This is a genomic window from Glycomyces rhizosphaerae (genome assembly GCF_042647865.1).
Lineage (GTDB): Bacteria > Actinomycetota > Actinomycetes > Mycobacteriales > Micromonosporaceae > Glycomyces > Glycomyces rhizosphaerae.
On the sequence record NZ_JBHRWO010000007.1, the window covers coordinates 1 to 57671 of the forward strand.

Annotated in this window: 47 protein-coding genes and 1 tRNA gene (1 of these 48 running past the window's edge); 31 read left to right on the forward strand and 17 right to left on the reverse strand. The window is 69.5% G+C overall.

Going from position 1 to position 57671, the window contains the following annotated elements; genetic code table 11:
- Positions 1 to 68: 68 nt before the first annotated feature.
- Positions 69 to 144: transfer RNA gene (locus ACFO8M_RS06860), tRNA-Arg, on the reverse strand.
- Positions 145 to 247: 103 nt separating this feature from the next.
- Here ACFO8M_RS06860 and ACFO8M_RS06865 point away from each other — a divergent pair.
- The 9 genes from ACFO8M_RS06865 to ACFO8M_RS06905 all read left to right on the forward strand — a co-directional run bounded on the left by ACFO8M_RS06865 (position 248) and on the right by ACFO8M_RS06905 (position 9260).
- Positions 248 to 907, forward strand: a complete 660-nt coding sequence (locus tag ACFO8M_RS06865) for a metal-sensitive transcriptional repressor family protein (protein WP_387972395.1) — start codon at positions 248 to 250, stop codon at positions 905 to 907.
- 52 nt (positions 908 to 959) lie between these two features.
- On the forward strand, positions 960 to 1325 hold the full coding sequence (gene folB, locus ACFO8M_RS06870; RefSeq protein WP_387972398.1) for a dihydroneopterin aldolase: 366 nt from the start codon (positions 960 to 962) through the stop codon (positions 1323 to 1325).
- Positions 1322 to 1846 (forward strand): 2-amino-4-hydroxy-6-hydroxymethyldihydropteridine diphosphokinase, encoded by a 525-nt coding sequence (gene folK / locus ACFO8M_RS06875; RefSeq protein WP_387972401.1) that lies wholly within the window; start codon positions 1322 to 1324, stop codon positions 1844 to 1846. The genes folB and folK overlap by 4 nt, the downstream gene beginning before the upstream one ends.
- Positions 1839 to 2417, forward strand: coding sequence for a DUF3180 family protein (locus tag ACFO8M_RS06880; RefSeq protein ID WP_387972404.1), 579 nt, complete (start codon positions 1839 to 1841; stop codon positions 2415 to 2417). Before folK ends, ACFO8M_RS06880 begins: the two co-directional genes overlap by 8 nt.
- A gap of 193 nt (positions 2418 to 2610) precedes the next feature.
- Positions 2611 to 3792, forward strand: a complete 1182-nt coding sequence (locus ACFO8M_RS06885) for a hypothetical protein (protein WP_387972407.1) — start codon at positions 2611 to 2613, stop codon at positions 3790 to 3792.
- Between the two features lie 36 nt (positions 3793 to 3828).
- Positions 3829 to 5115 carry a hypothetical protein gene (locus ACFO8M_RS06890; protein WP_387972409.1) on the forward strand — a complete coding sequence of 429 codons (1287 nt, stop codon included), beginning with the start codon at positions 3829 to 3831 and terminating at the stop codon, positions 5113 to 5115.
- 96 nt (positions 5116 to 5211) lie between these two features.
- Positions 5212 to 5877 carry a HEAT repeat domain-containing protein gene (locus ACFO8M_RS06895; protein WP_387972412.1) on the forward strand — a complete coding sequence of 222 codons (666 nt, stop codon included), beginning with the start codon at positions 5212 to 5214 and terminating at the stop codon, positions 5875 to 5877.
- Between the two features lie 5 nt (positions 5878 to 5882).
- Positions 5883 to 6890: a HEAT repeat domain-containing protein gene (locus ACFO8M_RS06900; protein WP_387972415.1), complete on the forward strand. Its 1008-nt coding sequence runs from the start codon at positions 5883 to 5885 to the stop codon at positions 6888 to 6890.
- A 477-nt stretch (positions 6891 to 7367) separates the two neighbouring features.
- Complete coding sequence (locus ACFO8M_RS06905) at positions 7368 to 9260, forward strand: HNH endonuclease signature motif containing protein (RefSeq protein ID WP_387972418.1); 1893 nt, start codon at positions 7368 to 7370, stop codon at positions 9258 to 9260.
- 335 nt (positions 9261 to 9595) lie between these two features.
- Here the strand turns inward: ACFO8M_RS06905 and ACFO8M_RS06910 are convergent, their stop codons facing one another.
- Positions 9596 to 10063 (reverse strand): GNAT family N-acetyltransferase, encoded by a 468-nt coding sequence (locus tag ACFO8M_RS06910; protein ID WP_387973071.1) that lies wholly within the window; start codon positions 10061 to 10063, stop codon positions 9596 to 9598.
- 45 nt (positions 10064 to 10108) lie between these two features.
- On the opposite strand from ACFO8M_RS06910, the gene ACFO8M_RS06915 reads away from it, so the two are divergent.
- Complete coding sequence (locus tag ACFO8M_RS06915) at positions 10109 to 10576, forward strand: SbtR family transcriptional regulator (protein ID WP_387972421.1); 468 nt, start codon at positions 10109 to 10111, stop codon at positions 10574 to 10576.
- Positions 10577 to 10640: 64 nt separating this feature from the next.
- Here the strand turns inward: ACFO8M_RS06915 and ACFO8M_RS06920 are convergent, their stop codons facing one another.
- Positions 10641 to 11591 carry a phosphotransferase family protein gene (locus tag ACFO8M_RS06920; protein WP_387972424.1) on the reverse strand — a complete coding sequence of 317 codons (951 nt, stop codon included), beginning with the start codon at positions 11589 to 11591 and terminating at the stop codon, positions 10641 to 10643.
- A 108-nt stretch (positions 11592 to 11699) separates the two neighbouring features.
- On the opposite strand from ACFO8M_RS06920, the gene ACFO8M_RS06925 reads away from it, so the two are divergent.
- Positions 11700 to 12110, forward strand: coding sequence for a hypothetical protein (locus ACFO8M_RS06925; RefSeq protein ID WP_387972427.1), 411 nt, complete (start codon positions 11700 to 11702; stop codon positions 12108 to 12110).
- Between the two features lie 72 nt (positions 12111 to 12182).
- On the opposite strand, the gene ACFO8M_RS06930 is transcribed toward ACFO8M_RS06925, so the two are convergent.
- Positions 12183 to 12968 (reverse strand): DeoR/GlpR family DNA-binding transcription regulator, encoded by a 786-nt coding sequence (locus ACFO8M_RS06930; RefSeq protein WP_387972430.1) that lies wholly within the window; start codon positions 12966 to 12968, stop codon positions 12183 to 12185.
- A gap of 167 nt (positions 12969 to 13135) precedes the next feature.
- On the opposite strand from ACFO8M_RS06930, the gene nagA reads away from it, so the two are divergent.
- Complete coding sequence (nagA, locus tag ACFO8M_RS06935) at positions 13136 to 14251, forward strand: N-acetylglucosamine-6-phosphate deacetylase (RefSeq protein ID WP_387972433.1); 1116 nt, start codon at positions 13136 to 13138, stop codon at positions 14249 to 14251.
- A gap of 60 nt (positions 14252 to 14311) precedes the next feature.
- Here the strand turns inward: nagA and ACFO8M_RS06940 are convergent, their stop codons facing one another.
- Positions 14312 to 14932 carry a DUF4190 domain-containing protein gene (locus ACFO8M_RS06940; protein ID WP_387972437.1) on the reverse strand — a complete coding sequence of 207 codons (621 nt, stop codon included), beginning with the start codon at positions 14930 to 14932 and terminating at the stop codon, positions 14312 to 14314.
- Between the two features lie 503 nt (positions 14933 to 15435).
- On the opposite strand from ACFO8M_RS06940, the gene ACFO8M_RS06945 reads away from it, so the two are divergent.
- Together ACFO8M_RS06945 and hisC are read left to right on the forward strand one after the other, a co-directional pair.
- Positions 15436 to 16323: an RDD family protein gene (locus ACFO8M_RS06945; RefSeq protein ID WP_387972440.1), complete on the forward strand. Its 888-nt coding sequence runs from the start codon at positions 15436 to 15438 to the stop codon at positions 16321 to 16323.
- Positions 16320 to 17381 carry a histidinol-phosphate transaminase gene (gene hisC / locus ACFO8M_RS06950; protein WP_387972443.1) on the forward strand — a complete coding sequence of 354 codons (1062 nt, stop codon included), beginning with the start codon at positions 16320 to 16322 and terminating at the stop codon, positions 17379 to 17381. Before ACFO8M_RS06945 ends, hisC begins: the two co-directional genes overlap by 4 nt.
- 126 nt (positions 17382 to 17507) lie before the next feature.
- On the opposite strand, the gene ACFO8M_RS06955 is transcribed toward hisC, so the two are convergent.
- Entirely contained in the window at positions 17508 to 17846 is a 339-nt protein-coding gene (locus tag ACFO8M_RS06955) for a helix-turn-helix domain-containing protein (RefSeq protein WP_387972446.1), read from the reverse strand.
- Between the two features lie 239 nt (positions 17847 to 18085).
- On the opposite strand from ACFO8M_RS06955, the gene ACFO8M_RS06960 reads away from it, so the two are divergent.
- From ACFO8M_RS06960 to ACFO8M_RS06995, 8 genes are all read left to right on the forward strand, one after another.
- Positions 18086 to 18799, forward strand: a complete 714-nt coding sequence (locus tag ACFO8M_RS06960) for an FhaA domain-containing protein (protein ID WP_091037553.1) — start codon at positions 18086 to 18088, stop codon at positions 18797 to 18799.
- A gap of 298 nt (positions 18800 to 19097) precedes the next feature.
- Entirely contained in the window at positions 19098 to 19583 is a 486-nt protein-coding gene (locus tag ACFO8M_RS06965) for an FHA domain-containing protein FhaB/FipA (RefSeq protein ID WP_387972451.1), read from the forward strand.
- Positions 19584 to 19654: 71 nt separating this feature from the next.
- Positions 19655 to 20917, forward strand: a complete 1263-nt coding sequence (locus tag ACFO8M_RS06970; protein WP_387972454.1) for a protein phosphatase 2C domain-containing protein — start codon at positions 19655 to 19657, stop codon at positions 20915 to 20917.
- 148 nt (positions 20918 to 21065) lie between these two features.
- Positions 21066 to 23000, forward strand: coding sequence for an FtsW/RodA/SpoVE family cell cycle protein (locus ACFO8M_RS06975; protein ID WP_387972457.1), 1935 nt, complete (start codon positions 21066 to 21068; stop codon positions 22998 to 23000).
- Positions 22997 to 24454, forward strand: a complete 1458-nt coding sequence (locus ACFO8M_RS06980) for a penicillin-binding transpeptidase domain-containing protein (RefSeq protein WP_387972460.1) — start codon at positions 22997 to 22999, stop codon at positions 24452 to 24454. The genes ACFO8M_RS06975 and ACFO8M_RS06980 overlap by 4 nt, the downstream gene beginning before the upstream one ends.
- Positions 24455 to 24704: 250 nt before the next feature.
- Positions 24705 to 26042 (forward strand): serine/threonine-protein kinase, encoded by a 1338-nt coding sequence (locus ACFO8M_RS06985; protein ID WP_387972463.1) that lies wholly within the window; start codon positions 24705 to 24707, stop codon positions 26040 to 26042.
- A gap of 70 nt (positions 26043 to 26112) precedes the next feature.
- Complete coding sequence (gene pknB / locus ACFO8M_RS06990; protein WP_387972466.1) at positions 26113 to 28032, forward strand: Stk1 family PASTA domain-containing Ser/Thr kinase; 1920 nt, start codon at positions 26113 to 26115, stop codon at positions 28030 to 28032.
- Between the two features lie 211 nt (positions 28033 to 28243).
- A complete protein-coding gene (locus tag ACFO8M_RS06995) occupies positions 28244 to 28414 on the forward strand; it encodes a hypothetical protein (protein ID WP_387972469.1) in 171 nt (56 codons plus the stop codon).
- A 196-nt stretch (positions 28415 to 28610) separates the two neighbouring features.
- Here ACFO8M_RS06995 and ACFO8M_RS07000 read toward each other — a convergent pair whose 3' ends face one another.
- The 5 genes from ACFO8M_RS07000 to ACFO8M_RS07020 form a co-directional block, all read right to left on the reverse strand.
- Entirely contained in the window at positions 28611 to 30398 is a 1788-nt protein-coding gene (locus ACFO8M_RS07000) for an ABC transporter substrate-binding protein (RefSeq protein ID WP_387972472.1), read from the reverse strand.
- Between the two features lie 70 nt (positions 30399 to 30468).
- Positions 30469 to 31593 carry an ABC transporter ATP-binding protein gene (locus ACFO8M_RS07005; protein WP_387972475.1) on the reverse strand — a complete coding sequence of 375 codons (1125 nt, stop codon included), beginning with the start codon at positions 31591 to 31593 and terminating at the stop codon, positions 30469 to 30471.
- A complete protein-coding gene (locus ACFO8M_RS07010; protein ID WP_387972478.1) occupies positions 31547 to 32620 on the reverse strand; it encodes an ABC transporter ATP-binding protein in 1074 nt (357 codons plus the stop codon). Before ACFO8M_RS07010 ends, ACFO8M_RS07005 begins: the two co-directional genes overlap by 47 nt.
- A gap of 4 nt (positions 32621 to 32624) precedes the next feature.
- On the reverse strand, positions 32625 to 33524 hold the full coding sequence (locus ACFO8M_RS07015; RefSeq protein ID WP_387972481.1) for an ABC transporter permease: 900 nt from the start codon (positions 33522 to 33524) through the stop codon (positions 32625 to 32627).
- On the reverse strand, positions 33524 to 34621 hold the full coding sequence (locus ACFO8M_RS07020) for an ABC transporter permease (protein WP_387972484.1): 1098 nt from the start codon (positions 34619 to 34621) through the stop codon (positions 33524 to 33526). The genes ACFO8M_RS07015 and ACFO8M_RS07020 overlap by 1 nt, the downstream gene beginning before the upstream one ends.
- A 313-nt stretch (positions 34622 to 34934) precedes the next feature.
- Between ACFO8M_RS07020 and ACFO8M_RS07025 the strand changes: the two genes are divergently transcribed.
- The 6 genes from ACFO8M_RS07025 to ACFO8M_RS07050 all read left to right on the forward strand — a co-directional run bounded on the left by ACFO8M_RS07025 (position 34935) and on the right by ACFO8M_RS07050 (position 43219).
- The gene (locus ACFO8M_RS07025) at positions 34935 to 36158 is read left to right on the forward strand and encodes an NADP-dependent isocitrate dehydrogenase (RefSeq protein WP_387972486.1); all 1224 of its coding nucleotides are present in this window, start codon (positions 34935 to 34937) and stop codon (positions 36156 to 36158) included.
- 215 nt (positions 36159 to 36373) lie between these two features.
- On the forward strand, positions 36374 to 37102 hold the full coding sequence (locus ACFO8M_RS07030; protein WP_387972489.1) for a phosphocholine cytidylyltransferase family protein: 729 nt from the start codon (positions 36374 to 36376) through the stop codon (positions 37100 to 37102).
- Positions 37102 to 38157: an iron-containing alcohol dehydrogenase family protein gene (locus tag ACFO8M_RS07035; RefSeq protein ID WP_387972493.1), complete on the forward strand. Its 1056-nt coding sequence runs from the start codon at positions 37102 to 37104 to the stop codon at positions 38155 to 38157. Before ACFO8M_RS07030 ends, ACFO8M_RS07035 begins: the two co-directional genes overlap by 1 nt.
- The gene (locus tag ACFO8M_RS07040; protein WP_387972496.1) at positions 38144 to 39892 is read left to right on the forward strand and encodes an ABC transporter permease; all 1749 of its coding nucleotides are present in this window, start codon (positions 38144 to 38146) and stop codon (positions 39890 to 39892) included. Before ACFO8M_RS07035 ends, ACFO8M_RS07040 begins: the two co-directional genes overlap by 14 nt.
- Positions 39893 to 40146: 254 nt before the next feature.
- A complete protein-coding gene (locus ACFO8M_RS07045; protein WP_387972499.1) occupies positions 40147 to 42474 on the forward strand; it encodes an acyltransferase family protein in 2328 nt (775 codons plus the stop codon).
- A 133-nt stretch (positions 42475 to 42607) separates the two neighbouring features.
- A complete protein-coding gene (locus ACFO8M_RS07050) occupies positions 42608 to 43219 on the forward strand; it encodes a hypothetical protein (protein ID WP_387972502.1) in 612 nt (203 codons plus the stop codon).
- Here the strand turns inward: ACFO8M_RS07050 and ACFO8M_RS07055 are convergent.
- From ACFO8M_RS07055 to ACFO8M_RS07075, 5 genes are all read right to left on the reverse strand, one after another.
- On the reverse strand, positions 43132 to 44784 hold the full coding sequence (locus ACFO8M_RS07055; RefSeq protein ID WP_387972505.1) for a glycosyltransferase family 1 protein: 1653 nt from the start codon (positions 44782 to 44784) through the stop codon (positions 43132 to 43134). The two genes, ACFO8M_RS07050 and ACFO8M_RS07055, sit on opposite strands and share 88 nt — an antisense overlap.
- Entirely contained in the window at positions 44781 to 46871 is a 2091-nt protein-coding gene (locus ACFO8M_RS07060; RefSeq protein ID WP_387972508.1) for a glycosyltransferase family 2 protein, read from the reverse strand. The genes ACFO8M_RS07055 and ACFO8M_RS07060 overlap by 4 nt, the downstream gene beginning before the upstream one ends.
- 212 nt (positions 46872 to 47083) lie before the next feature.
- A complete protein-coding gene (locus ACFO8M_RS07065) occupies positions 47084 to 48637 on the reverse strand; it encodes a glycosyltransferase (RefSeq protein ID WP_387972511.1) in 1554 nt (517 codons plus the stop codon).
- Positions 48634 to 50238, reverse strand: coding sequence for a glycosyltransferase (locus ACFO8M_RS07070; RefSeq protein WP_387972514.1), 1605 nt, complete (start codon positions 50236 to 50238; stop codon positions 48634 to 48636). Before ACFO8M_RS07070 ends, ACFO8M_RS07065 begins: the two co-directional genes overlap by 4 nt.
- Positions 50235 to 52172, reverse strand: coding sequence for a glycosyltransferase family 2 protein (locus ACFO8M_RS07075; protein ID WP_387972517.1), 1938 nt, complete (start codon positions 52170 to 52172; stop codon positions 50235 to 50237). Before ACFO8M_RS07075 ends, ACFO8M_RS07070 begins: the two co-directional genes overlap by 4 nt.
- 691 nt (positions 52173 to 52863) lie before the next feature.
- Here ACFO8M_RS07075 and ACFO8M_RS07080 point away from each other — a divergent pair.
- From ACFO8M_RS07080 to ACFO8M_RS07090, 3 genes are read left to right on the forward strand one after another with little or no spacing between them, the layout of a single operon-like run.
- Positions 52864 to 54018 carry a glycosyltransferase gene (locus ACFO8M_RS07080; RefSeq protein WP_387972520.1) on the forward strand — a complete coding sequence of 385 codons (1155 nt, stop codon included), beginning with the start codon at positions 52864 to 52866 and terminating at the stop codon, positions 54016 to 54018.
- A complete protein-coding gene (locus tag ACFO8M_RS07085) occupies positions 54015 to 55718 on the forward strand; it encodes a glycosyltransferase (protein WP_387972523.1) in 1704 nt (567 codons plus the stop codon). Before ACFO8M_RS07080 ends, ACFO8M_RS07085 begins: the two co-directional genes overlap by 4 nt.
- Positions 55719 to 55771: 53 nt before the next feature.
- The gene (locus ACFO8M_RS07090; protein WP_387972525.1) at positions 55772 to 56845 is read left to right on the forward strand and encodes a hypothetical protein; all 1074 of its coding nucleotides are present in this window, start codon (positions 55772 to 55774) and stop codon (positions 56843 to 56845) included.
- A gap of 99 nt (positions 56846 to 56944) precedes the next feature.
- On the opposite strand, the gene ACFO8M_RS07095 is transcribed toward ACFO8M_RS07090, so the two are convergent.
- Positions 56945 to 57671 carry the 3' portion of a DUF6270 domain-containing protein gene (locus ACFO8M_RS07095; protein ID WP_387972528.1) on the reverse strand. It continues 11 nt past the right edge of the window, so only the last 727 of its 738 coding nucleotides appear in the window; the start codon falls outside the window, past its right edge; it ends in the stop codon at positions 56945 to 56947.

The window sequence follows — 57671 nt, forward strand, 5'->3', positions numbered from 1 at the left end:
ACCTGCATAGCAAAACAGGCCGAACCTTTGCAGGTTCGACCTGTTTCCGATGTCCTGAGACATCACACTGGTGCCCCCGGCAGGATTCGAACCTGCGACGCACGGTTTAGGAAACCGACGCTCTATCCCCTGAGCTACGGGGGCGGCAGTGCCCGAGTTTAACGCATCGTTCGATTACGAGCCCTTGGGAGTTCTGGCGGTTCGGTCCAGGACACCGTCACGGGCAGTGCTTCCGTAGATTGGAGCGGTGACCCCTTTGCCCCCTGGGCGTCCCGACAAGCTCACCGTGTTCGCCCGGTTCCTTCAGTTCAAGCTGCGCATCCCGGTGATCGTCGCGGTGTGCGCCTCGATTCCCGCCGTGTTCCTGACCGTTTGGGGCGAGGGCGACCTGGCTTTCACCGGGAAGGTCATCGGCTGGGTCGCGGGAGCGGTGCTGTGGTTCGAGTCGGTGGTCCTGCTGCTGGCCGCGGAGCACAAGCGGGAATGGCTGTGGCGGCACAAGTGGATGCTCGCGGTGTGCGCGTTGACGTTGTTCAGCCTCGTGGTGGCCGCGGGCGGCGCGCAGGTGCTGCGCCTGGCTTATCTGCTGGGCACCATCCGGGTCCTGCGCGCCAAGCGCATCATCGACGCGGCCGGGGTTCTCGGTCGCCGGCTCAGCCTCGGGATCTGGTGGAAGTCCGGTCTGTTCACGGGTGCGGGCGTGATCGCCGCGGCGGTCGCGGTGGTGCTGCTGGTGGATCCGAACGCCGAGTACCGGGAACTGCTCTCCTGGCTGGACGCGAATCTGCGGCTCCTGCCGATCCTCCTCGCGGGGGCGGTGCTCGCGGTCGCGACTTGGGCGGTCTTCCGCAACCGCGGCGCGGCGAAACGCGCAGCGGCCGAAGCGACGGCGCCCGAGGCCGAATAGCCCGCGGATCGACCTTCCTCGACGAACCCTCCCGTTCGAGTAGGCTCGGCGCGTGGATACCGACCTGATCACCTTGTCCGGCCTGCGGGTGCACGGGCGCCACGGCGTGTTCGACCACGAACGGGAAGCCGGGCAGGACTTCATCATCGACGTCTCCCTGCGGACCTCGACCGCCGAAGCCGCCGCCAGCGACGACCTCAAGCACACCGTCGACTACGGCGCGCTCGCCGACGCCTTGGCCGACATCGTGGCCGGCGAGCCGGTCAACCTCATCGAGACGCTCGCCGAGCGCCTCGCCGACGCCTGCCTCGCCCTCGAACGCGTCGCCTCGGTCGTCGTCACCGTCCACAAGCCGCAGGCGCCCATCGCCCAGCACTTCGCGGACGTCTCCGTCACGATCGAAAGGGCGAGCAGATGACACGCGTCGTATTCAGCATGGGCTCCAACCTCGGCGACCGCGAGGCCGCCCTCACCGCCGCCATCGACGCGGTGAACCCCGTCGCCGTCTCCGAGGTCTACGAGACCACGCCCTGGGGCGGCGACGACGAGCAGCCCACGTACTACAACATCGCCGTCATCGCCGACGACCCCGAACGCAGCGCCGAGGACTGGCTCGCCCTCGGCCAGCGCCTCGAGGAAGAGGCCGGGCGCGTGCGCGACCCCGAGCGTCCGTACGGTCCGCGCACGCTCGACGTCGACCTGATCGCCGTCTACGACGAGGACGGCGCGCATGTGCTCAGCGACGAGCCCCGTTTGACGCTGCCGCACCCGCTGGCGCATCTGCGGGCGTTCGTGCTGGTCCCGTGGTTCGCGATCGACCGTGACGCGGAGCTTCCGGGGAGGGGTCGGGTGAGGGAGCTGCTACGCGATGAGTCCGTCTCGGCGGACGCGCGCGCACTGCGGCGGCTCCACCCGATATGGTCGAAGCATCATGAGTAGTGACGACGAGCACGGTCCCCGACCGAGTCTGCGGCCGACCGCCCCGTCCACCCTCGCGGTGGTCGGTTTGGCCGGTGCCGCGCTGACGATGCTGCTCGCCGCCCGGTACTACCAGCAGGCCCCCGAACTGGCCTGGCACAACTCGGTGGTCATCTTCGTGCTGGCGGCGCTGCTGGCATGGTTGGCCTGGACCACCCGGAAGACCCTGCGCCCCACCAGAAGGCAGGTGCAGGCGGCGAGTGCCGGCGGACGGGTCCCCACCCGAGTCCCCGGCAGGTTGGAAGGTCCGGAGCACGCGCTCCAGATCGCCCGTTTCGCGGTGCTGGCGAAAGCCGCCGCGATCGCCGGTTCCGCCTTCTTCGGCGCCTATCTGGGTTTCACCGTGTGGCTCGCGGTCCAGTCCGGGCGCCTCACCGCTGCGGCTGACGACCTTCCCGAGTCGGTTCTCGGCACTATCGCGTGCGCCGCGCTCACCGCGGCCGCGCTCTGGCTCGAGCATTCCTGCCGCATTCCCCCGCAGGACGACGAGCCGCTCGATAAGAGGGACGACGAGGAGCCGACCCGTCCCTGACCGACCGACCCCGATTGCTCGACCCATCCCCCATATCCCCAATATGTTCGCGCGTTTAGAGGTGCGCCCCATGAAGTTTGACTCCCCGAGTGGAAGTAACAGTCGAAGCGACGATCGCGATTCGACGACTCTGATCAGAACTGACGCAGGGAGGTCGGCGCCATCGGGCGACGACGATGCCCCGTCTGACCGTATGGCCGTGCACGTGGTCTGGGAGATCGGCCTGCTGCTGCTGGCCGGCGGCGTGCTGTTCGCCTTGACCACGTCTTCGGGCGGGCCGTTCGCCGAGGGTTCGTGGACCGGCCTGTTCGCGGCTCTGGCTCCGATCATCATGTTGACGTCGGCGATGGCCGTCTCCTTGCGCGTCGGCGCGGTGAATCTGGCCGTCGGCCCGATCGCGTTGTTCTCGGCGTGGATGTTCGTGGACGCCTCCGGTTCCGGTTCGGCGATGGCGCTGGGCGTGGGCCTGGGCGTCGCGGCGTTCGTCGGGATCGTGCTGGCGACGCTGACGGCATGGCTGCGCGCGCCCGGTTGGGCCGCGAGCGGCGCTGTCGGCGGCGCGATCGGCCTGTGGGCCGGGACCGCCGGCGACCCTTCGTCGTTCATGCTCTCCGAACTGCCGGGCACCGGCGTCCTCGCGGCCCTCGGGGCCGCGACGGGCGTGTCGCTGTTCTTCGGCCTGGTCGGCGCGTTCTCCGGCGTTCGCACCCGGTTGGCGCCGATTCGCCAGACCCCGGTGGGGGAGCGGCATGGACGCGGCGGGCTCGTGTTCGTCGGGATCCTGCTCTCCTCGACGCTGGCCGGCGCAGCCGGTGTGGTGTCCGCGTGGACCGCGGTGCCCGAGGGCGGGGCCGCGGCGCTGCCGGACCCGATCCTGCTGACGGTGGTCGCGCTCGGCGCGGCGCTGCTGGGCGGGACGAGCCTCATCGGCCGCCGCGGCGGCGTGTGCGGCACGGTGTTCGCCGCGACGCTGGTGCTGGCCCTGATGTGGCTGGCCGAGGGGCGGGGCTGGGGTTTCGACCCGAGCTGGATCGCATTGGGCGCCATCGTCGCCGGATTCCTCGTGACGCGCCTCGTCGAGGCGATGAACACGGTGGACGAGTCGGAGCGGGCCTCCACCCGCCGTGCCGGGTCGCTCGCGGACCTGCACGACGACGACCCGCAGCCCGGCGAGCGGGACCGGACCGAGGACTACGACGAGGACTTCGCCGGGCTGGGCTCGGGCGACCCGTGGACCGACACCGGCGGGTTCAGGACCACCGGCGGCATCCCCAAGCAGGGCGCGGGCGCCGATCCCTTCGGCGCCTCGGGGGTCTTCGACGACCTGCGCGACGCGCCGCGCGACGGGTACGGCGCCCCGCGCCACGGACGCTGACCGACGTGATCCCCATCCCCCATAAAGGACACCTCAATGACCTACGTACCCCCTGACCGCGACGAGCCCGCACTCGACGAGACCCGCCAACTCGACATCTCGCCCGCCCCCGCCGCCGACCACCCCAGGACCGCCGACGGCGCCCCCGTCGACCCGTTCGCGGGCCAAGTCCTAGAAGTCGCCGAACCCGCCGAACCGTCCCCGAAGCGCGACCGGATGGCCTTCCAGTTCATCTGGGAGGCGATCCTGCTGCTCCTGACCCTGAACGCGCTGTTCCTGCTCTACCGCCGCGAGAACGAGCTGTTCGGCGACGAGTTCGACGGCCTCATGGACGCACTCAGCCGGCACGCCCTCTACCTCGCCCCGATCCTCTTGACGGCCTTGGCCATCGGAATGTCGCTGCGTCTGGGGGCGGTGAACCTGGCGGTCCCGGCGCTGGCGTTCGCGATCACCGTGGCCACCCCGTTCGAGACGAACGTGTGGATCTACATGGGCTACGTGGCGGGCGCGGCGGTGGTGGCCGGACTGCTCTACGTCCTGCTCGTCGTCGCCTTCCGCGTCCCGGCCTGGTTCTCGGGCCTGGCGATCGGCGTGCTCGTCATCGCGGCCCTCCCGGTCACCGACCGCCTGGCCGACCCCGGGACCTACACCCTGCCCGGCCCGCCGAACGGCCTGTACGTCTTCGGCGGCGCGGCCGTCCTCGCGATCGCGGGCGGCTTCATCGGCCTCGCCCCGGGCATGCGCGACGGCTTCAGCGCCGTCAAGCGCCTCGCCGACGGCGAGGGCGAGCGTGCCGCTTCGTCGGTGTTCCTCCTGCTGGGCGGCACGATCCTGTCGATGCTCCTCGCCGCGGCCGCGGGCTATGTCACGTACATGTACGCCCTCGGCCCGATCGAGGGCGCGAACACCGTCAACTTCGGCCCGTACGGCGTCTACCCGACCGCGGTCGAACCGCAGCTCCTCGCATTCGCCATCGCGCTCCTGGCCGGAACGAGCCTGTGGGGCCGCCGCGGCGGCGTCTTCGGCGCCGTCTTCGCCACGATCGCGGTGTGGGCGGGCCTGATCCTCTGGGACCAGGCCGTGCTCGACGCGGGCGAGGACTCCTGGCAGGCCGACTACTCGCAGGCGATCTTCGCGGGCGTCCTCCTGGTCGCCCTCTTCGTCTCCTTCGCGCTCGACCGGCTGGGACGCCCGAAGGAGCAGGTCGAGCCCGACAACGGGATCTACACGCAGGAAATGCGCCCCTTCGAACCGACCGACTCCGCTGAAGGAACCGGCCTGTTCGAACCGACGCTGCCTGACGCGGCGACGTCGCAGCGCTGACAGCACTTCGCTGAGCGGCCGGTCGCCCTTGCGGCGACCGGCCGCTTCGTTCTCCCCGTTCGCTTGACATTGACACGGTGTCAAGGTCGAGACTGGGTGGCGGAGGTGGTTCCCATCAACACGGAACGCACGAACGCCCAGGCCACACGCCTGGCCGCCGCCGACTCGTCGACGCGGCTCAAGGCCGCGCTCGCGATCGGCTCGGACCCCGATCCGGCGATGCTCGACGCCCTCGTGGCCCATTGCGCCATCGAACCGGACTTCTACGTGCGCGACATGCTCACGTGGGCGCTGACCCGGCTCCCCGCCGACCTCACCGTCCCGCGGCTCCTCGCCGAACTCGACTCGGCGAACCCGCAGGCCCGGAGCCAGGCCCTGCACACGCTCTCCAAGATCGGGGACACCCGCGCCTGGCCCGCGATCACGCGGCCCCTCCTGCGCGACAGCGACGACGAAGTCGCCCGGGCCGCATGGCGCGCCGCCGTCGCCCTCGTCCCGGAAGGACAGGAGCAGGACCTGGCCGTGGAACTGGCCGCACAACTCGGCCGCGGCGAACGACAAGTGCAACGCAGCCTCAGCCGTGCCCTTGTCGCGCTAGGCGAAACGGTCGAACCGATCCTGCAGGCGGCCATGGCGAGCGACGACCCGGTCGTCGCCGCGCACGCGACCGCCACGCACCGGCTCCTCCAGGACCCGGACGCCGCGTTCGAACCCGCCGTCAACGAAGCCAAGCGGATCTTCGCGCTCGGCCCGGAGGCTTGAGCGCCATGCTCATCGGTGAGGTCGCGCGCCGCTCGGGGGTGAGCGCCCGGATGCTCCGGCACTACGAGTCCCTCGGACTGGTGCGCCCGACCGGCCGCACCGTCGGCGGGTACCGCGAATACGCCGACGCGGACATTCGCCGGATCTTCCACGTGGAGAGCCTGCGGACCCTGGGCCTGTCGCTGCGCCAGATCGGCCAGGTCCTCGACGACCCGGGGTTCGCCCCTTCCGCGCTGATCGGCGACCTCATCCGCGAATCCGAACGGCGCCTCGCCCGGGAGAGGGAGCTGCTCAAGCGGCTCCACGCGGTCGACGCGTCCGAGCCCTCCGGCTGGGAGGAGGTACTCCAGATCGTCGAACTCCTCCACGGACTCGGCTCCCCAAGCGCCGCAAGGCGACAGCAGACCGTCCTGTCCCCGGAGGCCGACATGCCCGCGCCGGTCCTGGCCGAGGCGATCCTCAACGAATCCGACCCGCACGTCGCCGGAGCCCTGCACTGGGCCCTGGCCCGAGCGGACGACGACGTCGCCGCGAGCCTCGCCGTCGGCTTGGAGTCCGAGGAGGTCGACGTGCGGCGCCGCGCGATCAGGGGCCTCGCTGAAATCCCCGGAGACGAAGCAGCCCAAGCACTCAGAGACGCCCTCGCCGATCCGGACCCGCACGTCCGCGGGCACGCCGCGCTGGCCCTGGGCGCGCGCGGCAAGCCTGAGGCCGAACCGGTGCTCGTCGCGATGGTCGTGGAGGGCACGAACGACGTCGAAGCGGCGGAAGCCCTTGGGGCGCTGGCGCAAGACCCGGAACGAGCGGACTCGATCAAGCTCGCTTTGACGAACGAACTCGCTGCGTCTTCAACGAACTCCGCAGTACGAATGCGCCTGGTCCAAGCCCTCACCGAACTACCGACCGCCATTGCGCTCGACCTCCTGCACGGATTGGCCGACGACAACGACCAGACCGTCGCCCGAACCGCAGTGGTTCTGGCGGCGATGCTCGAAGAGGAGGGGCGCACGTGACTGTATGGCGCCGAGCGGTCTCGTGAAGGTTCCGCTCCGTTCGCGGGTGTGGTTCAGGCGGCGGCGACAACGAGGTGGGGACTTCCTCGGTCGGTACTCCGGCTTGAGGGTTGGTTGTGGTCGGGGTTCAGGCGGCGGCGACAAAGAGATGGGGACCTCCTCGGCCGGTATTCCGGCTTGAGGGTTGGTTGTGGTCGGGGTTCAGGCGGGCGGCGACAAAAGGGCGATTGGGAGGGTGGGGTGGGTTGTGCGGCCGCCAGGCAGCGCGGGGGGTCGGGGCGCTGGGCGTCGGGTCGGTTGTGGGCGCTGGCCGACACGCCCGACCCCGGGGGACAGTGCTATTGACCTGCCCAAACATCGATGATTCACCCGATTGAGTGATGACAGTCGACCCCTGCCCGGTCTATGCTTGATACAGCACAAACAAGCGAAAACAACCAGATCATTCGAGAACAGCGGAAGGGAGGCGAGACCCCGATGAGCCACTGCACCACCACCCCGATCACAGCCCCAGTCACCGCCCCGGTCGCATCGGACCGCCGCTCCCAGGCCCAAGCCATCCGCACCACCCTCGACAACGCCGCCTCTCTCATCAACACCCAGCACGCGGCAGTCCTCGCCGCGGTGATCGAGATGAAGACCTCTGGGCTGCACCGGTCCGAGTTCGGGTTCTCCGCCCTCCGGGACCTGCTCCTGTCGCAGTTCGACTTCACGTTCAACACCGCAGGATCCATCGCCGCCATCGCCAGACTCTCAGGCAAGTTCCGTCTCCTCGCGGAAGCGGCTACGACAGGGACAGCCCGGATCGACCAGGTCGCCTTCGCGGTCCGCCAGTTGGACAAGACCCCCGCCATGCGCCTGTTCGCCCGCACCCCCTTCACGACACCAGTCCCCTCCCCCTTCGACGCTTCAGTCCAGTGCGCGACACCGGAAGCCATGGTGGCCCAGTACTGCGCCCATGCTTCGTTCAAAGACCTGCAACGCCACCTCGACGAGCTCTGGGCCTCCATCGCCGAAGAAACCGAACTGCTGGACGAGTTGGGCGCACAGTCCCTGCAGCGCCTCGAACTGATGCCCCAAGACAACGGCATGTGGAGCCTCTCCGCCGAACTCTCCGACACCACGGGCCGGTTGTTGGACAAGTACCTGCAGACCGCCTGCCCGCCACCCCGGCAAGAAGACCAAGACAGCGACGGCCTGCTCCCACCCCAGGAGCACCGGCACGCCGAAGCCCTCCACCAGCTCCTCGCCGGCTACGGTTCCTCCCCACAAGCCGCAACAAGACACGGGCACACCGCCACCCTCGACCTCACGGTCGATATCGAGACGTTGCAGGGCAAAGACACCGGCCGCCTCCCGCTACTGGAAGGCGACCCGATCTCGGTTCCCAGGGCGCGCCTCCTGGCTTGCGAAGGCGTGGTGATCCCCTCGGTGTTCAACTACGCCACAGGCGAAGCAGTCGAACTCGGCCGGGCCCTGCGCCTGCCGAACACGGCCCTGCGCAGGAAGCTGGAGCTTGAGCAGCCAGGAGGTTGCGCCTGGTCCGGGTGCGCCCGCCCGGTCGCCTGGACCGAAGCCCACCACATCCAACACTGGGCCGACGGCGGCCCCACAATCGCGGAGAACCTGATCCTGCTCTGCCGGTTCCACCACGGCCGCATCCACACCACCGGCTGGACCGTGACGAAGACCGGCCCCGGCCAAGCCATCATCACCCACCACGACGGCCACCACACCTCCAGCATCGCGAGCGCCCCCGGTGGCAACACCGGGTGCGGCTGCTCCGACTGGCGCACCGACCACGACATGGATGCTGAACACCACGGCACCGACTGGGACGTGTTCCCCACCGGGCTCTACCGGACCGAATGGTCCGAGACCATGAAACCCGACCTCGATGCCCTGGCCGAGGCCATCGACCGGGACCGCGCCCTCAAAGCCATGAAGGCAGCGAGAGCGAAATGCCGAGCGAAGTTCACGACACCGAACCCGGCAAGCCAGGCGAGCGAGGCGACACCGCCGCCGATCATCCAGGCCCCCAGGCCTTCCGAACCGATCGAAGCACCCAAGGCTCTGAAGGTGATGGCTGGCCCGGCCCGGGAGGTCGACTACGGGGAGCCACCGTTCTTACTGTGCCCTCAGCGGGCGACTGCTGAGGGGAAGCGCCGCAACACCAGCAGCGCAGCCCGACACCCGCAAGGGTTCGGGCCCCTCACCATGCCCAGGGAAGAAAGCAGCCCCGGCAAGGACCCGGAACAGGCACCGCCTATAGCCGAAGAGCGAGCCCAGCCCTCCACACACCCCTTTGTCGCTGCCCGCCTGAACCAGAACCCAATCGATCCCACAGGCCGAAGAACTCGTCCGGGTTGACACCACCTCGTTGTCGCTGACTGCCTTGACCGCAAGCCCCGAGACATCGAAGCCGAAGACCAGGCCCAGGACGCAACCACCCCGTTGTCGCTGACTGCCTGAACCACAACCCAATCCAACCGAAGGGCCGAAATCCGAGCCCGGGAGGTCGCTGCCTCCTCGTCGCTGCCGCCTGAACCTCAGCCGTCCAAGAACCGGATCGTCGACATGCCAGCCTTGCCATCGAATGCCTGAACCAGGACCCATTGGGTATGAGAGTCGAAGTCGGATCCGGCAATGAGACGACCTCGTCATCGCTGGCAGGGCGGCGGCCGGTGCGGCGAGTGGTCAGGTGGCTAGTCGCTGAGAGCCTTCAGCGCGGTGTCGCTGAGTCGATAGCCGACCCACTCGTCCATGGGCACTGCGCCGAGCGAGTCGTAGAAGCCGATAGTAGGCGCGTTCCATTTGAGCACTGACCAGTCGATCCGCTGGTAGCCGTTCACCTCGCATATGCGGGCGAGCTCGCGCAGGAGCGCCGCACCGTATCCGGCTCCGCGAGAAGCGGGGTCGACATAGAGGTCTTCGAGGTAGATGCCGTGCTTTCCAGTCCAGGTCGAGAAGTTGAGGAACCAGACGGCGATGCCCGCGATACGGCCGCCGGCCTCGACGACGTGAGCGAAGACCGCGGGATCGGGTCCGAACAAGGCCGCGTCGAGATCGTCGACGGTCGTCTCGACCGCATCGGGTTCGCGCTCGTATTCCGCGAGGTCGCGGATCCGCCGAAGGATTTCCGGCAGGTCGAGTGGATTGGCGCGGCGCAGGATCGCGCCGTCGGCAAGGACGGTGTGCTCGCTCATCGGCACGAGTCTATGACCGGTGATCGGTTTCCCGGCGTCACCCTCAAACCCCGTCGAACCGGCGCGCGGTCATCGGCGGTGATGGTCATCGGGATCGCGGTCTATGAAGGCGAGGTCGCCGAACTGTGCGCCTTCGGTGCGACGCTCGCCGCCGCTCCCGATCCGGCCGAGGCCCTGTTCGGCTGGCTGGAGTCCTTGGCGGGGCATGTCGTAACCAAGGGCGCCTTGGCCTTCACCGGCACCGGGCCGCACACCGATCGACGCACGGCCTTGTTCGACCGGTGGCACGCCTCGATCCGCGCCACCGCCGATCAACTATTCGACCGCGCACGCGCCCAAGGATCGATACGTGAAGACCTCACAGTCTCCGACGTGCTGGCACTGACCAGCGCCGCCGCTACCGCAGCCAACAGAGCCGACGACGCACGCCGCCTCATCGGACTCATCCGCCACGGCATGGAATCTCGACACGATCACTGACGGTGAGCCAAGACCCGTCCCGCGACAATCGACGAAGCATCACACGCGAACTCGAAACGAGTTGTTAGCGGAGACTCGGCCATGGGTGCGGTGGGTCGGCGTGGAGGAAGCGCATGATCTCCAACAGGCGATTGCCGGGCTGGGCGCTCCAGTGCGCGGCCTGTGGGTCCGGTGGGGTCGGGATGCGGCCGATTGCCCAGTGCAGGTGGTGCCGGAGGATGCGGGCGGTCCAGTGCTCGTCGGATTCATCGGGTTCGTCGAGGTAGCCCTCGAGGACCGATGGCACTGCGCGCAAAGGAAGCTTGGCGAACTCGGTCGCCGGGTCGGCCCAGGCGGCGTCGCCCCAGTCGAGGATCGCGGTCAGCCGCTTGGAGTCGGAATCGACGAGCAGGTTGGTGGGGCTGGCGTCGCCGTGGATGATCCGGACCGGTGTGTTTGCGGGGCAACGCGATTCGAGGCGGTCGAACCAGCCGGTGAGCCAGTCGGCGAGGTCGGGGCCGATGTATCCGGCTTCGGCCAGTCGAGAGACATCCGAGCGGGGATCGCCCGCGGTGTCGACTGGAACTTCCGGCAATGCCTCGATGTTCGCGTGCAGGGCGGCCAATTCGGCGCCGAGTTCGCGGTAGGCCGCTCGCCATCGCTCGTCCCCGGGCTCGGTGGGAAGGCCGGGGGTGATGCCGATGGCCCGCCTGAGGACCATGTACGGGGTGTCGAGCACGTCGCGGCCGTCGTCGAAGTCGACCATTTCGGGGGTTCGCACCCCGGCGCGCACCGCCGCTGGGATCACGATCGCCTCCTTGCGGAGGTCGTCGGCGGCTTCCGGTCGTGCGATCCGCAGGACGAGGCGATCACCGAGGAAGTAGACCCGGTTCGCGACGCTTGGAACGGTGCGGCCGAGACGGCGGAGGGATCGATTCGGTGGCGCCGCGCGATTTCGGCGAGTGCTTCGGGGGCGGTCATGCGGCAACGGTATGGGCGTAACCCCAGGTCGGCAACGGTTTTTCCGGCGGAGCACGGTGTCAGCGGGCGTGTCAGGTCGGCGTCAGGGCGGTGCAAGTGCGGGGGCCGATAGTTGCTTCATCAACAAGGAACGCACTACCGACATCGCTGAGGAGCGCACCTCATGACCATCGCCCTTTCCACCCAGGACAAGACCACCATCCGCATCGCCGCTTACGGCGCCGTCACCCTCATGTCGTCCGCGGGCATCGCCGGGTCGGCGCACAAGATCGGCACCGACGGTTCGCTCGCCCTCGCCGCTGCGACCGGCGTGGTCGGGCACGTGATCGCCGAGGCGAAGGCCAAGGAGCTGAAGTTCCCCGGCAAGTCGACGGCCGCGATCGCCGACCAGGTTCTGCCCGCGCTCACCGAGTCGGTCAAGGTCCTGTCGGCGCAGGATGCGGACGAAGCCGAGAACTTCCGCGCCACGATCTTGGTCGCGGTAGAGGCGGCGACGCGGGCGCACAAGGGCGCCCCGAGCCCGACCATGGCCGCGATGTCCCGCAAGATCACCGAAGCCCTCGACGCCGCGTGACCGCAGATCGACCTGTGCCGCCGTGCCGCGGATCCGGAAGGATCCGCATGGCGCGGCGGCTCGATGCGTGGGTCAGACGACGATGACGCGGATGCCCGCTTCTTCGAAGCCGCGCAGCTGCTCCGGCGGGGCGTTGCTGTCGGTCACGAGGGTGTGGACGCGGTCGGTCGGGCAGATGCGGGCGAAGGCGTGGCCGCCGATCTTGGAGCCGTCGGCGATGACGACGACTTTCCGCGCGCGGGCGGCCATGAGGGCGTTTATCGCCGCCTCGCCCTCGTGGTGGCTGGTCGCGCCGAGCTTCATGTCGATGGCGTCGACGCCGAGGAACGCGATGTCGAGGGTGATCTCGCGCAGGATCGGCGCGGCGAGCGGGCCGATCAACTCGTAGGACTGGGGGCGGACCACGCCGCCGACCACGACGACCTTGAGGTGCGGGCGGACGATCAGCTCGTTGGCGATGTTGAGCGCGTTCGTGACGATCGTCAGGCCCGTCGAGCCGGGTGTCGCGACCAGGTCGGTGCGCGTGGCCAAGGACCGCGCCACCTCGGTGATGGTCGTGCCGCCGTTCAGCGCGATCACCTGGCCGGGGCTGACCAGGCCCGCCGCGGCCGTGCCGATGCGGTGCTTCTCCTCCACGTGGCGCGCGGTCTTGTAGCGCAGCGGGAGGTCGTAGGAGATGCCGCCGGCGACGGCGCCGCCGCGGGTCCTCGTGATCATCTGCTGCTGCGAGAGCTGGTCGAAGTCGCGGCGGATCGTCGCCTGCGAGACGCCGAGCCGGTCGGCCGCTTCCTCCACTGTGATGCGACCGGTCTCTGCGAGGATCTCCAGCAGGGTGTTCCACCGGGCATAGCGGTCCACGTCGCTCCTCGGGTCGGGATCGCGGCTGGCGGGCCGCGGTCTGCACGATAGTGTTCGAAGTACGTCTGTAGGCGCTCGGGTCATGCTCAAGCCATGCTCGTGCGCTCACGATCATTGTGCCGCACCGGGGTGGGCCCATACACGCCGGATCGATTGGAAGGAGCGCCGTGGACGGCGTTTTGCTGCCGGCCGTGGGCCGAATCGTCACTCCTGACGGGATCGTCAACGGGACCCTCATCGTCGACGGCGACCGGTTCGAGGGGATCCTGGAGCGCGAGGGCGAGCCCACCGGGTGGGTCCTGCCCGGATTCGTGGACGTCCACTGCCACGGCGGCGGGGGATTCTCGCTCGCGAACGGCGACCCGGACTCCGCCCGCGGCGCCGCCGCCTTCCACGCCTCCCGCGGCACGACCACGCTCGTCGCCTCGCTCGTGTCCTCCACCCACGGGTTCCTGCTCGACGCGACCCGCGCGCTCAAGCCGCTGGTCGCGGACGGGACGCTCGCCGGGGTCCACTACGAGGGGCCCTATATCTCCGCGGCCAAGTGCGGCGCCCACCGTGTGGAAGTCCTGCGCGACCCCGACCTCTCCGAGCTGACCGAGCTCATCGAGGCCGGGAACGGCGCGGTCAAGATGGTGACCATCGCGCCCGAACTCGACGGCGCGCTCGAGGCCATCGAGTTCCTCGACCAGCGCGGCGTGGTCCCCTCGATCGGGCACACGAACGCCAGCTACGAGCAGACCGCCGCGGGGATCGACGCGGGCGCCCAGGCCGCCACCCACCTGTTCAACGCCATGCGCGCTTTCAACCACCGCGAGCCCGGCCCGATCCCGGCCCTGCTCGACGACGAGCGGATCTTCTCGGAGATCGTCGCCGACCCGGTGCACCTGCACCCCGGCACGATGCGCTTCGCCTTCGACACGTCGCTGCCGGCGTGGACGCTGCTGGTCTCCGACGCCATGGACGCGGCGGGCCTCGGCGACGGCCGCTACCAGCTCGGCCGCCATGAGGTCGAGGTCCAGGACGGCGTCGCCACCGTGGCGGGTACGGATGTCATCGCCGGTTCCACCATCACTTTGCTGGACGCGTTCCGCAACGCGGTCCGCCTGGCCGGGCAGTCGGTCGAGGCCGCCTCGCAGATGGCCTCCGCGACTCCTGCGGAGCTGTTGGGGCTCAACGATGTCGGCGCGATCGAGGCCGGGAAGTACGCCGATGCCGTGGTGCTCGACGACGACTTCAACCTGGTCTCGGTCATGCGGCGGGGGAGCTGGCTCCGGGTTTAAGATCCTGGAATGGGCAACGGGCCGAACGTGAACGCGTTCGGCCCGTCTTTCGCGTCAATGTCACATCAGGGTGGTGTCCCAATAGTCGGTGCCGCCGGTGTACAGCAGCAGATAGACCAGACAGAACGTCAAAAATGAGGCTATGCCGAGCACCAGCCCGGTGACGGCCATGCTCTTGTTCGTCGCCTGTCCTTTGTTGACCCTGCTCCAGCCGATCGAGCCGAAGACGACCGCCAGGACGCCCATCGGCCAGGTGAACATGTTGACCCCGGGAATGAACGACAGCACCACCGCGATGATGCCGCAGATCAGGGCGGCTTTGCCCAACCCGTTGCGAGGCTGCTGGAGGTACATCGGCCCGTCACTGTTATAGGTCGGCGGCGGTGGCGGCGGTGGCGGGACCGAGCCGCCCGCGTACGGGCTGTACCCGCCGCCGGAGGGCGGCGGCGCGCCGGGACCGGAGCCCGGAGGCGGGGGAGCGGACGGCATTCCGTGCTGCGGTTCGTCGGCCGGCGGGGTCTCGCCGGGTGTCGCGCCGCGAGGCGTCCGCTCGGAGGAGGGACCCGGCTGGTTCCCCGAGAACGGGGTGGCGCCCTCTTCGGTCTCTCCCCGGCCTTCCGGTTCGGACGGTTCGGGCCGTTCGGGTTCCGGTGGCCCTGGAGTCGGCGGGTACGTCGTCATGGTGGCCTCCTCGGCTCTGCGCGCGCGTGGCGCCGCTGCCCCGCAAGGTAGACCAGGTCCCACGGGTTTCGTGGCGAATCAGGGGAACCGGTGGCAACACCCGGTGGAGTGTGCGTCGTGCATTTGGGAAGTCCGTTCGGATTTTTTGCGGTTAGGGGTTTACTACCCGTCAGTAGACGAGTAGAAATGAGTTACGGATCCGGAAGGACTTCCCGGGGACAAGCTCTCCGCAGATCGGAAGGATTCGTGCACCGCCGCCGAGCACCCACGTGCGACCTGAGCCGTCGGGAGGCACAGCGGGTCCAGCACCTAGGGGCAGGACACCGCTATTAAAGACTTCACGCTTGGTAACTCGGTCGGAAGTGCAGCTTGTTGCGAGCGGCCCAGTCGAGGCAGTAACCGACTGGGCCGTGTCGTTGTCTTCAGGACGTTCGATCCCGCCCCGATGCCGCTGTGGGCGAACTGACTGGGAATGCCGGGCAGAGGCTGCAAGAATGGCCTCGATGACCACGATCGAACCCGGCTGGTACCCGGACCCCGCCGACCCGGCCACCCAACGCTACTGGGACGGCGGCGCCTGGATCGGCAAGCCCGTCCCCGCCGACGCCGAGCCTCCCGCCGAACCCGAACCGGTCGAGCCCGAACCGGAACCCCTCCCCACGTCGTATGGGGACACAGCCACACCGGACGCGGCGGTGCAATCGCTGCCGATGGACCAGCGCTACGGCGAAGGGCCGCCGCCGCGCGTCATCCAGCGCGTCCCCGGCGCGACGCAGCCGCCCGACACGGTCCCGATCCGCTCCCTCGGCGTCACGGTCGGCTGGATCACCCAGCGCGACGTCTCCCGGATCCTCGGCGGCCGCGTCCTGGCCCACCCGGGCCAGCGCTTCGTGGCCCGCATCGTCGACGTCCTGTGCATGCTGGCGCTCAACGCGGTCGTGAACGGCTACTTCATCTATCAGATGATGCAGACGTTCTGGCCGTACTTCCTCGAGGCCGCCGCGGCCTCCGACCCCGCGGACGTGGAAGTCCCCCAACGGCTCTCCGACCAGCTGTGGGTCGTGCTGCTCATCGCCCTGGGCCTGTGGTTCGCCTACGAGGTGCCCGCGACGCTCAACACCGGGCAGACGCTCGGCAAGCGGCTCATGGGGATCAAGGTCGTCTCGCTCGCCCCGGTCAACCTCGGCTGGGGCCGGCTGCTGCTGCGGTGGGCCTATGCGGCGCTGCCGCTCATCTGCTTCCCCTTCGGCGCGGTGCTGTGGATCCTGGACGGGATATGGTGCATCCGAGACCGACCCTTCCGCCAGTGCCTGCACGACAAGTCCCCTGGCACCGCCGTCGTCGAAGTGGGCAGCGAGACGGCCGACCCTGACAAGGAGCCCTCACGATGAGCGATCCTCTGCGTGAAGACCTCGAATCCATCCCGCGCTACGTTCCCGGCAAGGCGATCCCTGACGCCGTGAAACTCTCCAGCAACGAAGTCCCCTACGGGCCGCTTCCCGGTGTGGTGGAAGCCGTCACCGAAGCGGCCGAGACCGTGCACCGCTACCCCGACCTCGGGGTCGTGAAACTGCGGGACGTGCTCTCGCAGCGGCTCGGGCTCCCCGCCGAGCGCATCGTCACCGGCACCGGCTCGGTGGCCCTCATCGGGCACCTCATGCAGGCGGTCGCCAGGCCCGGCAGCGAGGTCGTCTACTCGTGGCGCTCGTTCGAGGCCTACCCGATCGCCGCGACCGTGGCCGGGCTCAAGAGCATCCAGGTGCCGAACACCGCCGACCACCGCCACGACATCGACGCGATGCTCGCGGCGGTCGGTCCGAATACGCGGGCGATCGTGATCTGCAGTCCCAACAACCCGACCGGGCCCGCCGTCACGGCCGAGGAGCTCGACCGGGTCTTCGCCTCCGTCCCCGAGGACGTGCTCGTCGTCGTCGACGAGGCCTACCGCGAGTTCGTGACCGACCCGGCCTGCCCGGACGCGATCGAACGCTATGCGGACCGGCCGAACGCGGTCGTCTTCCGGACCTTCTCCAAAGCGTGGGGCCTGGCCGGGCTCCGTGTGGGCTACATGGTGGCCCGGCCCGATGTGGCCGACGCCGTGAGCCGGTGCGTGATCCCCTTCGCCGTCAACGCGGCCGCGCAGCGGGCCGCGCTCGCGGCGCTCGAAGCGGAGGGGGAGATGCGCCGGCGCGTGGCGCTGGTGACCTCTGAGCGCAAGCGGACCGTCATGGCCGCAAGGGAACTGGTGCCGGACGTGCCGGACTCGCAGGCGAACTTCTTCTGGCTGCCTTTGGGAGAGCGCGCGGTCGCCTTCGCGGCGCACTGCGAGAAGCGCTCGATCCTGGTGCGGCCCTTCGCAGGTGACGGCGTACGCGTCACCATCGGGCTGCCGGAGGAGAACGACGCCTTCCTCGAGGCGCTGCGCGCATTCGTTGAGGAAGAGCGATAAAGAAGTTCGCGCCTTAGAAGAGGGCGAGCGGCAAAGAGAACAGTGCCGTCCGGGGGATCGGACGGTCATTGACGAAGAGTCCGGGCGCCCCACCGGCGCCCGGCTCCGTACTCAAGGGCGAATGAGCTACCTGGCGGAGGTGCGCTCGTTCTCGTTGACGAACGAGTCGTACATCTCGGCGAGGGTCTGCTTCTGCTTCGAGGTGAGCTCGCGGTCGGTGGCGATCGCCAGCGGCATCGCGGAGCCGTTCTCAGGGGTGAAGTTCGCCCGCAGATACATGATCGGGGTGGCCACCCGCAGCGCCAGTGCCAGCTGCCGCAGGACCGCGCCGCTGGGGCGGCGCACGCCGCGCTCGCCCTGGAGGTAGGGGTTGGAGACTCCAGCGGAGTCGGAGAGCTCGCGGAACGAGACGTGGGCGCGTTTGCGCACGTCCCGGACGAATGAGCTGAAGTCACGATCTGTCACCCGCGTCACCATACGCGCCTTCGCCCGGGATCGCCACCCAACCCTGCCTGGCCATCTCGACATTTGGTACTACCGGCCGACATGGGACTCACCCGATCAGACGATATGAAGAGGACTCGGGCAACGGTTGCGTCTCAACCGCTCGCCGACGCTGGAAGCCAGCCGATACCATCGGGTGACGACGCGGCTATTCAAGGGAGCGTCACGGTCCGGATGGTGCCTGACGAGGAGGAGAACCAGTGAGTGTTCTGCAACGCTTGGAAAAACAACTGGAGGGCCTGTTCGAGGGCACCTTCAACAAGATGTTCAAGGGCGTTGTGCACCCGGTCGAGATCGCCAGTGCCATGCAGCGCGAGGCGGAGACCCACAAGGCGGTCCTCGCCGGCGGGCGCGTACTGGTGCCGAACCGCTACGTCATCGACCTCTCCCCGCCCGACCACGACCGTCTCGCCCCGTACGCGGCCGCGCTGGCGCAGGAGTTGGCGCAGTCGCAGGCCGAGTTCATCGGTGAGAACGGTTGGACCGTCTACGGCGACGTGATCGTGGAGATCGAGCGCGGCGAAGGGCTCGACACGGGCATGTTCCGTGTGACCGCTGAAGTCGCGGCCCTGAACGAGGGTGTGGACCAGCCGGTCTCCGGCGGCGGCTACGGCCCCGCCCAGCAGCAGGCCCCCACGGGTCCGGTGCTGGTGACCGCGGACGGCCGCCAGTTCACGGTGGCCCACGGCGCCACGATCATCGGCCGCGGCGAGCAGGCCCAGATCCGCCTGCCCGACGTCGGCATCTCGCGTCGTCATGTGCGCGTTGACTTCGACGGCCGCCAGGTCTCGGTCACCGACCTCGGTTCGACCAACGGCACCCTGGTCAACGGCCAGCGGATCGCCACGGTGAGCATGCAGCCCGGCGACGTCATCCAAATTGGCACGACTTCCCTGACGCTCAGCGCAGGGTAAAGGTCCGCTGTGGACCGGGCGGGCCGCCTGAGAGAAAATCTGAGCTGCGGCCCGCTCGTCGCAAGTACCGCTCCGCAGAGCTCCGCTCCAAGCACTAGCTCCTCACGGGCCTTGCCAGATTTCCACTCAGACGGCCCCGGTGGCCCGGGTCCGCAACCGGTGCGGGCGTCCTCGAAAGCTCTGGGCCGCATGCCGGTAGCTGTCGGATGACCGGCTGGATCCGGCGGCTCGCCTCGGCGGCCGCGCCAGGGTGGGCTACCGTGTCGGGGACCGATCGTTCAGCCGCTGGGAGCGCCGAATGCCTGAGATAGTCCAGACCGTCGCCCGGTTCGGGTTCCTCGTGCTGCTGTGGCTGTTCGTGTTCGCGGCCGCCCGGACGATCACGCGCGACCTGCTCGCCCAGCGCCGTCCCGCGACCGCCGGGCCCGCTGCGGGCCCCGTCTCGGGTCCGCCCGCTCCCGGGCGCGGCCGCCAGGCCGGGCCGCCCGCGCAGGCGGCGCAGTGGCTGGTCGTCACCACCGGTGAGCTCCAGGGCCGCCGGTTCGTGCTCTCGGGCCAGCCGATCTCGATCGGCCGCGCCCCGGATTCGACGATCGTCATCCGCGACGACTTCGCCTCCAACCGGCACGCGCGCGTGCGCCCGCAGGACGGGCAGTGGGTGGTCGAGGACCTGGGCTCCACGAACGGCACCTACCTGGGGCGCGCTAGAGTCACTGCACCCACGCCGGTCCCGCTCGGGGTGCCCATCCGGATCGGGCGTTCCTCCTTCGAGCTGCGTCCCTAGCAGCGCGCGGAACGAGAGACGGCGATGTCGACATCGAACAGCGGGCGTGCCCGCGCTACGGCGGTTGATTCATGAGTTTGCACCTGCGATACGCGGCCATCTCGGACCGCGGGGTGGTGAGGCAAGGCAACCAGGACTCGGTGTTCGCCGGGCCCCACTTCATCGCCGTGGCCGACGGCATGGGCGGCATGGCCGCCGGTGACCTCGCCTCGGCCATCGTCATCAACACCGTCGCCCGCCTGGACGTGCCCCCGCCGCCTGACTCGGTGGTGGACGAGCTGGCCGACGCCGTCGCCGACGCGAATCGCGCGATCCGCCGCGCGGTCGCCGACGACCCGCAGAAGGAGGGCATGGGCACCACGCTCACGGCCCTGTGGTTCGACGGCGAGTGGTTCAACCTCGTCCACATCGGCGACTCCCGCGCCTACCGGCTGCGCGAGGGCGGGTTCGAGCAGATCACCGTCGACGACACCTACGTGCAGATGCTCGTCGACGAAGGCCGCATCACCGCTGAAGAGGCCGAGGTGCACCCGCAGCGTTCGCTGCTGCTGCGCGCGCTCGGCGCCAGCGAGGTCGAGCCGGCGTTCCAGACCATCAAGGGCGTTCCCGGCGACCGCCTGGTCCTGTGCTCGGACGGGCTCTCCGGGCCGGTCTCGGACGCCGAGATCGCCCGCACGCTGCAGAACGCGGCGTCGCCGCAGGAGGCTGCCGAGGTCCTCGTGCAGCAGGCCCTCGACGCCGGGGCCCCGGACAACGTGACCGTGCTCGTCGCGGACGTGGTCGCGGAGGACCCGGGGGAGCAGCGCCAGTTCATCGGCGGTGCCGCCGCCGACGCGCGCCTGGCCGAATCCGACACGGCCGTGCTGCGCGCGGTCAAGGAGGCGGAGGAGTCGGGGCCCGAGGCCGAGTCGGAGACGACGGAGCCGCAGCCGAAGGCCCGCAAGAAGGGCCGCGTGTGGCGCACGATCCTGGCCACGTTCATCGTGCTCGCCCTCGTCGCCGGCGGCGGCGTGTGGTGGGCGCGCACGCAGTACTTCATCGGGGTCTCGGAGGCGGGCACCATCAGCCTTTACCGGGGCCTCCCTTTTGAGGTGGCGGGATACCGGATGGCGTGGCTCGACATCGACTCCGACCGTCCCGCCGCCGACGCCGTGGACTCCGTCGAGTCCGACCTCGAATCCGGGATCGCCGTAGGCGGTTTCGAGGAGGCCGAGCGCGAGTTCAACGAGCTCGTGGACCCCGCCGCCGCCAACGACCAGCTCGACCCGCTGTGCGCCACGGCCGGGGGCACGGAGGCGTCGCCCGCGGCGTCAAAGGACTGTCGCGACGACTGAGCGTGGTCGATGTAGGCTCACTGCGTCCGGGCCCCCGAGGCTCGGAGACCGACTGCTCAGGCGCGCAACCGTTCGCGGCGCATCCGGCCGAGGTGCGCGCGTTCGCGGCGGGTTTGAGTAGAGGAACAGCGAGACGCAAGGGGAATTGATGGCCCAGCCCATGTCGGCGACCGCCCGGCCGGCGGGACCTTCCGAGCCGCCGCTCACCCCGCTGACGGGCATGCCCAAGCGCGTCTTCCGCGAGATCGTCATGCTCGTCATCGGCGGCATCGCGGTGTTCCTGTTCCAGCTCACGATCGACGTGTCGCTTCCCGAGGCCACCACCACCTCGGTGACCTACCTGCTGCCGCTGCTCATCTTCATCGTGTCGTTGTGCGCGTGGGCTTCTGTGAAGTTCCTGGCCCCGTACGCCGACCCGCTGTTCGTGCCGATCGCCGCGTTCCTCACCGGCATCGGCATCGTCTACATCCGCCGCATCGACCGCACCGCGCTGACCGATGAGCCGCTCCCGGTCGACGCGGGCGTCTTCGCCGGTCAGGGCGGGCGCCAGCTCATGTACTACATGGCGGGCGTCGTGCTGCTCACCGTGCTCTTGGCGGTGGTGCGCAACCACCGGGTGCTGCGCGGCTACGCGTACATCCTGCTGTTCGCGGGCATCTTCCTCGCGGCGATCCCGGGCTTCCTGCCCGCCTCGATCTCGTCCTCGGGCGGTTCGAAGAACTGGATCCGCTTCGGCAGTTTCTCGGTGCAGCCCAGTGAGTTCGCGAAGCTGATGCTGCTGATCTTCTTCGCCGTGTACCTGGTGCGCAAGCGGGACATGCTCTCGGTGGCGGGCAAGAAGATCCTGGGGTTGCAGCTGCCGCGCATGAAGGACCTCGGTCCGATCGTGATCGTCTGGGCCGCCAGCCTCGTCATCCTCGTCATGGAGCGCGACCTCGGCACCTCGCTGCTGCTGTTCAGCATCTTCCTCTCGATGCTGTACATGGCGACGCGCCGCGCCTCGTGGATCATCATCGGCCTCACCATGTTCGTGGGCGGCTGCATCGCGATCTACCCGTTCTTCAGCCACCTCCAAGTGCGCGTGGCGATCTGGCTCGACCCGTGGAACCCCGAGTACGTCTACAGCGACGGGTCGACCCCGTCCTCGTGGCAGCTCGTGCAGGGCCTGGTGGCGCTCAACTCGGGCGGCCTCATCGGCAACGGCCCCGGCGCGGGCAACCCGAACATGATCCCCGCCTCCGAATCGGACTTCATCCTCGCGGCCATCGGCGAGGAGGTCGGCCTGCTCGGGCTCGTCGGCATCCTGCTGCTGTACGCGGTCCTCGTCCAGCGCGGCTTCAAGACCGGCCTCATGTCGCGGGACCTGTTCGGCTCGCTCATGGCCGGCGGCCTGGCGTTCCTGGTCGCGTTCCAGCTGTTCGTGGTGTTCGGCGGCGTCACCGGGCTCATCCCGATGACCGGCCAGACCACGATGTTCCTCGCCGCGGGCGGTTCCTCGCTGGTCGGCTCCTGGCTCCTGATCGGCCTGTTCGTCCGCGTCTCCGACGACGCCCGCAAACCCTGGCAGGCCTCGTTCGGCCTTCAGAAGACCGAGGCCCCGCCGGAGTTCCTCGCCGAGCAGGCCGCCAAGCGTGCCGCCGAGCAGGCCGAACTGGCCGCGGTCATGGACTCCGGCCCGATCCCGGGCGGCGACCAGCCGACCGAGCTCATCATCCCCGGGCACCTCCCCGGCGGCCCGGGCAACGGGACCATGGAGGAGAACGTGGTCAGCCCGCCCGGCCCGGTCTCGGGACCGCCCGGGCCCGTCTCCGGTCCGCCCGGACCGTTCTCAGCGCCGCCGACGTCCCCGCCGCCCGCCGGGCCCGGTCCCGGAGGCACCACGCAGTCGCCCGACCCGAACGCGCGCGGCCCGCAGTACCCGCCGCAGACGCCCCCGCCGCCGCCTGGCTCCGCCTACGGCAGCCCGCCCCCGGGACCGCCCGGCAACGCGACGCGTCCGGCCCCGCAGACCCCGCCCCCGCCGCCGTCCTCCGCTTTCGACTACCGACCGCAGCCCCCCGAGACGAAGGAGGGCGGCGAATGAACCCGGCCCTGCGCCGCATGGGCGTCATCGCGCTGATCCTGCTGCTCGCCCTCATGGCCCAGTCCACCTGGGTGAGCTTCTTCCACCACGACGACTACGAGGGCCTGATCAACGCCCGCAGCCTCAACGCCGAGTACGAGGTGCCGCGCGGGCAGATCCTCGCCGGCGGCACGGTGATCGCCGAGTCGATCCCGACCGACGGCGGCTCCTACGGCTACCAGCGGAACTACCCCGAAGGCGACTACTTCGGCAACATCACCGGGTTCAAGTCGATCAACTACGGCGCCTCCAACCTCGAGGCCGAGGAGAACTCGCTGCTCAACGGCACCAGTTCGCTCCTGGCCTTCGACGACTTCTGGGCGACGCTCCTCAAGGAGAACAAGCCCGGCGGCAACGTGGTGACCACCCTCGACCCGGAACTGCAGAAGGCCGCGTACGACGCGATCGCCGATGCCGACGTCAAGGGCGGCGCGGTCGTGATCGACCCGAAGACCGGCAGGATTCTCGCCCAGGCCTCCTACCCGGGCTGGAATCCGACCGAGGTCTCCTCGAACAACGGCGAGACCGCCGAGGACGCGAAGATCGCGCTCGACGAGTCCGGCGACATGCTCGATCTCACCCGCCAGGAGTTCTTCCCGCCGGGCTCGACGTTCAAGACCATCGTGTCCGCCGCGTACATCGAGAACGGCGGCAAGGCCGACGACATGGTCCCGGCCGGGAACGGCTACACCGCGCCGGACACGGACCACGAGATCACCAACTCCAGCGACCAGTGCCCCAACGAGGAGTACACGCTCGAAGAGGCCTTCGCGAAGTCGTGCAACACCACGTTCGCGAAGCTGTGCGTCGAGGAGCTGACCACTGAGCAGATCACCGAGATGACCGAGGCGTTCGGCTTCGGCGAGGCCTACGAGACGCCGCTGGAGACCGTCGCCTCCAGGACCGGTGACCTCTCCGAGGAGGCCTTCCGCGCCCAGGCCTGCATCGGCCAGCAGGAGGTCCGCGAGACCGTGCTCCAGAACGCGCTCATCGCCGCGACCATCGCCAACGGCGGCGAGCGGATGGCCCCGCAGGTCGTTTCGGAGCTCACCGACTCCGAGGGCAACACCGTCCAGAAGTTCTCCGAGGACGACCTGGGCCGCTCGATCGACCTCGACACCGCCCAGGAGCTCGAGATCCTCATGGCGGCCGTCGTGGACGAGGGCACCGGCAGGACCGCCGACATCGACGGCTACGACGTCTACGGCAAGACCGGCACCGCCGAGCACTCCGAGGACGGCGAGAACCCCGACCCCGATCACGGCTGGTTCCACGGCTTCGCGAAGGACAAGGACGGCGAACCCGCCGTCGCCGTCTGCGTGTTCCTCGACTCCTACGGCGAAGGGGCCTCCTCCAAGGCGGCCGAGATCTCCGGGATGCTCATGGAGCAGGTGCTCGAAGGCGCCGACGAATGACCCTGAGCAGGCGGCCCGAGCGAGACCCGCGAACCGCGCACGGGGCCGGCCGCGCCTGGGGCTGATCGCGGCGAAGACACAGTTTCCTCACGATCCCCAAATGCGGCAACCGAAGCGCCAGTCCGAACGTGGATGTTCGTAGAGGTCCGGCCGTGGTGTCGCGCGGCAGTGCCGCCGCATGACAAAACCGGTGCTGAGCGGCCTGCCGTTAGACTGAAGCGTCGATCCCCCGTAGAAATGAGGAGACGCCGTGTTGAGCCCCGAAATGCTCCTCGGGCAACGCTATCGCCTGCGCGAACGCATTGCCGTGGGCGGCATGGGCGAAGTCTGGCGGGCCGAGGACACTGTGCTGGAGCGGACCGTGGCGGTGAAGGCCATGCTGCCCGCGCTCCTGAGCGAACCCGGCTTCGCCAAGCGCTTCGTCGCCGAGGCGAAGACCGTGGCTGCCCTCACCCACCCGCACATCGTCAACGTCCACGACTTCGGCAACGCCGACCTGCCCAGCGGCGAGACCACCGCCTACCTGGTGATGGAGTTCATCGAGGGCAAGTCCCTCGCCGATCTCATCGCCGAACGCGGACGCCTCGACGCCCGCGAGCTCATGCCGATCATCGCCGCGACCGCCGAGGCGCTCCAGCAGGCCCACGAACGCGGCATCATCCACCGCGACATCAAGCCCGGGAACATCCTGGTGCGCGACAGGGACGGCCAGGCCGTCCTCACCGACTTCGGCATCGCCCGCTCGGGCGCCGCGGGGGACCTCACCGCCACCGGCTCGGTCATGGGCACCGCCTCCTACATCGCCCCTGAGCAGGCCGAAGGCACCGGCGTCCTGCCCGCCTCCGACATGTACTCGCTGGGCGTCGTCGCCTTCCACGGCCTCACCGGGCACCGGCCCTTCCAGGCCGAGAACCCGATCGAGCTCGCGCTCCACCATGTGCGCACCCCCGCCCCGCCGCTCCCGCAGGACATCCCGCCGGGAGTGCGGGCGTTCGTCGCGCGGTCGCTGCTCAAGGACCCGCACCAGCGGTTCGCGAGCGCGACCGAGATGGCCGCGCTCGCGCGTGTCGCGGTCGACGCCGCCCCCTCGACCTCGGTGATGCCGCCGGTCGGGCAGCTGCCGCGCCGCGCCGGCGTCGTCAGCATGGGCGGGCCGCCCGCGGGCGTCGCCGAAACTCCACACAATTACAGCCCCGCAGGCTCCGCCGGGGGGCAGATGCCCTCCCCGCAGATGCCGCCGGGGGTGAGCCCGCAAGGGCCCACGCCTCCGGGCGTCAACCTGGGAGCCGTGCCGCCCCCGCCGGCGTCCAAGCCGGTGATGAAGCGGCCGCTGATGCTGGCGGTCGCCGGTGCCGCGGCGCTGGTCCTGCTGGGCGCTATCGTGTTGCTGGCGCTGAACCTCGGCAACGGCGGCGGCACTCCCAACGGCGGCGGCGAGGACCCGAGCAGCCAGATCGAGGAGAGCGCCGACGAGGACACCTCGCCCGAGGACGAGGCCACGACCCCCGACGATTCCGGACAGGAGACCGGCGGGGGACCGGGAGTGGGCGACTGCATGGGCGCTAACCCCAACTGCGACGACCAATAGCGGGCTTTCGGGCCTGTTATAGCGATTAGAATCAAGCCGCGATGAACGGAACACGAGGACGTAAAACGCGATGACGACAGAGCCCCGCCTGCTAGGCGGGAGATACGAGATCGGCGAGGTCGTCGGCTACGGGGGGATGGCTGAAGTCCACCGTGGCCGGGACCTGCGTCTCGGCCGCGATGTCGCGGTGAAGCTGCTCCGGGCCGACCTGTCCCGTGACGAGTCGTTCCTCATCCGCTTCCAGCGCGAGGCCCAGAACTCCGCGTCGCTCAACCACCCGAACATCGTCGCCGTCTTCGACACCGGCGAGGACATGGGCATCCCCTACATGGTGATGGAGTTCGTCAACGGCCGGACCCTGAAAGAGGTCCTGATCCAGGAGGGCCGTTTCGACTCCGCGACGGCCTGCGAGATCGTCGCCGACATGTGCTCGGCGCTGGATTTCAGCCACAAGCACCACATCATCCACCGGGACGTCAAGCCCGGCAACGTGATGCTCTCGGACACCAACCAGGTCAAGGTCATGGACTTCGGCATCGCCCGGGCGCTCGCCAGCAACCAGGCCACCATGACCCAGACCAGCGCGGTCATCGGCACCGCGCAGTACCTCTCTCCCGAGCAGGCCCGCGGCGAGACCGTCGACGCCCGCTCGGACGTGTACGCGGTCGGCTGCGTGCTCTACGAACTGCTCGTGGGGCACCCGCCGTTCACCGGCGACAACCCCGTCTCCGTGGCCTACCAGCATGTGCGCGAGGAGGCCCGGCCGCCTTCGGAGCTCAACCCGAACGTCCCGGCCTCCGTCGACGCCGTGATCATGAAGGCCCTCGCGAAGAACCCCGAGAACCGGTACCACTCGGCCGGGGAGATGCGCGAGGACCTCATCCGCGCCGCCCGCGGGCAGGCCGTCATGGCCCCCGCGGTGATGAGCGAGGGCGACCGGACGCAGCTGCTCGCCGGCGGCGCCGACGCGACGGCCCCGATCACGCCGATCGCGACCTCCTCGAGCAAGCGCCGCCCGTGGCTCATCGCCTTGGGGGTGATCCTCGCGCTCGTCGCGGTCACCGCGGCCGGCTGGGGGATCATGCAGATGCTCGAGACCTCCCAGAAGGTCACGGTGACTGACGTGAGAGGCGAACTCCAAGCGGACGCGGAGGCCACGCTCAAGGCCGACGGCTTCGAGGTCACCGTCGAACCGGTGGCCGCGACCGATCCGAACGATCCCGAGATCGGGAAGGTCACCGACCAGGACCCCGCCGGCGGCACCGAGGCCGACGAGGGCGACACGGTGACGCTCACCGTCAAGATCGCCCCAGAGAAGGTCAAGGTCGAGGACGTCGTGGGTGACGACTTCGAGACGGCTGAGGAGACACTGGTGGACCAGGGTCTCACGGTCAAACGCGTGAACCAGCCCGACACGGCGCCCGAGGGGACCGTGCTGGGCCAGGATCCCGAAGGCGGCACCGAGGTGGACCCGCTGCACGAGGTGACGCTCACCGTCTCCTCGGGCGGCCAGGCCACCGTTCCCGACGTGTTCGGCATGACCGTCGAGACCGCGGAGAACACGCTCTCGGAGGCCGGATTCAACGCGGAGGTCGAGTACGGCAACGGCGGCGACACGCTGAACGTCGTCTACGCGCAGGACCCGGGTGAGGGCTCCACCGAGGAGGAGGGCACCACGGTGAAGATCACCGCCCAGGGCGTGGTGATCACCTGGGACGCCACGACGACGCCGCAGGCGCTCGCGGACAGCTTGACCGCATTGGGCCTCACCGCCACGATCGAGGGCGACGCCGCGGCCGAGACCATCGAGAGCGTCACCAACGACGCAGGGGAGATCACCAGCGGCATGGCCGTCGCGCCCGACTCCTCGGTCACCATCACCGCCGCCGAAGTGGACGACGGCGGCGGCGGCGGCGAGACCACGTCGACGCCGGACGAGACCTGCAGCAACCCGCTGGACACGCCGCCCTGCAACGATGACGAGAACTAGCGCAGACGAGAACGAACGAGTAAGGGCCCCATCGCTTCGCGATGGGGCCCTTACTCGTCTTGAGGGTGAGGCGGGGCGAACCCGGCGGCGCTCGTGGGTCAGATCTTCGCGTGGTACTCGAGTTCGTAGGCGCTCGCGTCGATGATCATCTCGGTGACTTCGACGCAGCGGTCGGCGGCATCGAACGCGGTGCGGGCGATGGCGATCACCGGTGTGCCGCTGGGCAGTCGGCCGCCGGGAGACCAAGGCCGGACCCCGCCTCATCGCCGTCTTCACCGAACCGCCCGGCGACCGCGAGGAATGGCACCCCGCCTGGCGCACCGACCCGATGCGCCCCAGCGTCGAAGCCAAGGCCAGAGCCATCGCGCTGCGCGGCGGTTGAACCCTCGCAAGCGGACACGCAGCGCGGCCCCGACCGGAATTCCCGGCCGGGGCCCCGCTTCTCTTGTTCGCCGCGCTGACCCGCCTCGGTCTTGCGCGGCGGCGCTCCGGGTTCGCACCTGGAACGGGCACGGGTGCTCCCCGGGCGCGAGCAGGTCGCCCGGGGAGCGGGATCATACGTCCTTGAGGGGTGCAGCCTAAGCGGGCTCGATGCCGCCTTCGAGGATGCGGACCATGATCGGGTTGTCGAAGTAGATGTCGTTGAGCTCGTAGTCGCCCGGGTCGACCTTGTCGACGCGGGCGCCCTCGATCGCGTAGCTGACGCGCTGGTTCAGGAACAGCGGCAGGCGCGGCAGGGTCTCGTTGAAGACCACGCCGAGGATCTTGTGCGCCGCCATCTGCTCTTCCTCGGTGCCCTGCTGGGACTGGAGGTAGAGCGCGTTCACGTCCACAGTGCCCTGCGTCGCCGTCACGACCTCGGTCACCGGCACGCCCATGCCGGGGGCGTCGGCGGTCAGCGAGTTGTCGGTGAACCAGGTCATCTGCCAGGCGCCGTAGACGTAAGGCACGAACGGGTTCGCCCACTGGCGCACCGCGATGTCGAAGTCGCCGGCGCCCCAGATGCCCCACGGGTTGTCGTCGGGGACGTTCTCGTACTTGACGTTCAGGCCGAACTCGGTCAGCTGCGCCGCCGCCTGCTCACCCGAGAGCGAGAAGTCCGTCCAGCCCTCGACGCCGATGATCGTGTACTCGGCGAGCGAGCCGTCCGGCTTGTGCCAGCCGTCGGACTCCTTCTTCCAGCCCGCGCCCTCGAGCAGGCTCGTGGCCTTGGCGTGGTCGACCGAGTAGTACTCCAGCTCGACGTCGTCGAACAGGCCCTCGGCGTGCGGGTCGGCCAGGCCCGAGAAGGTCGCCGGCAGGTAGTAGCCGCCCGCGCCCTTCGCGATCTCGCCGATCGACTCGGTGTCGAAGACGTACTGGATCGCCTTGCGCACGTTGACGTCCGCGAACTCGGGGAAGCGGCCCTGGTTGAGCATCAGGCCGATGCCGTCGTAACCGGGGGTCGACAGCTCCTTGAGCCCCTCGACGCCCGCGATCGTCTGGCGGTCGGTCGCGCCGAGCACCTGGGTCGAGTAGTCGACCTCGCTCGAGAGCAGGAACTGCACCGACGCGGCGTTGTCGCCCTTCTGGATCTCGAAGGTCGCGAACTTCACCTGGTCGGCGAACAGGCCGTCCTCGTGCACCGACATCGTGATGACGGTTTCGCCGATCTCGTCGAACTTGTAGGCGCCGCAGGAGATGAACCCGCCCTCGGCGTCCTTGAAGTCCTCCGCGGCGATCTTCTCGGCCAGCGCCGACTGCTCCGGGGAGCCCTGAACGGCACCGGCGGCGACGAGCGTCGCGGACTCGTCCATCCACTCGCCGTAACGCGCGTACGGCAGCACCTGCACCTTGAGCGCGCCGTGCTCGACGCCGGGGAAGACCGCCGAGTACTGGACGGTCACGGTGAGGTCGTCGTCCGCCGTCGCGGTCTCCAACTGGTCCCACCCGACGGTGCCCTGCGCGGCGTTGAGCTTCTGCAGGTAGATGGTGCCCACGACGTCCTTCGCGGTGACGTCGTTGCCGTCGGTCCACTTGATGCCGGAGCGGAGCTTGATCGTGAGGGTCTTGTCCGCGATCTCGACCGACTCGGCGAGCTGCGGGATCCACTCCTGCGTGTCCCAGTTGAGGACCGCAGGGCGGGGGATGAACAGTTCCGCGTTCGGCGCCGAGGTCAGCAGCGCCGCGTTGTTGATCGCCGCGTTGTAGTGCTGCGTGGTGACGTCGAACGGGTACACGTAGACGAACTTGCCGGACGCTCCTTCGTCGTCCGAGCCCTTGGCCTGGCAGGCACCGAGCACGCTCGTCGTCGCCACGGCGCCCGCGCCGAGGCCGACCGCCTGCATGAGCCGACGTCGGCTGAGCTCGAATTGCTGAGAGGTCATCGCCGCTTCCTTTCACTTAATGTTGAGGGCAATAAATTGATCGAGATGAGGAACAACCCGGTTCCGGCGGTCAGATCGCCGACTCCGGTTCGGGACGTCGCGAGCCGGGTACGGCGTCGAAGGTGAGCGTCCGGTCTGAAGGCGCGGCGCGCGCGATGTCGCGCGCCACGATGTGGCAGGAGACCTTGCGGCCCTTGCGCTCCGGTGAGGTGTCCGCGAGCCGCAGGGACGGCTCGGAGGTGTCGCACACGCCGGGTTCGAAAGCGGGGCAGCGGGGATGGAACGCGCAGCCGGACGGCAGCGCCGTCAGGCTCGGGATCTCCGCCGAGCGCAGGCCCACCGCGGACCGGTTCGCCTTCGCCAGGTCCGGGTCCGGCTCGCACACCGCGCCGATGAGCGCCTTGGTGTACGGGTGCTGGGGGTTCCCGATGACCTCCGGGGTGGGGCCGTGCTCGACGACCTTCCCCAGGTACATGACCGCGATCTCGCCGTCCCACGCGAAGTACTTCGCGACGGCCAGGTCGTGGGTGATGAACAGGAAGCCGACGTCGAGCTCGTCGCGCAGCCGCCCCAGGGTGTTGAGCAGGCTCACGCGGATCGAGACGTCCAGCATGGAGGTCGACTCGTCGCAGATGAGCAGGTCCGGGTTCATCGCCAGTGACCGGGCGACGTTGACGCGCTGGCGCTGGCCGCCGGAGAGCTGGTGCGGGTACGAGTCCAGGTAGGACTCGGGCGGGGTGAGCTCGACGAGCTGGAGGAGCTCGGCGGCCTTGGCGCGGGCCTCGGTGCGGCTCTTGACGATGCCGTGGCGCTTGAGTCCGGCGCTGAGCGTCGAGTAGACGGTGCGCGTGGGGTTGAGCGCGGCGTACGGGTCCTGGTGGATGTACTGCACGGACCGCCGGTAGGCGGTGCGCTCCTTCGCGGACATCTGCGTGATGTCCTTGCCGCGGAACTCGACCGCGCCCGCGGTGGGCCGGGTGAGGCCGGCGGCGGCGCGGGCCGTGGTGGTCTTGCCGCAGCCGGACTCGCCGACGAGGCACAGCACCTTGCCGGGCTTGACTTCGAGGTCGACGCCGCCGACGGCGGCGACGGGGCCCTTCTTGGTGTCGAAGACCTGCTCCAGGCCCGACAGTTTGAGCAGCGGGGTCTCAGACATTGGCCTTTTCTCCTTCGGCGAGGCTTGCGAGCCGATCATTGGCACTGCCGGAGAGCCGGACCTGGTCGTGGTGGAGGCAGGCCACCGAGTGGTCCATCGCCAGCGGACGTTCCGTCAGGAGGCTGAGCGGGACGCGGTCCCGCCTGCATTCGTCGGTGGCGAAGGCGCACCGCGGGTTGAACGCGCAGCCGTCCGGCATGGCCTTGAGGCTCGGCGGGTAGCCCGGGATCGACTCGAGCGCGGGCCGGTCGCCCTTGACGGGCATGACCGCGTTGATGAGCCCGGCCGTGTACGGGTGCTTGGGCGCGTGGAAGATGTCGCGCGCCGAGCCGGTCTCGATGATGCGCCCGGCGTACATGGTGGCGACCCGGTCGGCCAGTTCGGCGGCGAGCCCGAGGTCGTGGGTGATGAACACCATCGTGAACCCGAACTTCCCCCGCAGTTCGTGGAGCTGCTGCACGATCGAGCGCTGCGTGAGCAGGTCGAGGGCCGTGGTCGGCTCGTCGAGGACGAGCACCTGCGGGTCGAGGGCGATGGCGAGCGCGATGAGCGCGCGCTGCTTCATGCCGCCCGACAGCTCGTGCGGGTAGGACTGGAGCACGCGGTCGGGGTCGAGCCGCACGGTCTCCAGCAGTTCCCCGGCGCGCTCCTCGACCGCCTTCTTCGTCCACTTCTTGCCGTCCGAGTGGTCCCGGAGGGTGTCGGCGAAGTGGTCGACGATCTTGATGACCGGGTTGAAGGCGTTCATGGCGCCCTGGAACACCATCGCGGCCTCGCTCCAGCGGAAGCGGCGCAGCTGCTCCTTCTTCATCTGCAGCAGGTCGGCCGTGGAGCCGTCCTTGAGCCGGTAGGTGAGGGAGCCGGAGGTGATCTCGCCGAGGTTCGGCAGCAGGCGCAGCAGGCCGAGGCCGAGCGTGGTCTTGCCGCAGCCGGACTCGCCCACGAGGGCCAGGGACTGGCCCTCGTAGAGGTCCAGGTCGATGCCGCTGACGGCGGTCACCGACTCCTTTCGGCCTGTCCTGTAGGCGATCGCGAGGTCGCGGACGCTGAGAATCGGGTCGCTCATGGTCTCACCTTTCCCGGAGGCGCGGGTTGAGGGCCTGGTCGAGGCCGCGGCCCATGGTCACGAGGCCGATCGTGAAGAGCACGATCATGATCAGCGGCGGGATGACGTAGGGCAGCGTGACCGGGTTGAGGTAGAAGTTCTGACTCCACGACTGGTGGATCATCAAGCCCCAGTTGGGGGTCCCGGAGGGCATGAGGCCCAGCACGAAGAGGCCGACGATCGCGTAGATCGCCTGGTTCACCGAGATCACGAAGTTGACGAAGATGAACCCGGCCATGTTCGGCAGGATCTCGCGGAAGACGATGCGGGTCGTGCCGAGGTCCTGGAGCCGGGCGGCTTCCACGAACTCGCGTTCCTTGAGGGACATGACCTGCGCGCGGATCGAGCGGAAGAGGAAGGCCCACATGGTGGAGCCGACGACGACCGCGATCCCCCAGGGCGGGATGTTCTCGAAGAAGGCGACGACCGCGAGCATGAGCAGGAACTGCGGGATCGTGACGGTGACGTCGGTGAGCTGCAGCAGGACCGCGTCGATCCGGCCGCGGAAGTAGCCCGCGACCGAGCCGAACACGACGGCCACGAACACGGCCATGAGGGCCGCGAGCGTGCCGACCCAGATCGGCTCGGCGCCGGAGTTCACGAGGATCGTGAAGGTGTCCTGGCCCTGGTAGTCGGTGCCGAGCCAGTGCTCGGAGGAGGGCTCGAGCCAGATCTTGGTGGCGTCGGTGGGGTTGTCCTGGTCGACCAGGAGCGGCCCGATGAAGGAGAACCCGACGATGAGCAGCACCAGCACGGTGCCGGCGAAGCCGGCGGGGGAGCGGGTCAGCCCGATCCACAGCCGGCCGAGGAAGGTCTCCCCGAACTGCTTGCGGGGCTTGGCGATGCTTGCGTCCAATGCGGTCATCACGCGTCCTGCCCTTCGGACTTGATGCGGGGGTCGACCTTGACGAGGATGAGGTCGACGATGAGGCTGGCGATGACCACGGAGGTCGCGAGGATGATCACGGCGGCCTGCACGACCGGGTAGTCGCGGTCGGAGATGGCGCTGATGAGCATCTGGCCGACGCCGGGGTAGTCGAGGATCTGCTCGATCACGATCGAGCCGCCCACGAGCGTGCCCATCTGGAGCGCGATCTGCGGGATCACGGGCAGGAGCGCGTTGCGCCCCACGTAGCTGCGCGAGATCCGGCCGGGCTTGAGGCCGCGGGCGCGGGCCACCGTCACGTAGTCCTCGGTGAGGACCTCGGTGGTGGCGGCCTTCATGTTGAGCATGAAGGAGCCGGTGGCGGTGAACGCGAAGGCGAGGATCGGCAGGAGCGCGTGGAAGATCGCGTCGCCGAAGAACACGAAGTCGAAGCCCGGCTCGACCCCGGCGGTGATGCGACCGCGCATGTCGAGGAACGGCAGGACGCCCAGCACCGTGTAGCCGATGACGACGACGGCGGCGATGAGGATGTAGTTCGGGACGCCCGTGAGGAAGGACCCGATCGAGGTCATGGCGTGGTCGAAGCCGGAGTTGCGCCGGTAGGCCATGGCCATGCCGACCGAGAGGCCGATGATGACCGCGAGGACGACGCCGGCGCCGACCGCGAACAGCGTCCACGGCAGGTACTCCATGACGTGCTCGACCACGGTCTTGCTCGGGTTCGTCAGCGAGTTGCCGAGGTCGAAGGTGACCAGGCCTTTGAGGAACTCGAGGTACTGGCTCCCGATCGAGGCGTTCGGGTCGTAGTTGACGAGGTTGGCGGCCGTGGCCAGCGCCTGGTCGTGCGACATGCCCGCGCTGTTGAGGCGCCCGGCCATGATCTCGATCGGGTCGCCGGGCATGAACTGCATGAGCAGGAACGTGATCGTCGAGACCAGCCAGATCACGAACAGGGACTGGAGGATCCGACGGAAGGCATAGGAGGTCCAGATGCGCCGGACCACGCTGGCGGCGCTGCGGGGCGGCGTACCGTCCGCAACGCTTGGTTGCGGAGTGGGTGCGACAGGTGCGGTCACCTCGGTGCACTCCTTCGTGCGTCGTAGGGGCTACGGCTGGCGAAGCTCCAGGTATCGGGGGCCGAAACAAATTGGAAAGATTGTTTCTAGTTAAAGAAGCTACCCGTCGTGACCCGGGGCACGCCAGCCCTGAGACGGAATCGTTATCCGAGCGTCCGTGCTGTGACCATTGACTCCCGGGGGTGGGCGCGGGCTTCCACGGTAAAGCCAGTACGCTCGTACTGTTAGGAGCGTGGGCTCCGGCGCCGTCTTAGGCGCAGTCAACCCAGGCGCGGCGTGAGCGCAGGTAAGCGCAAGGAGAGGTAGCGAGACCATGACCAAGATCAAAGTTGAGAACCCGGTCGTCGAGCTCGACGGCGACGAGATGACCCGCATCATCTGGAGCAAGATCAAGGACGAGCTGATCCACCCCTACCTGGACGTGGACCTCAAGTACTACGACCTCTCCATCGAGCACCGCGACGCCACCGACGACCAGGTCACCGTGGACGCCGCCAACGCGATCGCCCAGTACAACGTGGGCGTCAAGTGCGCCACCATCACCCCCGACGAGGCCCGCGTCGAGGAGTTCGGCCTCAAGAAGATGTGGCGCTCCCCGAACGGCACCATCCGCAACATCCTCGGCGGCGTGGTCTTCCGCGAGCCGATCATCATGAGCAACGTGCCCCGCCTCGTCCCGGGCTGGACCAAGCCGATCATCATCGGCCGCCACGCCCACGGCGACCAGTACAAGGCCACCGACTTCAAGGTCGACCGCCCCGGCACCCTCACCGTCACCTTCACTCCGGCCGACGGCTCCGCGCCGATCGAGTTCCAGGCCGCCGAGTACCCGGAGGGCGGCGGCGTCGCCATGGCGATGTACAACTACAAGAAGTCCATCGAGGACTTCGCCCGCGCCTCGTTCCGCTACGGCCTGGCCCGGAACTACCCGGTCTACCTCTCCACCAAGAACACGATCCTCAAGGCCTACGACGGCATGTTCAAGGACGTGTTCCAGGAGGTCTTCGACAACGAGTTCAAGGTCGAGTTCGACGCGGCGGGCCTCACCTACGAGCACCGCCTCATCGACGACATGGTCGCCGCCGCCATGAAGTGGGAGGGCGGCTACGTCTGGGCCTGCAAGAACTACGACGGCGACGTCCAGTCCGACACCGTCGCGCAGGGCTTCGGCTCGCTCGGCCTCATGACCTCCGTGCTCATGACCCCCGACGGCAAGACCGTCGAGGCCGAGGCCGCGCACGGCACCGTGACGCGCCACTACCGCCAGCACCAGGCCGGCAAGCCGACCTCGACCAACCCGATCGCCTCGATCTTCGCGTGGACCCGGGGCCTGGCCCACCGCGGCAAGCTCGACGGCACCGCCGAGCTCACCGCGTTCGCGAACGAGCTCGAGAAGGTCGTCATCGACACCGTCGAGAGCGGCAAGATGACCAAGGACCTCGCGCTGCTCGTGGGCAAGGAGCAGGAGTGGCAGACCACCGACGCGTTCCTCGACACGCTGTCGGAGAACCTCGCCAAGTCCGTCGCCTCCAAGTAGTGCGCAACCGGGCCGACCGAGGCTCGTTGCAGAGGGAAGCGGCGACCGTTTCGGCGACCGAGCGTCTTGAACCGCTCGCAAGCTTCGCGTTTGTCGCCCTTCCCAGTAGGAGGCCCCGGCCGACGTGTGCAGGCGCACACTCGGCAGGGGCCTCCCCCCTTTCGGGACTTGTAAACTAGGCGGGTTCCACCCGTCTATCGGAAGGCAGCCATCACGTGAGAGGCGTCATCCTCGCCGCCGGCCAAGGGCAGCGCCTGCGCCCCGACACCGACGAGCTCCCCAAGACCCTCCTGCCGGTCACCGGGACGGAGACGATCCTCGACACGATCGTGCGGGGCCTCGCCGAGGTCGGCATCACCGACCTCGCGATCACCGTCGGCCACGCCGCCGGGAAGATCCGCGAGCACGCCCCGGTCCTCGAGGAGCGCTACGGCGTCACCGTCGAGATCGTCGACAACGACAAGCCGCACTGGAACAACGCCTACTCGCTGTGGACCGCCCGCGAGGCGTACAAGTCCGGTGCTCTGCTGGTCAACGGCGACACCGTGCACCCCACGAGCATCGAGCGGAACCTCCTCGCCGCCGCCGAAACGGACCCGCGGCTCCTCCTCGCCCTCGACGACCACAAGACGCTCACCGACGAGGCCATGAAGGTCCGCGTCGGCGAAGGCGGCGTGGACCTCATCCACAAGCTGCAGTCGATCGAGGCCGCAGCGGGCGAGTACATCGGCGTCAGCCTCATCCCGGCCGCCCTCGCCGAGGACCTCACCAAGGCCCTCGAGGCCACCTTCAACCGCGACTCGACCCTCTACTACGAGGACGCCTACCAGCTCCTGGCCGAGGCCGGGCAGATCGGCACCGTCTCGACCGGACCCGTCGCCTGGACCGAGGTCGACGACCACGCCGACTGGGCCGCGGCGAAAGAGATCGCGAAGAGCCTGTAGTGCCCACTTTCGCACGGACTGTGCTGGCGCCCATCACGGTCGAGGTCTCGTCCGGCGCCGTCGCGCGCCTGCCGGAGCTGCTCGCCGACAGCCGGATCTCCTCGGGCGGACGCGTCGCCGTCGCGCTCGGTCCCGGCCTCGGTGAGACGATCGCGGCCGAGCTCGACCACCTGCCGGACGCCACGGTCCACACCGTCACCCCCGGCAGCCTCGACAGCGCCAAAGAGCTCACCAAGCGGCTGCGCGACGACCACCGGGTCGACGCGCTCGTGGGCATCGGCGGCGGCAAGCTCCTCGACACCGCGAAATGGGCCGCGTCCGACCTCGGCCTGCCCATGGTCTCGGTCGCCACGAGCCTCGCCCACGACGGCCTCGCCTCGCCGACCGCCTCGCTCGAACGCGACGGCATCTCGGTCTCCTACGGGGTCCACCCGCCGCTCGCGGTCCTCGCCGACCTCGACTTCATCCGCCAGGCCCCCGCGCACCAGCTGCAGTCCGGCATCGGCGACGCGCTGACGAACCTCTCCGCCGTCGCGGACTGGCAGCTCTCGCACGAGGTGAACGGCGAACCCGTCGACGGTCTCGCCGCCGCCATCGCCCGCACCGGGGCCGAAGCGGTGCTGCGACACCCGGGCGGCATCAGCGACGACGCGTTCTTGGCCACACTCGCCGACGCGCTGATCCAAGGCGGCCTCGCCTCCAGCATGGCCGGATCGTCCCGGCCCTGCTCCGGCGGCTGCCACGAGATCGCGCACGCGCTCGAGGCGCTCCACCCCGGCCTGGCCTCCCATGGGGCGCAAGGCGCGCTGGGCGCCCTCATCTGCACGTGGCTGCGCGGGGACGAAGCCCTGTTCAAGGAACTTTCGGCCGTGATGAAGCGGCACGGACTGCCGCGCACCGCAAGTGAACTCGGGCTGAACACCAAAGAGCTCGCCACAGCGGTGGCCTACGCGCCGAGGACCCGCCCAGGCCGTTATACGATTCTCGAACATCGTGAACTGGACTCGGTGGCGCTTGAGCGACACCTGACGGAGATGATGCATGAGCTCGATTAGCCCGCACCCCGACGGAGTCTCCGGCCAGGCCGGAGACGGCGACGGGAGCCCGGAGAACTCCGATGCGGCCGCTTCGCAAAGCGGCTTCGGCCCCGGGCCTTCGGCCAACCCCGCGGGATACCCGCCGGGAGGCATGAGCTCAGGTTCGGCGGCCTTCGCGAGCCCGCCGGCGACGGCGGCGCCGGGCATCACTCCTCGCCCCCCGACTCCCAAGGCCCCCAAGGCCCCGAAGGCGGCCCCGGCCGCGTCCACGCCGCCCGGAAGCCAGCAGGCGACCCCGCCGCCCGCAGGCCAGTCGGCCACGCCGCCGCAGGGCTACGCGCCGCAGGCTCCCCAGGGCCAGGGCCAGGGCTACGGTCCTGCCGCGTACGCCGCGCCCGCGTCGCAGCAGCAGCAGGCCTACGGCGCTCCCGCGCCGCACCCGAGCCCGGCCCCGAACCCCGCTTACGGTGCGCCGCAAGGGCAGCAGCAGGGGCAGCCGTACGGCAGCCCGACCCCGCCCCCGCCGCCCGGTACGGGCCAGCAGCAGCCCTACGGCTCACCGCCCGCGCCGCAGGGTCCCGGGCAGCCCCAGCCCTACGGCGCTCCGGCGCCGCACGGTCCCTCCGGCGGCCAACCGGGGCAACCGAACCCGTACGGCCAGCCGCAGGGACAGCCCGGCCACTACCAGCCGCAGCAGCCCCCGCCGCCTCCCGCGGCCGCGCCCCAGGCGAACCAGGCCGGGCAGGTCCCGCAGGCGCCGTACGCGACCCGGCCCGAACCGGGCCGCGACATGCCGATGGCCGGGGCGTCCCCGATCCGCCGGAACATGGACGACACCGCCGAACTCCCGGCCTTCCTCGACTCGGCTCGCGGCGAAGAAGGCCCCATTCACGGCACGAAGACCGCTGAAGTCAAGCCGCTCAAGCGGAAGTTCCCGCTGACGACCGGCTTCACCGCGCTGATGCGCCACCGGTACGCCCTGTCGGTCCTGGTCCGCCGCGACCTCGCCGTCAAGTACCAGTCGACGGTGATGGGCTATCTCTGGTCGCTCATCGAACCGCTCGGCCTGACGGTCATCTACTGGTTCGTGTTCGACCTCGTCTTCGGCGGCGGCAAGGCGATGCCCGACGGCGTGGGGTATCTGCTGTTCATCGTCTCGGGCATCTTCGCCTACCAGTGGTTCAGCTCCGCGGTGAACGAGGGCGCGAAGTCCCTCGGCGGCCAGGCGGCCCTGATCACCGTCATGAAGGTCCCCCGAGAGGTCTTCCCGGTCTCGAAGGTCTTCGCGCGCTTCGCCGAATACGCGGTCGGCTTCCCGATCCTGCTGGCCGTCGCGGTCTGGCAGGGCGGCACGTTCGGGTTCAACCTGCTGTGGCTGATCCCCGCGATCCTGGTGCAGACGATGCTGCTGGCGGGCATGACGTTCATCCTCGCCGGACTCAACGTCCTCTACAAGGACGTCTCGCGCTTCCTGCCGCTGGTCATGCGCGTGCTCTTCTACGCCTCGGCGATCATCTACCCGGTCACCAAGGTCTCCGAAGCGCCCACCATGAAGGAGAACCCCTGGCTGTTCGACGTCTTCTCGACGAACCCGCTCATCGGCATCTTCTCGATGCACCGCGCGGTGTTCATTCCCGAATTCGCCCCGAACACCTACCAGCTGTGCGTCGCGATCGGCTTCTCGACGTTCCTGATGTTCTTCGGCCGCTGGATCTTCTACAAGGTCGAACCGCGCGTCCTCAAGGCGCTCTGAGCAAGCGGCGGCCCCGACCGGGAAACCGGTCGGGGCCGCTTCGCGTTCAGGCCCCGTTGCCGAAGTGCCCGAAGCGATCAAGCGCGGTACAGCCGCGGCGGGCGTCCATCGGTACGATGGCAGCAAGAGCGACCCCCTTCCGGTGTGCCCGATTAGTCGGGTCGGCCACCACGCGGCCCCCCGGCGGGAAGGGAACGCCTAGTATGAGGCGACTCGTTGCGCCCCGGCCATCCCTAGACGGAGAAACCTGCACTATGACCTCGCCCCAGGCCCCAAGGCCCCCGCACAGCGCCGCCGGGCCCGGAGTCAACGAGGAGACCCTCCATCTGCCGACGACCACCGCCGGCATGGCCGCCGCCCCGTCGGCGGGCTCCCGCACCGCGCCCAGCCCCTATCCGGTGCGCCCCGCCTTCCGCACCCCCGCGCCGCCGACGATGCCGCCGAACACCGGCGGCCACCCGCGCCAGCCCGCGCCGCCGCTGTCCGCGCCGCAGCAGCAGCAACCGCACCAGCCGCGCCGGACCCGCTGGGAGGGCGTCGGGTTCCGCCCCGACATCCAGGGCCTGCGCGCCGTCGCGGTCCTCCTCGTCCTGCTCTCGCACGCCGGATTCGGTTTCGCCGCAGGCGGTTACGTCGGCGTCGACGTGTTCTTCGTGCTCTCCGGGTTCCTCATCACCTCGCTCCTGGTGAAGGAGGTCTTCGACACCGGGAAGATCTCCATCGCGGGCTTCTACGCCCGCCGGGCCCGCCGCATCCTGCCCGCCGCGAGCCTGGTCACCATCGCCACGGTCCTCGGCGCCTGGCTGTGGTTCCCGGTCACCCGCCTCGAAGCGGTCATGCAGGACGCGTTCACCGTGATCGTCTACATCGTGAACTACCGGTTCGTGGCCGAGTCGACCGAGTACCTCAACGCCGACCAGATGCCCTCACCGTTCCAGCAGTTCTGGTCCCTGGCGGTCGAAGAGCAGTTCTACGTGATCTGGCCGCTGCTCCTGATCGGACTGCTGCTCCTGGTCAAGCGCCACCCGGGCAAGCTCGTGAACATCGGGATCGCCGCCTGCGCCGCGATCTTCGCCATCAGCCTGGTCCTGTCGGTGCTCGTCACCCAGCAGGCGCAGCCCGTCGCGTACTACGCCGCGCACACCCGCATCTGGGAGCTCGCCGCCGGGGCGTTCCTCGCCCTGATCCTCCCGACCCTGAAGAAGACCCCGAAGTACCTCGCGTGGGCGCTCGGCGTCGCCGGGCTCGCCGCGGTCGTCGCCTCCGGGGTCCTGTACGACGACGCCACGCCGTTCCCCGGGTACACCGCGCTGCTGCCGGTGGTCGGCACCATGCTCCTCATCATCGCGGGCACGAGCACCGGCGGGAACCCCGTCTCCTCGCTCCTCGGCACGGGCCCGTTCCAGTTCTTCGGACGGATCTCCTACAGCCTCTACCTGTGGCACTGGCCGATCCTCATCCTCATCCCGCTCGCCGTGGACGCCGAGCCCTCCCTGGGCCTGAACGTGGTCCTGATGGTCGCCGCCGTCGCGGTCGCGCAGCTCTCCTACCAGTACGTCGAAGAGCCCATCCGCAACTCCCGGCCCATCAAGGCCAGCAACATGTGGGGCCTGGTCACCGGTGTCGCCTGCTCGCTCCTGGGCATCGCCATGGTCATCACGATGACGGTGGCCTTCGCGAAGGTCCCGCCGGAGGACGAAGCGCCGGTCGACCTCGAAGCGGTCGAAGAGGCCGAGGACGTCACCGAGATCGAGAAGCGCCTCCAGGAGGGCCTCGCGATCACCTCGGTCCCGGCGGACCTCGAGCCCTCGCTCACGGGCGCCGACGCCGACGCGCCGGTCATCTACGAAGACGAATGCCACGTCGACGCCGAGGCCACCGAGCCGCCGGGCGAATGCGCCTACGCTGACCTCGAAAGCGACACCACCATCGTCCTCATGGGCGACTCCCATGCGGCGCAGTGGTTCCCCGCGGTCATCCGGGTCGCCAAGGAGAACGGCTGGAAGCTCCTGGCCCGCACCAAGAGCTCCTGCACGCCCGCCGACATCACCCCGTACAACTCGATCCTCGAACGCGACTACACCGAATGCGACGAGTGGCGCGACAACGTCCTCGACGAGATCGACGAGATCAAGCCCGCCATGGTGATCCTCAGCGGCGAGGACTCGCCTTCGCTCTCCGACAGCGAGGACCAGAGCCCCGAAGCGTGGGCCGACGCCTGGACGAGCACTCTGGACCGGATCACCGCGTCCGCCGGCCAGGCGGTGACGCTCACCGACACGCCCCGCAGCCCCACCGGCGACTCGATCCCCGAGTGCATCTCCGTGAACCAGGACGAGGTCCAGGAGTGCGTCCTGGACCACGCCAAGGCCATGGACGACTCCGGCAACCGCGAGGCCTCCATGGCCGCGGCGCAGGACGCCGGGGCCCATGTCGTCGAGACCGTGGGCTGGTTCTGCATCTCCGGCGAATGCCCGGTGATCACCGAGAGCACGTTGGTGTACCGGGACTCCCACCACATCAGCACCCCGTACGCGCGCTCCCTCAGCACCCTCCTGGGCGACGCACTACCGGCGCTGTGAGCTGCGGATCGGTCCTGCGATCGGTCCCGCGTCGGGCTCGTCGCGGGACCGGGACCGTAGCCCGGTCTTGGTACAGTGTGTATCGATCCCTTCCCCGTTCGGGGAGTCAGAGTCCCCCTGAGAGGAAAGCCCCATGCGCAGGTTGACCGCACTGGCGACCTTGGTCCTGCTGTTCGCCGCCGCGGCCTGCACCGGCGACGGAGGCACCGACGACCCGACCGGGCAGGGCGACTCCTCGTCCGAGGCGCCCGCGCCGACCGCTCCGCTCGAGCTCGCCCTCACGCCGCCGAACGGTTTCACCGCCGACACCACGGGCGCGGACCGCGAGATCTTCTTCTCCGAGGACCACGTCACGTACACGTTCTTCGTGGCCGGCGCCGAAGGCGGACTCGACCGCATCATGGTCACCTCGTACCTGCTGAACCCGGACGCGGACACGTCCAAATACGAGAGCCAGGCCGCGCTCGTCACCGACTACTTCAAGCAGTTGGACCAGGCCATCTCGCTGGACAACTTCTACCCGACCCTGGTCCACCGCGAGGACGGGATCTACCGGTACGGCGAGAAGGTCATCAACGAGGTCGAGGTGAAGTGGCAGGACCACTTCGTCTTCGCCGGCCAGTACCTGATCAACATCACCTGCATGTGGGACTCCCACTACGGCCAGGTCAACACCGCCTGCGCCGAGCTGACCTCCTCGTTCCCGTTCCCCGAGGAGTGGACGGCGGCCTCCCCGGCCGCCTGATCCACCGCCGCTAACCGAGGCCCGTCGAGGTCGATGCCGAGCGATCGGAATCGACCGCGGTGGGCCTCATGGCTGAACAGACGCTCCACAGTGTCCAGTCCGACGCGCCGCTGCTTCAGGTAGCGGTTGTGGTCGGCGCGCAGATCCCCGATGATCCCGGCGACCTCACCGGGCGCGGCGTACAGCGCCCCGTCGCCGAAGACCGGCTGGAAGCGGGGCGGCAGGATCGTCGGCAGCCCCGCGGCCATCGCCTCCACGGGGGCGCGGCCGAACGCCTCCAGCAGCGTCGAGTTCACGAAGTAGACGTAGAAGTCCAAGTGCCGCAAGAACTCGCCGACGTCGACCGAGTCGAACGCGGTGGCCGACCAGTTGCGCGGCAGCCGCCCCAGGATCCGGCGCGGGAAGTCGGCGCCGCCGAGCACGCGGATCGCGACGTCCTCGCGCTCGGGATAGGCGTTGCGGAGGTCGGCGGCCAGCTCCGGCCATTTCGAGACGTGGTCCCGCGAGTGCCGCCCGACGCGGGCGACCGCGGGCACGGGCGACTCGTCGCGGCACTGCGACGCCGCCGTGTCGAACGACGGGTACCAGTGCTCCGGCGACAGGTCGACGCCGTGGAGCTCCTTCCCGTGGCAGTCCACGAGCGCCTGGTGCACGAGCGGACCGACCGTGCGCCAGTGGTGGTCGCCGATCCAGCCGTGCAGATTGCGGTGCACGGTCTGGACGTCCCACACGGGACGGTGGCCGGTGCCGAGGCTGTAGTAGGTCATCGGCGCCTGGTTCACGACGAGGACCTTCTGGGCGGCGTCGATCTCCGGCAGGTCGTCGCGCAGCCGGTCCGCGAACGGCGGGAACCGCATGAGCAGCAGGTCGCAGGAGAGCTTCGGCGAGCCTTCGATCATCCGCACCCGGTCGCCGTCGACGAGGCTGAGGATCTTCGCGTTGATCGGGCGGGCGCTGTGCATCTGGTGCAGCGGATGGTGGATCAGGCCGACCCGTTTGCCTGCGGCCCTGAGCATCTCGATCTCGTTGCGGTTGCTCTGGGTGGTGCCGCCGCCGAGGTTGAAGTTCGAGACGAACAGGACGTCGAAGTGCCCGTCGGCGAGGACCGCCGTGTCCGCGGCGCGAGGGGGCCGCACACGCCAGTCGGCGAGGATGCGCTCCGCCCACGAGCGTGAAGCGGCGGGGACCGCCGTGTCGGCCGCGATCTCCTCGAGCCGCTCGGTCGTCTCACCGGTGAAGCCCGCCTGCAGGCGGTCGCGCAGGAGCCGCAGCTCGGCGTTCAGGCGCCGGGCCTCCCGCTCGCGGCGCTGGCGGTGGCGGCGGTTGCGCGGGGACACCAGTTCCCGGAGGTTCGCCGAACCGGTCTCGACCATGCGGCGCTTGACGGTGCGGGCCACCACGACGGCCTCCGCGCACAGCACCGCCGCCATGTACGGCACGTACACCGCGGGCGGGGCCGTGTAGGCGAGCACCGCGCCGACGCCGACGGCGGCGGTGAGCCCGGCTCCGGACAGTGCCGCGCGGCGGCGGGGGCTCAGATTGCGGACGGCGGATGTCGCGGTCACTTCGAAGAGATCCTGTCTATGAAGGACTGGATGCGCCGGAATCCGGGCGCGGTCATCGCGATCGCCGCCCCCGCCAGCAGTGCCGCGGTCGCGGCGAACGTGAGCAGCAGTGCGGAGTCGAGGTCGGCCCAGAACCAGCTGGAGGCGGCGAGCAGGCACAGGAGCGCGCCTGCGGCCGCGGCGGTCCGCAGCAGGGCGCGCAGGTGCACGCGGCGGCGGGCGCGCCTGGCGAGGCGTCCGACCCGTTCCACGGCGCGGACTCTGCGCCGTTCCGCGAACTCGGTGCGCTTCCCGGACTCGGCCGTGGCGCCGATGCTCGCGTCCCAGATCTCCAGGTCGTCGAAACCGGTGAGGCCGAACTCGGCCTCGCGGCCCTCCCACAGCGAGGGGTCGGTCACCACCAGTTCCTCGGTGGACACCACGTCCATGGCGGCGACGAACTCGGCGCCGGAGTCCCGCACTTCGGGCTCGTTCAGGAAGTCGAGGATCTCGGGCCGGAAGTAGCGCAGGTCCTCGCGCAGGCGCAGAAGCGACTCGATGTGCGTGACGCCGACCTTGCGGCCTTCGGCGACCGCTTTGCGGGCCAAGGCGATCGCCTGCTGCTGACTCGGTTCCCAGAACCGGCAGTCGAGTACGACGAGCAGGTCGAAGCGGGTGCCTTCGAGCGATTCCCCGCGGATCAGCGCCGGGGCGTAGAACGGGCGCTCGGGCGCGTCGGCGGCCATGTACGGCTCGCAGTCGCCGGCGGCGATGCGCCCGCGCCAGTGGTGGTGCGCGGAGCGGTAGGCGAACCGGGCCGGGTGCTGCCAGCCGTAGCCGATGTCGCGGGAGGTCAGCGTGCTCGAGCCGAGCCGGATCAGGGTGAGGATCTCCCCGTCGAGCTTCTTGACCGCGCGGCGCCCGAAAGCGGCCTTGAACCGGAAGTGGAACTCGCTGTCGGCGCCCTTGCGCACGGCGTCGAAGAACCCCATGCGCTCCCGGGCCTCCTTGGCGCGGAACAGCACTGAGGTCGAGCGGGGGCCGTGGATCGGGCGGCCGGTGTTGATGAGGCTCAGGTTCTCCTTGACGCGGGCGCAGCTGGAGAAGGTCATCATCACGCCCCCGTCCAGCAGCAGGGGCTCGGCCTGGCGTTCGAGCCAGCGCGGGTGCGCCCAGTCGTCGGAGTCGAAGCCGGTGATGAACGTGCCCTTGCATTCGGCGAACGCGCGGTTCCTGGCCCGGTAGGTGCCCGAGTTGGCGGGGAGGCGCAGGACGCGGATGCGTTCGTCCCGTTCGGCGACCTGGCCGAGGATCGCGTCGAACTCGGCGCCGGAGTCGTCGTCGACGACGATGAGCTCCCAGTTCTGCCAGGTCTGGGCGATGATCGAGTCGACGGCCGTGAAGATGGCGTCGTTCGGCTGGAAGCAGGTCATGACGATCGAGATCTTCTCGTTCCGGCTGACCTGGTCGGTGATCCCGGTGGTGAGGCGGTCGAAGTAGGTCCGGGTGTCGTCGGGGACCAGTTCCAGGTCCGCCATGCCCATCGCGGTGCCGAAGGCGCGCAGCCACTCCTGTTCGTCGCCGCCGTGCGCGGGGTGGGCGTCCTCGGCCGCGAGGCTGAGCCGCGCGACCTGGGTGAGGTCGTCGAAGCGTTCGAGCAGCGCCGCGGCGCTGCCTTCCACGGCGGAGGCGCATTCGGCGTAGTGCAGCTGGTGCTCGCCGGGGATGTCGGCGCTGAGGACGTTCTCGGCGAAGCGGTAGAGCGCGTAGCCGTCGGCGAAGTCCCGGTGCCTGGCGGCGGCGCCCGCGAGCGCGACCACGTGGTCGGGGGAGAAGCCGGCGGTGCTGAACGGCTCGTCCGAGCGGATCAGCTTGAGCAGGCCGTCGTAGGTGTGGTCCGGGGCCGCCGTCCGCGTGAGCAGATCGATGAGCAGCGGCGACCTGGTCCTGACGTAGGTCCGGTATGCGGCGGCCGGGGGCTGCGCGGCGAGCTCGGCGAGGTGCCGCTCGAGCAGGGCGGTGGCTTGCCCGTCAGCGTCGGCCGCGGCGCGTTGCGACGGAGGGCCGGGCGGGGCGGGGGCGTTGCTGCGGGTTTCAGATTCGACCATGCGTTTTTCGACCATGCTGACATCGAGACGGGAGCGGACTGGCGTGGGTGTGCCGTGCCATCACTGTAATGTTCGGCGACCGTCCGCTTATTGTGTCGCGAGCGGTGGCCGTGCACGGTGCGGGGACTCGGGGACGTGATGCGGGGCCGAGATTCCCAGCCGGGACAACTGTATTCGACGGATGCCTGGAGTGCCCACGCCCGCTTCTCCGGTCAGTCGTCGCCCGCGCGTGTCGGCGTGACGCCGAGGCGAATCATCCTCCGGACCAGCGCGTCGGGGGAGAAGTCGGCTTGGACCTTCCGCGATGCCCGCTCGGCCTGGGCCTCGTAGGCGCCCGGCTCGTCGATGAGCTTGCGGACGGTGCTGGCGACCTCGCCGGGTTCGCAGTAGATCGCGGCTTCGCCGAAGAGCGATTGGAACCGCGGGTCCATGATGCACGGCACACCGGCGGCCATGGCTTCGAGCGGCGAGCGGCCGAAGGCCTCGACGCAGTCGTCCGCGACGAAGTAGACGTAGACGTCGAGTTCGTGGAGGAACTCGCGGGCGGGCATCGCGCCGAACGGGTGGTCGACCCAGTTGCCAGGCAGGGTTCCGAGGAGTTCGAGCGGGGTCGCGGCGCCGCCGAGGGAGTGCACCGCGAATTCGGGTGCGTCCGGGTAGCAGGCGAGGAGCTTCTCGGGGGTCTCGGGCCATTTCAGCGGGGCGTCCCTGGTGTGGCGTCCGATGCGGATCGGGCCGTCGCCGGTGCGGCGGGCGGGCCGGGCCCATTCGGCGGCCTCGATGATCTCGTACCAGTACTCGTCGGCGATGTCGATGCCGTCGATCTCGTCGCGGTGGTGCCGTTCGAGCGTGCGCCGCACCTCGGGGCCGATGAGGTACCAGGTGTGGTCGCCGAGCCAGCCCTGGACGGTCTCGTGGACGGCGCGCGGTTCCCATTGCGGGCGGCGGCCGCCGTCGGCGTCGTAGAAGGTGAACGGCACCTGGTTGACGACCAGTACGGTGCGGGCCGTGTCGATCTCGGGAAGGTCGTCCATGAGGCGTTCCATGATCGTGGGCAGCCGGACGACGGTGAGGTCGCAGCGCACGGTGTCGTGGGCGTCGACGAGCACGACCTGGTCGCCGTCGATGAGCTCGGCGATCTTCGGGTTGATCGGCACTGACACGTCCCAGCGGTAGACCGGGTGGTGCAGGAGGCCGATCCGCAGCCCGGCGCGGGTGAGCGCGGTGATGTCGGCGACGTTGGCGGAGGTGTTGCCGCCGGGGAGTCCGAAGTGGGACACGATGAGCACGTCGACCGAGCGGTCGGCGCGGGCCTGGTGGGCGCGCTCCTCGTCCTGGAACCAGGAGTCGAGGGTTTCGAGTGCCTGGAGCCGGTATTCGGCGGGGTTCTCGCGGTTGCGGGCCGTCTTCAGCAGCGGTTCGAGGGCGCTCGCGGAGTAGCCGTGGCGCAGGCGCGCGGCCCATTTCTCGTGGTACCGGGTCCGTTCCTCGGCGAGGTCGTCGACGAGCACGTCGAGGTCCGCGTCGGCGGCGACGGCGGCGGTCCGTTCGAGGTCGCGTCGGACGCGGAGGTTGCGGGCGCGCCGCAGCACGGCCGCCAGCAGGACGCCGGCCGCGGTCAGTTCGATGGCGATGATCGCTCCGACGGCCGCGATCGCGGCCGGCAGCGGCAGCAGCAGTACGGCGGCGGCGGCGCAGACCGCGCCCGCGCACGACCCGCCGAGCACGGCCCTGACACGGCGGCGATCGCTCGATCCGGCGTTCATCGCTGGGCCCCTTCCAGTTCCACGGCCGTCTCGCGGGGGAGGCGCACGCCGAGTGAGGCGACGCGCCGCAGCAGCGCCTGGTGCGAGAAGAGCTCGCGCACCGTGGCGAGCGAGCGCTCGGACTGCCGCCGGTACCGCTCGGGGTCGGCCATGAGCGCCCGCACGAGCGCTTCGACTTCTTCGGGTTCGCAGTAGAGGCCGCCTTCGCCGAACAGCGGCTCGAACCGCGGCGGCATGACGCAGGGGAGCCCCGCGGCCATGGCCTCCATGGGGGAGCGGCCGAAGGCCTCGACGTACTCCTCGGCGGTGAAGTAGACGGCGACGTCGAGGGTGTGGAGGAACTCGGCCGCGCCCATCGACCCGAACGGGTAGCCCGTCCAGTTCTCGGGAAGCCGCCCGAGCACGCGCGCGGGCGAGTCGGTGCCGCCGAGCACGTGGATCTCGACGTCCTCGGCGTCCGGGTGGCTCGCGCGCAGGTCCTCGGCGATGGTCTGCCATTTCAGCGGGTGGTCGCGGGAGTGGCGGCCGATGCGGATGACGCCGTCGTCCTCGCGGCGGCCGTCGCGGCGCCACACGTCGGGGTCGAGGGCGCCGAACCAGTACTCGTCGGCGAGGTCCACGCCGGCGAGTTCGTCCGCGTGGTGGCGTTCCAGGGTCTCGCGCACCGTGGGGCCGATGGCGTACCAGGTGCTGTCGCCGACCCACGCCGCGAGGTTCTCGCGCACTGCGGCGATGTCCCAGGAGAAGTGGCGGCCGCCGTCGGGCCCGTAGGACTCGAACGGGGTCTGGTTGATGAGCAGCGCCGTGCGGGCCGGGGTGATCTTGGGGCGGTCGTCGAGGAGGCGGCCCAGCGCGGGCGGGAACCTGATGATCATGAGGTCGCAGGTGACCTCGTCGCCGTCCTTGAGGAGGACCACGTTCTCGCCGAGCAGCTCGGTGATCTTGGCGTTGACCTCCCGGCCGGTGTTCCACTCGTAGACCGGGTGGTGCACGAGTCCGACGGAGAGCCCCGCGCCGCGGTAGGCCTTGATCTCCTCCGCGTTGGAGGCGGTGGTGCCGCCCAGGAGGTTGAGGTTGGAGACGAGGACGATGTCGAAGTGCCCGCGCACGGGCTCCCTGCGCTCGCGCAGGCGGCGGTCCCGCCAGTCGACGATCCCTTCGAACATCGCGAGCCGGAACGCGTAGGTGCCCTGCTCGTTGCGTGCGTACTCGTACATCACCGGGAGTGCTGTCGCGGAGAAGCCGCTGTTCAACCGCGCGATCCACCGGCGCAGCGGCCGGAGTTTGCGCGCGGGCAGCTTCTCGGTGGGGGCCTGGGCCGCGGGCCGCTCGGCTCTGACCGCCACCGGCGCGGTCATCGGCGCGACCGCGGCCTCCTTGACGGCGTGCAGGAGCCGCGCGAGCAGTGCCGCCACGAGTCCGAGTTCCAGCACGGCCACCGCTGCCGCGACCGCCAGGAGCACGGTGCGGTCCGTGATCAGCGCGAAGGCGAGCACGGCGGCCGCGAGCCCGGCCAACGCTGCGAACGGGGCGGGGCCGAGCGCGAGGCATCGCTTGACGAAACCCTTGAGGCGCTTCGCCTTCGGGGAGACGCGGATCATCGCCGGACCCTTCCCGTCACGAGCACGACGAGGAGCGCGCCGATGGCCGAGGCCGCCGCCAGGCCGGTCGAGACCACGCTCAGGGCCGCCGCGGGGGCGTAGCCCGAGACGAGGGCCAGCACGGCGACGAGCACGAGCACGAGCACGCAGGACGCGACCACGCCGAGGAACAGGTCTTTGACTTTCATGCGGGTGCCGCGGCGAACCGGCGCGGGCACCGCCGGAGTCTTGACCTCACGGTCCACCTCGACTTCGGCGTCGCCCACGGCCGGGTAGTCCTCCCGCAGCCCGACGAGCAGCGCATCGTCGGCCGCCACCAGAGTGTCCACACTAGAACGCTCGAGGTCGGCGAAGACCAGGCCGTGCTCGGCGGCGAACGACAGCACCTGCGGCGTGATGCTGGTGAGCTCGGCGTCCAGCCGCTCCCATGCGACGTAGTGGACGAGGCCGACGGTCGCGCCGTCCGCGGCCGCCGCGGCGGCCCGCTCCAGCAGCTCGCGCCGCGCCGTGTCCGTGCGCCGCCAGTCGGCCACCACGACCAGGTCGAACCGCTCTGGCGTCGCGTCCCACGCCAGCAACTGCATCGGCGCGGGGAAGGGCCGCTCGGGCGCGGAGGCCGCGACGAACGGCTGCGACCGGCCCTGCTGGATCCGCCGGTGCCAGTGCTTGAACGCGCAGCTGTAGGCGAACCGCGCGGGCGTCACCCAGCCGGCGGACACGTCGCCCTCCGAAAGGGACCCGGGCCGCTGGCGCACGATCGTGAGGCGCACCCCTTCGAGCGTGTGCACCCGCTCCTTGCCGAAGGTCCGCTGGATCCGCAGCTTGTACTCGGTGTCGCCGCTCTTGACGACGGTGTCGTAGAAGCCGACGCGCTCGCGGACCTCCTCGGCTCGGAACATGATCGAGGTCGAACGCGTCTCCGTCAGGCGCAGCACCGGCGAGATCGCCGGCTCGAGGTCCTCGGAGCAGCGAATGCCCTCGGCCACCGTCATGATGAGGTTCTCGTCCTCCAGCAGGGGCGCCACCTGGCGCTCGAGCCAGCGCGGGTGCGCCCAGTCGTCCGAGTCGAGCCCGGTCACGAAGGCGCCCTCGGCGATCCCGATGGCGCGGTTGCGCGCCCGGTAGGTGCCGCCGTTGGCCCGCTGGCGCAGCAGCCGCACCCGCTCGTCGAGCGCCGCCGCCTCGATGAGGATCGCGTCGAACTCGGGCCCGGAGGCGTCGTCGACGAGCAGCAGCTCCAGGCGCTGCCACGACTGCGCGAGCACGGACCGCACCGCCGTCAGCAGTTCGGATCCGGGCCGGTAGCAGGTCATGACGACCGAGATGAGCGGGCCGTCCTCGACCGGCTTCACTTTGGACGGCGCCAAGCGGGCCAGGAGGTTCGCCTCGGGCCCGGTCTCGGCGAGCGCGATGTCGCCCCACTCGGCGAACTCGAGGAACGCCGGCAGCCAGTCGCCGACGGCCTCGGGGGCCTCGGCGCGCCGGACCGCGTATTCGGCGGCGTGCCACCAGGACTCGGGCACGCGCGCGTACACCTTGCGCAGCGATTCGAGCAGCGCCCGGTCCCCGTAGTGCGCGGCGAGGCGCACGTGGGCGATCTGGTCCCGCTCGGGGACCGACTCGCCGAGCACGCGCTTGGCCCGCCCGTACATGGCAAGCGCCGCTTCATGATCCCCGTCGTCGAGCGGCTGCACCGCGAGCGCGTACGCGAGATCGCAGTACGCGGGCAGGTGCAGCTTCGAGGACTTCGCCCGTTCGTCGAACCCCGTGTACCCGCCCTCGGTGCGCCCTTCCGGGCAGGCGAGCGCCGCGAGCAGCCGTCGTCCCGTCCGCGACCGGAGCCGCAGCGCACTGTCGAGCACCGTGCCGCTCGGCAGCCCGGCGACGCGCGGCAGCGCGGCCGCGACGTACTCGTCAGAGGGGAGCGTGGTCATCGTTTCCTCCCTGGGATCGCGTCCAGCGGAGCGGGGAAGCCTGCGGGCAGCGGTTCCCGGTGTCCCGGGGAAGTGCACGAGGCGGCATGCAAGTGAACAGGGACGATCTCGGTCATATTGCGAAAAACATTCCGATCTGGCCGGGGGTTTCGAGACTATCAGACATGTATGACCAGGTTTAGAGCGCTAGGACGCCCCACATCCCACAAAGAATGATTAGGGCACATGCGTCGGAAGGCAAACACGATCGGATTGTCGACAATAAGGAAAGCGGCCGTCCATGAAGTCCTCCGAGCATTGGTGAGAATGGAGGGTGGGACAATGCCGACGCCACTGTTCGAACCGATCACGGCGCCGCCATTAATCTATAAATTCTATAGGAACAGTAGGCATTTCCCGTGTGCCCGAAGAGGTAGGCGAAATTGTGCCGAAGTGTGTTCGGCCTGCTCACTCCCAGTGGTCGACATCCAAGGGGAACAACGGTTGCATGGTCCGACGCAAGTCTCAACCAGGGAACCTTATGCGGACCAGGTGGCAGCGGCATGCGAAAATACGCGAGCACCCTTCAAATCTTCGATCCACCCGGCGTCGCAGTCTCGTGCAGCCCGACCTCCGGCGTGGACGCCGTACGCACCAGTGAGGCCCGAGTCTTGTGAATCGTTCCGGGATCTTCGATTTCGATCTCTCTCTTGTGAACCCCTCCGGATTCGGCGCGTTCGCGCCCGATCGGGGGCTCGCCCGACTCGCGCACGACGGACTCGAGTGGAGTATCACCGACGAATTCGCGGCGGTCCGCACTGTCGACCCCGCAGTCGGCGTGGAGACCGCGGACCTGCCGGAGTTCCGGCGGCATGCCGGCCTTGAGATCGACTGGGCGAGTCATTCCGGCGACGAAGCGTTCCTTCGCTTCGTGGCGGCATTGGCGGCGGCCGGGGTGCCGCTGCTGTCGCGCGGCCCGGTCCCGGCCTGGGCCGCCCCGCTCGGCGACGACCTGGTGCGGCAGTTGGACGGCGCGCGGGCCGAGCGGATGGCCGACCCGCTCCACCGCGAACTCCACAGCGTGCGCCTGCGGCGCTCGGCGCTGGCGTCGCGGATCAGTGCATCGGATCGGGCGCTTCCGTCGATCACCGCGATGATCTGCACCTGCCGACCGGAGTTCGTCGGCTCGGCGCTCGCCGCGATGCAGCGCCAGCGCTACCCGAATCTCGAAGTGGTGCTGATCCTCCACGGCCTCAGCCGTGACCTCCCCGAGGTGCGCAAGGCCCTGGACGAGTCCGAGCTGCCCGTGACCGTTCGCGAGGTCTCCGAGGACACGGTCTTCGGCGACGCGCTCAACCTCGGCGTCGAGGCGGCCTCCGGCGAGTACGTGACGAAGGTCGACGACGACGACTGGTACGGCCCCAACCACGTGGTCGACCTGATGAACGCGGCCGCCTACGCCGAAGCCGACGTGTTCGGGAGCTTCACCGAGTTCGTCCACCTCGAACACCTCGACCTCACGATCTACCGCCCGGCGGGCGGCGGCGAGAAGTTCACGAAGTTCGTCGCCGGAGGCACGATCACCGCGAAGCGGCAGACGCTGCTCGACCTCAAGGGATTCCCCTCGATCCCGAAGGGGATCGACGTCGGGCTGTTCGAGCGGGTCAGGGACGCGGGCGGCCGGATCTACCGGACCCACGGCATGGAGTACGTGCTCTCCCGCCGCATGGTCGGCCACACCTGGGACGTCGAGGTCGGCTACTTCCTCAAGTCGGCCGAACGCCAGTGGTTCAAGACCCCCGTCGCCGATCACGTCGCCTCCGACTCCCTCGAACGCTGCCTGACCCCGCAGAAAGGCCTCCGATGACTTACCCCGCGAACGGCGTTGAGCCCCAGCCCCGGCTCTTCCGCAACGACCACGGTTCGCTGACCGTGCCCCGCGTCGGCGAATGGGAACCGGCGATGTCGGTCTCGGTCGTGATCCCGGCGCTCGGCGGCCAGGACAAGCTCGACCTCGTGCTGGCGGCGCTCTCCGAGCAGACCTACCCCGCGAACCTGCTCGAGGCGATCGTGGTCGACGACGGCTCCGAACCGCCCTTGACGCTTCCCGAGCACCGCCCCGAGCGGACGCGGATCATCCGCACGCCCGACGGGCAGTGGGGGATCTCGGGCGCGGTGAACACCGGGATCGAGGCCGCCGAGGGCGACATCATCCTCAGGGTCGACTCCGACACGCTGCTGAGCCGTGTCCACGTCGAGTCCCACGCCCGCTGGCACCACCAGGCGGACTACCTCATGGTGCTGGCCACCATCTTCTACGTGACCGACCCCGAGGTCGCCCGCCTCACTCCCGCCGACGTCGTCGCCGCGAACGCGGCCGGAAAGCTCGGCCAGCGGTTCGCGAACTGCCGCGTCGAGGAGAACTGGGGCGCGGAGCGCATCCGGTCCTCTGACTGGCTCACGCAGCTCGACGCGCGCGCCTACTCGGTCGCGAACGGCCCCTCGGTGTCCTTCCGCAAGGCGTTCTGGAAGGAGGTCGGCGGTCTGCGCGAGGACCTCCTCCTCGGCGAGGACACCGAACTCGGCTACCGGTTCGCCCAGTACGGCGGGGTCATCGTGCCCGACCGCGGCGCCACCGCCTGGCACCTCGGCGCGACGACCGCCATGACGCGGCCCCTCGACGCCGACCGGGCCCGCATGCCCGGCCTCGCCAACGCCATCCCGCTGCACCGCCACCTCCGCAAGTCCCCCGGCCACATCTGGGAGATCCCGCTCGTCGAGGTCATGGTCGACGCCGACGGCGCTTCGCACGAAGAGGTGTGCGCCACGGTCGACTCCCTCCTCGCCGACCGCGACGCCGACCTGGCGGTCACCGTCACCGGTCCCTGGACCATCGCGAACTCGGGCCGGTACCCCGCGCTCGACGATCCGGACGCCGATGCGCGACTGCCGCAGCGCTACTTCGCGGGCGACCCGCGGGTCTCCTTCACCGGACCCGTCGGCGGCCGCTTCCCCACCGCGCCTTTCCGGCTCACCTTCCGCGCGGGGATCAAGACGGTCCCCGGAGCGGTCACGCAGCTGGTCGAACTGGCCGAGACTCGGCAGGTCGGCCTGGTCGAGATCGTCATCACCGGCGGCGAGGACGAGTTCCAGGTGGCGCTCGAGCGGACCGCGGCGCTCTCGCGGGCCCGGCGCCTGCGGCGCCCCGACGAGTCGATCCTGGACGCGGTCGACGCGATGTGGGGCATCTGGTTCGCCAGCGGCGACGACTGGTTCCAGATGCCGGGAGCCCCCGACGTCGCCGACCGCAAAGCGGCCCAGGCCGTCTCGGAGGTCGAGCGGCTCCGCCTCCGTCTGGCGGCCGCCGAACGCGAGATCGCCCGGCAGCGCGAGCGCGCCGAGAAGTGGAAAGAGAAGAGCCAGAACCTCCAGAAGATGGTCACCCAGTGGAAGGAACTGGCGGAGACGTGGCGGGGCCGGGTCCGGTCCTCTGGGCGGTACCCCTTCCTGCGCGGGCCGGTGCGCCGCGTGGCGAAGCGGGTCCGCGCGAAGCTGCGGACCATCTGACCACCCTTACCACGCCCGCTTGACCCCTGCTCACCCATCACAGGAGCCCCATCATGTCCCAAGACGCCTCCGCGCTTCCTGACGCGCACGACGACGCGATAGCCGCGCTGCCCATCGGCACCCGGCTGGTGCACGTCGGCCCCCCGAAGACCGGCACCACCTCGCTTCAGCTTGCGCTGCACCGCAGCCGTGAGCCGCTCGCCGAGCAGCGGGTGTTCCAGCCGAGCCCCGAGGTCAACCCGAAGGACGCCGTCTGGGGCGGCATCGACTTCAACTCCACTGACGCGCACGTCGCCAAGTGGCGCGAGCTCGTCAAGGCGACGGCGGAGACCGGTGAGCGCCGAGCGGTCATCAGCAGCGAGTTCTTCGCCGACGCCGACGACGCCCACGCCAAGCAGGTCGTCGAGGAGCTGGGCGGTTCGGACGTCCACGTCGTCATCACGCTGCGCCCGCTCGTGAAGGTCCTGCCGTCCTGGTGGCAGCAGTACGTGCAGATCGGCATGTCCGAGCGGTACGAGGACTGGCTCGACATGACGCTCAACGGCGCGGGTACCAACACCCACTCGTGGCGGTGGGAGCGGCAGCAGCACCACATCGGGTTCATCGACCGGTGGGTCGCCGCCGCCGGGCTCGCGAACGTGTCCGTGGTCGTCGTGGACGACACCGACCACGGCCGGATCCTGCGGGACTTCGAGGCGCTCCTGGGCCTGTCGCAGGGGACGCTGCCGCTGGTGCCCGCCGGGACGAACCGGTCGCTGACCGCCCCCGAGATCGAATTCGTCCGGCAGTGCTTCGAGGAGTTCAAGAAGAAGGGCCTGCCGCGCGAGCCCTACCGGAAGTACGTCGTTCGCGGCGCGATCCCCCGGATGAAGAACCGGCGGATCCCCGGCAAGTCCGAGAGCAAGGTCGCCACCCCGCTGTGGGCGCAGGAGAAGGCCGTCGAACTCGGCGCCGAACTCGTCGCGCACCTCCGCTCTCGCGAGATCACCGTGGTCGGCGACGTCGACCGGCTCAAGGGCCAGGTCAAGGAGCAGCCCGAACCCGATCTGCGCCTGGACCCGGCCGCGGCCGCGCACGCCGCGCTCGGCATGCTCGACGTCATCCGCGCGGAGCAGACGAAGTCCTGACCCGAACGCGGGCAAGGCGAACACCGGACCCGATGACCGCGTAGGGCATCGGGAACCGGAGTGCCACCATCCCGTGCTCGTCCTCGCGTGTCGAGGACGTCAGACGCGTGCCGGTGCCATCGAGGCGATCGCCGCTCGGATGTGGAGCGCGAGGTAGTCGTGGTACTCGGGGATGAAGTGGAACGGCTCGTGGCCCCACCGGTTGTCCGGGTCGGGGATGCGGAGGTCCTCGGGCATCGAGATGACGATCGCCCGGGGGCCGAGCGCCATGATGAAGAGGTCGTAGGCGTGCCCGAGCCAGGCGTTGTGCCGCTCTGACTCCTCGAGCCGGCGGACCGGGGTCCCGTTCGCTTCCCGTGTGGCCCAGAAGGTCCGGTGGACGATGACCCGCTGGTCGGGCCGCAGCAGCCCCGCGAAGCGGCGGCAGGCCTCGGCGAACGGGCCGTCGGAGCGCAGCTCGGTGTCCTCGGCGACCCTCCGGTGGCCTTCGCGCCCCAGGAAGTCCTGCTTGTAGGCCTTGGTGGCGGTGATGATGCCGTGGCCGGTGTGCACCATCGGGAGCCGCTCGTCACCGAGGTCGACCACGAGCGGGTGTTCGAGGCGGGAGAGGGTCTGGGCGACGGTCTTGCGGTGGTCGTTGAGGATGACCTGCCGGTTGAAGACGTTCTCGGTCGTGATCTCCGCCGGGTCGATCGGCGACGGGGTCGAGACGATGCTCTGGATCCGCGTGCGCGAGTAGTACTTGAACGGTCGGCCCAGCGGCTCCCTGCCGGTGTCGGCGGCGTCGGCGGTCACACAGGTGCCGAGGATGGAGTACTTCAAGGGT

Coding starts and splice junctions, on each gene's coding strand:
- ACFO8M_RS06925 (WP_387972427.1), top strand. CDS start 11,700: ATGACCATCGCCCTTTCCACCCAGGACAAGACCACCATCCGCATCGCC.
- hisC (WP_387972443.1), top strand. CDS start 16,320: ATGAGCGATCCTCTGCGTGAAGACCTCGAATCCATCCCGCGCTACGTT.
- ACFO8M_RS07005 (WP_387972475.1), bottom strand. CDS start 31,593: ATGATCGGCTCGCAAGCCTCGCCGAAGGAGAAAAGGCCAATGTCTGAG.
- ACFO8M_RS07045 (WP_387972499.1), top strand. CDS start 40,147: ATGACCTCGCCCCAGGCCCCAAGGCCCCCGCACAGCGCCGCCGGGCCC.
- ACFO8M_RS07075 (WP_387972517.1), bottom strand. CDS start 52,172: ATGACCACGCTCCCCTCTGACGAGTACGTCGCGGCCGCGCTGCCGCGC.
- ACFO8M_RS07025 (WP_387972486.1), top strand. CDS start 34,935: ATGACCAAGATCAAAGTTGAGAACCCGGTCGTCGAGCTCGACGGCGAC.
- ACFO8M_RS06880 (WP_387972404.1), top strand. CDS start 1,839: ATGAGTAGTGACGACGAGCACGGTCCCCGACCGAGTCTGCGGCCGACC.
- folK (WP_387972401.1), top strand. CDS start 1,322: ATGACACGCGTCGTATTCAGCATGGGCTCCAACCTCGGCGACCGCGAG.
- pknB (WP_387972466.1), top strand. CDS start 26,113: ATGACGACAGAGCCCCGCCTGCTAGGCGGGAGATACGAGATCGGCGAG.
- ACFO8M_RS07065 (WP_387972511.1), bottom strand. CDS start 48,637: ATGAACGCCGGATCGAGCGATCGCCGCCGTGTCAGGGCCGTGCTCGGC.
- ACFO8M_RS06905 (WP_387972418.1), top strand. CDS start 7,368: ATGAGCCACTGCACCACCACCCCGATCACAGCCCCAGTCACCGCCCCG.
- ACFO8M_RS07070 (WP_387972514.1), bottom strand. CDS start 50,238: ATGATCCGCGTCTCCCCGAAGGCGAAGCGCCTCAAGGGTTTCGTCAAG.
- ACFO8M_RS07050 (WP_387972502.1), top strand. CDS start 42,608: ATGCGCAGGTTGACCGCACTGGCGACCTTGGTCCTGCTGTTCGCCGCC.
- ACFO8M_RS06890 (WP_387972409.1), top strand. CDS start 3,829: ATGACCTACGTACCCCCTGACCGCGACGAGCCCGCACTCGACGAGACC.
- ACFO8M_RS07040 (WP_387972496.1), top strand. CDS start 38,144: ATGAGCTCGATTAGCCCGCACCCCGACGGAGTCTCCGGCCAGGCCGGA.
- ACFO8M_RS06885 (WP_387972407.1), top strand. CDS start 2,611: ATGGCCGTGCACGTGGTCTGGGAGATCGGCCTGCTGCTGCTGGCCGGC.
- ACFO8M_RS06900 (WP_387972415.1), top strand. CDS start 5,883: ATGCTCATCGGTGAGGTCGCGCGCCGCTCGGGGGTGAGCGCCCGGATG.
- ACFO8M_RS07085 (WP_387972523.1), top strand. CDS start 54,015: ATGACTTACCCCGCGAACGGCGTTGAGCCCCAGCCCCGGCTCTTCCGC.
- ACFO8M_RS07090 (WP_387972525.1), top strand. CDS start 55,772: ATGTCCCAAGACGCCTCCGCGCTTCCTGACGCGCACGACGACGCGATA.
- ACFO8M_RS06965 (WP_387972451.1), top strand. CDS start 19,098: ATGCCTGAGATAGTCCAGACCGTCGCCCGGTTCGGGTTCCTCGTGCTG.
- ACFO8M_RS06940 (WP_387972437.1), bottom strand. CDS start 14,932: ATGACGACGTACCCGCCGACTCCAGGGCCACCGGAACCCGAACGGCCC.
- ACFO8M_RS07015 (WP_387972481.1), bottom strand. CDS start 33,524: ATGACCGCATTGGACGCAAGCATCGCCAAGCCCCGCAAGCAGTTCGGG.
- ACFO8M_RS07000 (WP_387972472.1), bottom strand. CDS start 30,398: ATGACCTCTCAGCAATTCGAGCTCAGCCGACGTCGGCTCATGCAGGCG.
- ACFO8M_RS06915 (WP_387972421.1), top strand. CDS start 10,109: ATGACCGGTGATCGGTTTCCCGGCGTCACCCTCAAACCCCGTCGAACC.
- ACFO8M_RS07010 (WP_387972478.1), bottom strand. CDS start 32,620: ATGAGCGACCCGATTCTCAGCGTCCGCGACCTCGCGATCGCCTACAGG.
- ACFO8M_RS06975 (WP_387972457.1), top strand. CDS start 21,066: ATGGCCCAGCCCATGTCGGCGACCGCCCGGCCGGCGGGACCTTCCGAG.
- ACFO8M_RS06945 (WP_387972440.1), top strand. CDS start 15,436: ATGACCACGATCGAACCCGGCTGGTACCCGGACCCCGCCGACCCGGCC.
- ACFO8M_RS06980 (WP_387972460.1), top strand. CDS start 22,997: ATGAACCCGGCCCTGCGCCGCATGGGCGTCATCGCGCTGATCCTGCTG.
- ACFO8M_RS07060 (WP_387972508.1), bottom strand. CDS start 46,871: ATGGTCGAATCTGAAACCCGCAGCAACGCCCCCGCCCCGCCCGGCCCT.
- ACFO8M_RS06970 (WP_387972454.1), top strand. CDS start 19,655: ATGAGTTTGCACCTGCGATACGCGGCCATCTCGGACCGCGGGGTGGTG.